This window comes from Streptomyces sp. NEAU-W12 (assembly GCF_026242095.1).
Classification (GTDB): Bacteria; Actinomycetota; Actinomycetes; order Streptomycetales; family Streptomycetaceae; genus Streptomyces.
Genome location: NZ_JAPJDM010000001.1, coordinates 173,014 through 230,026, shown reverse-complemented (window position 1 = coordinate 230,026; position 57,013 = coordinate 173,014). Strand labels below are relative to the sequence as shown.

The 57,013-nt window shown below is 70.8% G+C and carries 50 protein-coding genes, 3 tRNA genes and 2 pseudogenes (2 of these 55 running past the window's edge); 34 read left to right on the top strand and 21 right to left on the bottom strand.

The features are described from left to right. The 9 genes from dnaA to ORI94_RS00960 all read left to right on the top strand — a co-directional run. Positions 1-113, top strand: the final stretch of a protein-coding gene (gene dnaA, locus ORI94_RS01000) for a chromosomal replication initiator protein DnaA (RefSeq protein WP_266071755.1). It extends 1,852 nt beyond the left edge of the window; only the last 113 of its 1,965 coding nucleotides appear in the window; the start codon falls outside the window, past its left edge; it ends in the stop codon at positions 111-113. A gap of 1,087 nt (positions 114-1,200) precedes the next feature. Further along, complete coding sequence (gene dnaN, locus ORI94_RS00995) at positions 1,201-2,331, top strand: DNA polymerase III subunit beta (RefSeq protein WP_042163176.1); 1,131 nt, start codon at positions 1,201-1,203, stop codon at positions 2,329-2,331. A gap of 285 nt (positions 2,332-2,616) precedes the next feature. Then, the gene (gnd, locus tag ORI94_RS00990) at positions 2,617-3,492 is read left to right on the top strand and encodes a phosphogluconate dehydrogenase (NAD(+)-dependent, decarboxylating) (protein WP_266071754.1); all 876 of its coding nucleotides are present in this window, start codon (positions 2,617-2,619) and stop codon (positions 3,490-3,492) included. 165 nt (positions 3,493-3,657) lie between these two features. Continuing rightward, positions 3,658-4,779, top strand: coding sequence for a DNA replication/repair protein RecF (recF, locus tag ORI94_RS00985; RefSeq protein ID WP_266071753.1), 1,122 nt, complete (start codon positions 3,658-3,660; stop codon positions 4,777-4,779). Next, on the top strand, positions 4,776-5,330 hold the full coding sequence (locus ORI94_RS00980; RefSeq protein ID WP_266071752.1) for a DUF721 domain-containing protein: 555 nt from the start codon (positions 4,776-4,778) through the stop codon (positions 5,328-5,330). The genes recF and ORI94_RS00980 overlap by 4 nt, the downstream gene beginning before the upstream one ends. A gap of 443 nt (positions 5,331-5,773) precedes the next feature. Continuing rightward, positions 5,774-7,834 (top strand): DNA topoisomerase (ATP-hydrolyzing) subunit B, encoded by a 2,061-nt coding sequence (gene gyrB, locus ORI94_RS00975; RefSeq protein ID WP_266071751.1) that lies wholly within the window; start codon positions 5,774-5,776, stop codon positions 7,832-7,834. Between the two features lie 42 nt (positions 7,835-7,876). Beyond that, a complete protein-coding gene (gene gyrA, locus ORI94_RS00970; protein WP_266071750.1) occupies positions 7,877-10,468 on the top strand; it encodes a DNA gyrase subunit A in 2,592 nt (863 codons plus the stop codon). Between the two features lie 18 nt (positions 10,469-10,486). After that, on the top strand, positions 10,487-11,233 hold the full coding sequence (locus ORI94_RS00965) for a DUF3566 domain-containing protein (protein WP_266071749.1): 747 nt from the start codon (positions 10,487-10,489) through the stop codon (positions 11,231-11,233). Positions 11,234-11,356: 123 nt separating this feature from the next. Next, positions 11,357-11,430: transfer RNA gene (locus ORI94_RS00960), tRNA-Ile, on the top strand. 490 nt (positions 11,431-11,920) lie between these two features. Here ORI94_RS00960 and ORI94_RS00955 read toward each other — a convergent pair. After that, positions 11,921-12,298, bottom strand: coding sequence for a DUF6344 domain-containing protein (locus tag ORI94_RS00955; RefSeq protein WP_266071748.1), 378 nt, complete (start codon positions 12,296-12,298; stop codon positions 11,921-11,923). 338 nt (positions 12,299-12,636) lie between these two features. Between ORI94_RS00955 and ORI94_RS00950 the strand changes: the two genes are divergently transcribed. Together ORI94_RS00950 and ORI94_RS00945 are read left to right on the top strand one after the other, a co-directional pair. Further along, positions 12,637-12,765: a DLW-39 family protein gene (locus ORI94_RS00950; protein ID WP_003999697.1), complete on the top strand. Its 129-nt coding sequence runs from the start codon at positions 12,637-12,639 to the stop codon at positions 12,763-12,765. Positions 12,766-12,988: 223 nt separating this feature from the next. Then, positions 12,989-14,314, top strand: coding sequence for a hypothetical protein (locus ORI94_RS00945; protein ID WP_416237747.1), 1,326 nt, complete (start codon positions 12,989-12,991; stop codon positions 14,312-14,314). Positions 14,315-14,318: 4 nt separating this feature from the next. On the opposite strand, the gene ORI94_RS00940 is transcribed toward ORI94_RS00945, so the two are convergent. Beyond that, positions 14,319-16,052 carry a serine/threonine-protein kinase gene (locus ORI94_RS00940; RefSeq protein ID WP_266071747.1) on the bottom strand — a complete coding sequence of 578 codons (1,734 nt, stop codon included), beginning with the start codon at positions 16,050-16,052 and terminating at the stop codon, positions 14,319-14,321. Between the two features lie 196 nt (positions 16,053-16,248). Beyond that, the gene (locus ORI94_RS00935) at positions 16,249-16,797 is read right to left on the bottom strand and encodes a helix-turn-helix domain-containing protein (protein ID WP_266071746.1); all 549 of its coding nucleotides are present in this window, start codon (positions 16,795-16,797) and stop codon (positions 16,249-16,251) included. Positions 16,798-16,979: 182 nt separating this feature from the next. On the opposite strand from ORI94_RS00935, the gene ORI94_RS00930 reads away from it, so the two are divergent. Continuing rightward, positions 16,980-17,052, top strand: a tRNA-Ala gene (locus ORI94_RS00930). A 255-nt stretch (positions 17,053-17,307) separates the two neighbouring features. Here ORI94_RS00930 and ORI94_RS00925 read toward each other — a convergent pair. Beyond that, positions 17,308-18,015, bottom strand: coding sequence for a DUF5324 family protein (locus tag ORI94_RS00925; protein ID WP_266071745.1), 708 nt, complete (start codon positions 18,013-18,015; stop codon positions 17,308-17,310). A gap of 324 nt (positions 18,016-18,339) precedes the next feature. On the opposite strand from ORI94_RS00925, the gene ORI94_RS00920 reads away from it, so the two are divergent. Continuing rightward, positions 18,340-18,867, top strand: a complete 528-nt coding sequence (locus tag ORI94_RS00920; protein ID WP_055594763.1) for a peptidylprolyl isomerase — start codon at positions 18,340-18,342, stop codon at positions 18,865-18,867. 131 nt (positions 18,868-18,998) lie between these two features. Next, on the top strand, positions 18,999-19,886 hold the full coding sequence (locus tag ORI94_RS00915) for a rhomboid family intramembrane serine protease (protein ID WP_266071744.1): 888 nt from the start codon (positions 18,999-19,001) through the stop codon (positions 19,884-19,886). A 314-nt stretch (positions 19,887-20,200) separates the two neighbouring features. Here the strand turns inward: ORI94_RS00915 and crgA are convergent, their stop codons facing one another. Further along, on the bottom strand, positions 20,201-20,455 hold the full coding sequence (gene crgA, locus ORI94_RS00910; protein ID WP_266071743.1) for a cell division protein CrgA: 255 nt from the start codon (positions 20,453-20,455) through the stop codon (positions 20,201-20,203). A gap of 139 nt (positions 20,456-20,594) precedes the next feature. Here crgA and ORI94_RS00905 point away from each other — a divergent pair, with 139 nt between their 5' ends. The 6 genes and pseudogenes from ORI94_RS00905 to ORI94_RS00880 all read left to right on the top strand — a co-directional run bounded on the left by ORI94_RS00905 (position 20,595) and on the right by ORI94_RS00880 (position 24,899). Continuing rightward, a complete protein-coding gene (locus ORI94_RS00905; RefSeq protein WP_266071742.1) occupies positions 20,595-21,374 on the top strand; it encodes a DUF881 domain-containing protein in 780 nt (259 codons plus the stop codon). Between the two features lie 189 nt (positions 21,375-21,563). Continuing rightward, a pseudogene (locus ORI94_RS00900) lies at positions 21,564-22,046 on the top strand (sortase domain-bontaining protein); the annotation flags it as partial. 52 nt (positions 22,047-22,098) lie between these two features. Next, the gene (locus ORI94_RS00895) at positions 22,099-22,260 is read left to right on the top strand and encodes a hypothetical protein (RefSeq protein WP_266071741.1); all 162 of its coding nucleotides are present in this window, start codon (positions 22,099-22,101) and stop codon (positions 22,258-22,260) included. Continuing rightward, positions 22,257-22,895 (top strand): aminodeoxychorismate/anthranilate synthase component II, encoded by a 639-nt coding sequence (locus ORI94_RS00890; protein ID WP_266071740.1) that lies wholly within the window; start codon positions 22,257-22,259, stop codon positions 22,893-22,895. Before ORI94_RS00895 ends, ORI94_RS00890 begins: the two co-directional genes overlap by 4 nt. Next, entirely contained in the window at positions 22,892-24,118 is a 1,227-nt protein-coding gene (locus ORI94_RS00885) for a class E sortase (RefSeq protein ID WP_266071739.1), read from the top strand. Before ORI94_RS00890 ends, ORI94_RS00885 begins: the two co-directional genes overlap by 4 nt. A gap of 13 nt (positions 24,119-24,131) precedes the next feature. Beyond that, entirely contained in the window at positions 24,132-24,899 is a 768-nt protein-coding gene (locus tag ORI94_RS00880) for a class E sortase (RefSeq protein WP_266071738.1), read from the top strand. 21 nt (positions 24,900-24,920) lie between these two features. Here ORI94_RS00880 and ORI94_RS00875 read toward each other — a convergent pair whose 3' ends face one another. From ORI94_RS00875 to ORI94_RS00845, 7 genes are all read right to left on the bottom strand, one after another. Next, positions 24,921-25,202: a hypothetical protein gene (locus ORI94_RS00875; protein ID WP_266071737.1), complete on the bottom strand. Its 282-nt coding sequence runs from the start codon at positions 25,200-25,202 to the stop codon at positions 24,921-24,923. Positions 25,203-25,563: 361 nt separating this feature from the next. Continuing rightward, a complete protein-coding gene (pknB, locus tag ORI94_RS00870; RefSeq protein ID WP_266071736.1) occupies positions 25,564-27,570 on the bottom strand; it encodes a Stk1 family PASTA domain-containing Ser/Thr kinase in 2,007 nt (668 codons plus the stop codon). Between the two features lie 169 nt (positions 27,571-27,739). Continuing rightward, positions 27,740-29,215 carry a peptidoglycan D,D-transpeptidase FtsI family protein gene (locus tag ORI94_RS00865; protein ID WP_266071735.1) on the bottom strand — a complete coding sequence of 492 codons (1,476 nt, stop codon included), beginning with the start codon at positions 29,213-29,215 and terminating at the stop codon, positions 27,740-27,742. Further along, a complete protein-coding gene (locus ORI94_RS00860) occupies positions 29,212-30,648 on the bottom strand; it encodes an FtsW/RodA/SpoVE family cell cycle protein (protein WP_266071734.1) in 1,437 nt (478 codons plus the stop codon). Before ORI94_RS00860 ends, ORI94_RS00865 begins: the two co-directional genes overlap by 4 nt. A gap of 27 nt (positions 30,649-30,675) precedes the next feature. After that, positions 30,676-32,223, bottom strand: coding sequence for a Stp1/IreP family PP2C-type Ser/Thr phosphatase (locus ORI94_RS00855; RefSeq protein ID WP_266071961.1), 1,548 nt, complete (start codon positions 32,221-32,223; stop codon positions 30,676-30,678). A 132-nt stretch (positions 32,224-32,355) separates the two neighbouring features. Continuing rightward, a complete protein-coding gene (locus tag ORI94_RS00850) occupies positions 32,356-32,865 on the bottom strand; it encodes an FHA domain-containing protein (RefSeq protein ID WP_042163133.1) in 510 nt (169 codons plus the stop codon). Positions 32,866-32,875: 10 nt separating this feature from the next. Continuing rightward, a complete protein-coding gene (locus ORI94_RS00845) occupies positions 32,876-33,724 on the bottom strand; it encodes an FhaA domain-containing protein (protein ID WP_266071733.1) in 849 nt (282 codons plus the stop codon). A gap of 657 nt (positions 33,725-34,381) precedes the next feature. Here ORI94_RS00845 and ORI94_RS00840 point away from each other — a divergent pair. Then, positions 34,382-34,465 (top strand) — tRNA-Leu (locus tag ORI94_RS00840). A 338-nt stretch (positions 34,466-34,803) separates the two neighbouring features. Here ORI94_RS00840 and ORI94_RS00835 read toward each other — a convergent pair. Beyond that, positions 34,804-35,778, bottom strand: a complete 975-nt coding sequence (locus ORI94_RS00835) for an NAD-dependent epimerase/dehydratase family protein (protein WP_266071732.1) — start codon at positions 35,776-35,778, stop codon at positions 34,804-34,806. After that, positions 35,775-36,836 (bottom strand): ScbA/BarX family gamma-butyrolactone biosynthesis protein, encoded by a 1,062-nt coding sequence (locus ORI94_RS00830; protein WP_266071731.1) that lies wholly within the window; start codon positions 36,834-36,836, stop codon positions 35,775-35,777. Before ORI94_RS00830 ends, ORI94_RS00835 begins: the two co-directional genes overlap by 4 nt. Before the next feature lie 228 nt (positions 36,837-37,064). On the opposite strand from ORI94_RS00830, the gene ORI94_RS00825 reads away from it, so the two are divergent. The 5 genes and pseudogenes from ORI94_RS00825 (at position 37,065) to ORI94_RS00805 (ending at position 41,367) form a co-directional block, all read left to right on the top strand. Continuing rightward, positions 37,065-37,736 carry a ScbR family autoregulator-binding transcription factor gene (locus ORI94_RS00825; RefSeq protein WP_266071730.1) on the top strand — a complete coding sequence of 224 codons (672 nt, stop codon included), beginning with the start codon at positions 37,065-37,067 and terminating at the stop codon, positions 37,734-37,736. A 272-nt stretch (positions 37,737-38,008) separates the two neighbouring features. Continuing rightward, positions 38,009-39,463, top strand: a complete 1,455-nt coding sequence (locus ORI94_RS00820; protein ID WP_416237753.1) for a DUF2252 domain-containing protein — start codon at positions 38,009-38,011, stop codon at positions 39,461-39,463. A 31-nt stretch (positions 39,464-39,494) separates the two neighbouring features. Then, a pseudogene (locus ORI94_RS35450) lies at positions 39,495-40,002 on the top strand (hypothetical protein); the annotation flags it as partial. A 100-nt stretch (positions 40,003-40,102) separates the two neighbouring features. After that, positions 40,103-40,957, top strand: a complete 855-nt coding sequence (locus ORI94_RS00810) for a hypothetical protein (RefSeq protein WP_266071729.1) — start codon at positions 40,103-40,105, stop codon at positions 40,955-40,957. 80 nt (positions 40,958-41,037) lie between these two features. Next, positions 41,038-41,367, top strand: a complete 330-nt coding sequence (locus ORI94_RS00805) for a rhodanese-like domain-containing protein (RefSeq protein WP_266071959.1) — start codon at positions 41,038-41,040, stop codon at positions 41,365-41,367. A gap of 313 nt (positions 41,368-41,680) precedes the next feature. Here ORI94_RS00805 and ORI94_RS00800 read toward each other — a convergent pair whose 3' ends face one another. Genes ORI94_RS00800 through paaA form a run of 5 tightly spaced genes read right to left on the bottom strand, consistent with a single transcriptional unit; the run spans position 41,681 to position 45,357 of the window. Beyond that, positions 41,681-42,739: a 2Fe-2S iron-sulfur cluster-binding protein gene (locus ORI94_RS00800; RefSeq protein WP_266071728.1), complete on the bottom strand. Its 1,059-nt coding sequence runs from the start codon at positions 42,737-42,739 to the stop codon at positions 41,681-41,683. Then, positions 42,739-43,329, bottom strand: a complete 591-nt coding sequence (paaD, locus tag ORI94_RS00795; protein WP_266071727.1) for a 1,2-phenylacetyl-CoA epoxidase subunit PaaD — start codon at positions 43,327-43,329, stop codon at positions 42,739-42,741. The genes ORI94_RS00800 and paaD overlap by 1 nt, the downstream gene beginning before the upstream one ends. Continuing rightward, positions 43,323-44,078, bottom strand: a complete 756-nt coding sequence (gene paaC, locus ORI94_RS00790; RefSeq protein WP_266071726.1) for a 1,2-phenylacetyl-CoA epoxidase subunit PaaC — start codon at positions 44,076-44,078, stop codon at positions 43,323-43,325. The genes paaD and paaC overlap by 7 nt, the downstream gene beginning before the upstream one ends. Beyond that, complete coding sequence (paaB, locus tag ORI94_RS00785; protein ID WP_266071725.1) at positions 44,075-44,362, bottom strand: 1,2-phenylacetyl-CoA epoxidase subunit PaaB; 288 nt, start codon at positions 44,360-44,362, stop codon at positions 44,075-44,077. Before paaB ends, paaC begins: the two co-directional genes overlap by 4 nt. Further along, a complete protein-coding gene (gene paaA / locus ORI94_RS00780) occupies positions 44,359-45,357 on the bottom strand; it encodes a 1,2-phenylacetyl-CoA epoxidase subunit PaaA (protein ID WP_266071724.1) in 999 nt (332 codons plus the stop codon). The genes paaB and paaA overlap by 4 nt, the downstream gene beginning before the upstream one ends. Before the next feature lie 378 nt (positions 45,358-45,735). Between paaA and ORI94_RS00775 the strand changes: the two genes are divergently transcribed. Genes ORI94_RS00775 through ORI94_RS00765 form a run of 3 tightly spaced genes read left to right on the top strand, consistent with a single transcriptional unit; the run spans position 45,736 to position 48,804 of the window. Further along, positions 45,736-46,587, top strand: coding sequence for a DUF5819 family protein (locus ORI94_RS00775; protein ID WP_266071723.1), 852 nt, complete (start codon positions 45,736-45,738; stop codon positions 46,585-46,587). Then, the gene (locus tag ORI94_RS00770; protein WP_266071722.1) at positions 46,584-47,978 is read left to right on the top strand and encodes an HTTM domain-containing protein; all 1,395 of its coding nucleotides are present in this window, start codon (positions 46,584-46,586) and stop codon (positions 47,976-47,978) included. The genes ORI94_RS00775 and ORI94_RS00770 overlap by 4 nt, the downstream gene beginning before the upstream one ends. A 10-nt stretch (positions 47,979-47,988) precedes the next feature. Beyond that, a complete protein-coding gene (locus tag ORI94_RS00765; RefSeq protein ID WP_266071721.1) occupies positions 47,989-48,804 on the top strand; it encodes a TrmH family RNA methyltransferase in 816 nt (271 codons plus the stop codon). Positions 48,805-48,825: 21 nt separating this feature from the next. Here the strand turns inward: ORI94_RS00765 and paaN are convergent, their stop codons facing one another. Beyond that, entirely contained in the window at positions 48,826-50,517 is a 1,692-nt protein-coding gene (paaN, locus tag ORI94_RS00760) for a phenylacetic acid degradation protein PaaN (protein WP_266071720.1), read from the bottom strand. Between the two features lie 221 nt (positions 50,518-50,738). On the opposite strand from paaN, the gene ORI94_RS00755 reads away from it, so the two are divergent. Both ORI94_RS00755 and ORI94_RS00750 read left to right on the top strand, forming a co-directional pair. Continuing rightward, a complete protein-coding gene (locus tag ORI94_RS00755; RefSeq protein WP_266071719.1) occupies positions 50,739-52,253 on the top strand; it encodes a 3-hydroxyacyl-CoA dehydrogenase in 1,515 nt (504 codons plus the stop codon). Next, the gene (locus tag ORI94_RS00750; RefSeq protein WP_266071718.1) at positions 52,250-52,840 is read left to right on the top strand and encodes a TetR/AcrR family transcriptional regulator; all 591 of its coding nucleotides are present in this window, start codon (positions 52,250-52,252) and stop codon (positions 52,838-52,840) included. Before ORI94_RS00755 ends, ORI94_RS00750 begins: the two co-directional genes overlap by 4 nt. 45 nt (positions 52,841-52,885) lie before the next feature. Here ORI94_RS00750 and ORI94_RS00745 read toward each other — a convergent pair whose 3' ends face one another. After that, positions 52,886-53,380, bottom strand: coding sequence for an Lrp/AsnC family transcriptional regulator (locus tag ORI94_RS00745; RefSeq protein ID WP_266071717.1), 495 nt, complete (start codon positions 53,378-53,380; stop codon positions 52,886-52,888). A gap of 190 nt (positions 53,381-53,570) precedes the next feature. Between ORI94_RS00745 and pdhA the strand changes: the two genes are divergently transcribed. The 3 genes in view from pdhA to ORI94_RS00730 are tightly spaced (each overlapping or abutting the next) and all read left to right on the top strand, a layout consistent with a single transcriptional unit that may run on beyond the window. Beyond that, complete coding sequence (pdhA, locus tag ORI94_RS00740) at positions 53,571-54,743, top strand: pyruvate dehydrogenase (acetyl-transferring) E1 component subunit alpha (RefSeq protein ID WP_266071716.1); 1,173 nt, start codon at positions 53,571-53,573, stop codon at positions 54,741-54,743. Further along, positions 54,740-55,744, top strand: a complete 1,005-nt coding sequence (locus ORI94_RS00735; protein WP_266071715.1) for an alpha-ketoacid dehydrogenase subunit beta — start codon at positions 54,740-54,742, stop codon at positions 55,742-55,744. Before pdhA ends, ORI94_RS00735 begins: the two co-directional genes overlap by 4 nt. After that, positions 55,744-57,013, top strand: the 5' portion of a protein-coding gene (locus tag ORI94_RS00730; protein ID WP_266071714.1) for a dihydrolipoamide acetyltransferase family protein. 485 nt of this gene lie beyond the right edge of the window; 1,270 of the gene's 1,755 nt are visible here — the first part of the coding sequence; it begins with the start codon at positions 55,744-55,746; its stop codon lies beyond the right edge, outside the window. The genes ORI94_RS00735 and ORI94_RS00730 overlap by 1 nt, the downstream gene beginning before the upstream one ends.

The following is a 57,013-nucleotide window of genomic DNA, read 5'->3' as shown; positions in this document are numbered from 1 at the left end:
GTGACCATACGACGGTGATGCACGCGGACCGGAAGATCCGCAATCTGATGGCGGAGCGGCGCTCCATCTACAACCAGGTCACCGAACTCACCAACCGCATCAAGGCCGGCTAGGCACTCACAGAGTGCCCGTCGCGGCACGAGGGGGTCCCACGCCCGTGCACAGCAGCCGGAGGGCTTCCTCCCTCCGAGGTCGGCTCGGCCCCCAATTCGTCATGCCGCGAGGGGGGGGGGCCCCCCCGGACCACCCCCGGGGGCCCCCCTTCCGTGTCGTCCGCAGCCGGGCCCGCCGACCCTCCCCCTCCTCCGTCTCCTCCTGTCCTCCTGTCCTCCTGTCCTCCTGTCCTCCTGTCCTCCTGTCCTCCGTCGAGTCTCTGTCAGGCCGCGTCGACCGCGCCGTCCTCGAGCCCTCGTCCGCTGTTCGATTTCGGCGCCGGGTTACGGCCTTCCTCCACAGATTCGTCAAGTTTTTCCCGTCCACATCCTGGGGACCGCAAAGTTGTCCCGATCCTGTCCACAGGACCGCCAAACGGGGGACGATCAAGCCAGGTCAACCGGCTGTGGATTCGTGGACAAGCGGTCCTCACAGGCTGTGGACAGAACGATGATCCACAGCCTGTGCACAAAGTTTTCCACAGGTGATCCACAGGCTGAGCCTGCTTGTCCCCAGCGATCATGCGCTTCTCCACACGCCTGTCCACTGTTCGGCAACGTGGCGCGCCTCCTCACCGGGTCGAGTGAAAGGCGTCACACCAAGGTGCCGAGGGGGCCTGTGGGAAAGACCGGCAAACCTGGGGACAGAGCTGGGGACAACTTGGCTCAACCTGTGCACGGGGTGTGCAGAACTTTCTGTTCTCCACAGAAACCCCGAGTTGTCCACCGGCTCCGCCCACAGGGGCGGTGGACAAAATCTGGGCTCTGAGCTGGGAAAACAAGGTTATCCACGGTATCCACAGGCCCTACTACTACTCCCAACTAGAGAGAGTGAGGAATCCGTTTCGAAGAGGGTCCTGTGCACAACTCACCGCTTCGCCGCCGACTGCCCCTCGTCACGACTTGACCCCGAGGGGCGCCTACTGTCAGTGCGGTGCGTCAGACTGTTCCCGGTGTCCTTCCCCTCCCAGAGGCCGACGACACCGAGTCAGATGACGAAGGCGAAGCAGGGCGCGAGAACGCCGGCAACAGCAGGAGGCGGCTTACGGTGAAGATCCGGGTGGAACGCGACGTACTCGCGGAGGCAGTGGCCTGGGCGGCGCGCAGCCTCCCGGCCCGTCCGCCGGCGCCGGTCCTCGCAGGCCTGCTGCTGAAGGCCGAGGCGGGACAGCTGAGCCTGTCCAGCTTCGACTACGAGGTCTCCGCGCGGGTCTCGGTGGAGGCGGAGGTCGAGGAGGAGGGCACGGTTCTCGTCTCGGGCCGACTGCTCGCCGACATCTCCCGCGCCCTGCCGAACCGGCCGGTGGAGATTTCCACGGACGGTGTGCGGGCGACGGTGGTCTGCGGCTCCTCGCGGTTCACGCTCCACACGCTGCCGGTGGAGGAGTACCCGGCCCTGCCGCAGATGCCGAACGCGACGGGCACGGTTCCCGGCGAGGTCTTCGCGTCCGCCGTGCAGCAGGTCGCCATCGCGGCAGGCCGCGACGACACCCTGCCCGTCCTGACCGGTGTCCGCATCGAGATCGAGGGCGACACGGTGACGCTGGCCTCCACCGACCGCTACCGCTTCGCGGTCCGGGAGTTCCTGTGGAAGCCGGAGAACCCGGAGGCCTCGGCCGTCGCCCTGGTCCCGGCCAAGACGCTCCTGGACACTGCCAAGGCGCTGACCAGCGGTGACCAGGTGATCCTGGCTCTGTCCGGCTCGGGTGCGGGGGAAGGCCTGATCGGATTCGAAGGCGCGGGCCGACGCACGACCACACGGCTGCTGGAGGGTGACCTCCCGAAGTACCGCACGCTGTTCCCGACCGAGTTCAACAGCGTCGCCGTCATCGAGACCGCCCCCTTCGTGGAGGCCGTCAAGCGTGTGGCCCTGGTCGCCGAGCGCAACACCCCGGTGCGGCTCAGCTTCGAGCAGGGAGTGCTTATCCTGGAGGCCGGTTCCAGCGACGACGCACAGGCTGTGGAAAGGGTCGACGCGCAGCTGGAGGGCGACGACATCTCGATCGCCTTCAACCCCACGTTCCTGCTGGACGGCCTGAGCGCCATCGACTCCCCGGTGGCCCAGCTGTCGTTCACCACGTCCACCAAGCCCGCCCTGCTCAGCGGCAGGCCTGCGGTGGACGCGGAGGCGGACGACGCCTACAAGTACCTGATCATGCCGGTGCGACTCAGCGGCTGAGCTCGCCCGCCTGTCCGTGGCCGCCCGCGTCGGTCCACAGGTGTGGAGTGCTTCCGGGCCCGGTGGACAACGGACCGCGCGTGTGGGTACCGGATCGCACCGGACCCGGAAGGGGCGGAAGGCGGCTGGTCGGCCGACGCGGGTGAAACCGCAGGTAAGGGCGTACGCCTGAGCGCGTATGCCCACAGATGTGCGTGAGCGCCCGGGTTTAGGGTCGGTGCGGTACGTAAGTGCCGCGGCACACTCGTGCCGCCACGCCACGTCGCAACCTAAGGAACACAACTGATGGAGCTCGGTCTCGTCGGCCTCGGCAAGATGGGCGGCAACATGCGCGAGCGGATTCGCCGCGCGGGCCACACCGTCCTCGGATACGACCGCAACCCGGACCTCGCCGATGTCCACAGCCTGGAAGAACTGGTGGGCAAGCTCAAGGGCCCGCGTGTGGTCTGGGTGATGGTCCCGGCAGGCGAGGCCACCCAGTCGACCATCGACGAACTCGCGGTGCTGCTGCAGCCCGGCGATGTCGTCGTGGACGGCGGCAACTCCCGCTGGACCGACGACGAGAAGCACGCCGGGGAACTGGCGGCCAAGGGCATAGGCTTCGTCGACTGCGGTGTCTCCGGCGGCGTCTGGGGCCTGGAGAACGGCTACGCGCTGATGTACGGCGGCGACAAGGAACACGTCGCCAAGGTGCAGCCGGTTTTCGACGCCCTCAAGCCGGAGGGCGACTTCGGCTCGGTGCACGCCGGCAAGGTCGGCGCCGGCCACTTCGCCAAGATGGTCCACAACGGCATCGAGTACGCGATGATGCAGGCCTATGCCGAGGGCTGGGAGCTGCTGGAGAAGGTCGACTCGGTGACCGATGTCCGGGAGGTCTTCCGCTCCTGGCAGGAGGGCACGGTCATCCGCTCCTGGCTGCTCGACCTCGCGGTGAACGCACTGCACGAGGACGAGCACCTGGAGGACCTCCGGGGATACGCGCAGGACTCCGGTGAGGGACGCTGGACCGTGGAGGCCGCGATCGACAACGCGGTCCCGCTGCCGGCGATCACCGCGTCACTGTTCGCGCGGTTCTCCTCCCGCCAGGAGGACTCGCCGCAGATGAAGATGATCGCGGCGCTGCGCAACCAGTTCGGCGGCCACGCGGTCGAGAAGAAGTAACCCGCGGAGAGGTAATCCACGGAGAGGCAACCCGTGGAGAAGTAGTCCACGGAGCAGCCGGAGCAGCCACGGGCTGATCGGTCAGGGCCGTTCCGGGGCTGCCGTCCACAGGACCCACAGGGCCGCACGACGGTCCACAACGCCGGGGGAGGTCGGCGAACGATCATGCATGTCACGCATCTGTCGCTGGCCGATTTCCGGTCCTATCCCCGGGTCGAGGTCCCGCTCGACCCGGGGGTCACGGCCTTCGTCGGCCCCAATGGGCAGGGCAAGACGAACCTCGTCGAGGCGGTCGGCTATCTCGCCACCCTCGGCAGCCACCGTGTCTCCTCCGACGCCCCGCTGGTCCGCATGGGCGCCGAGCGCGCAATCATCCGGGCCCAGGTCCGACAGGGCGAGCGGCAGCAGCTCGTCGAGCTGGAGCTGAACCCGGGCCGCGCCAACCGCGCCCGGATCAACAGGTCCTCGCAGGTCAGGCCCCGGGACGTGCTGGGGATCGTCCGCACGGTCCTGTTCGCGCCCGAGGACCTGGCCCTGGTCAAGGGCGATCCCGGTGAGCGGCGTCGTTTCCTGGACGAGCTGATCACCGCCCGTTCCCCGCGCATGGCCGGCGTCCGTTCCGACTACGACCGTGTCCTCAAACAGCGCAACACGCTGCTGAAGTCGGCCGCGCTGGCCCGCCGCCACGGCGGGCGCACCATGGACCTGTCCACCCTCGACGTCTGGGACCAGCATCTCGCGCGTGTGGGTGCCGAACTGCTGGCCCAGCGGCTGGATCTGATCGCCGCGATCCAGCCACTCGCCGACAAGGCGTACGAACAGCTCGCGCCGGGCGGTGGTCCCGTCGCGCTGGAGTACAAGCCGTCGGCCCCCGGGGAGGCGCACACGCGCGAGGACCTGTTCGAGCAGATGTCGGCCGCGCTCGCCGAGGCGCGCAAGCAGGAGGTCGAACGGGGCGTCACCCTGGTCGGCCCGCACCGCGACGATCTGCTGCTCAACCTGGGCCGGCTGCCGGCCAAGGGCTATGCCTCCCACGGCGAGTCCTGGTCCTACGCGCTGGCGCTGCGCCTGGCCTCCTACGACCTGTTGCGTGCCGAGGGCAACGAGCCGGTGCTGGTCCTCGACGACGTCTTCGCCGAGCTGGACACCCGCCGTCGTGAGCGTCTCGCCGAGCTGGTCGCGCCCGGCGAGCAGGTGCTGGTGACCGCGGCCGTCGACGACGACGTCCCCCATGTGCTGTCGGGGACGCGGTTCGCGGTGGCCGAGGGGGCGGTGGAGCGGGTATGAGCGAGGCCGACGGGCCCGAGGGCACCCCCGTGGGAGCTCAGGAGGCGACTTCCGAGCCCTCGGGTGTCGACCTGGCGCGTGTGGCGTTGCGTGCGGCGAAGGAGGCGGCACGCGCGCGCGGAGACGTGGCGCAGCAGAAGAAGCTGGCACGGCGCGGTGGCCTGCGCTCGGGTGCGCGCGGGGACCGGCGCGATCCCATGGCGCTCGGCGCGGCGATCAACCGGTTGCTCACCGAGCGCGGCTGGGAGGCCCCGGCCGCGGTGGGCGGTGTGATGGGGCGCTGGCCGGAGATCGTCGGTGAGGACGTGGCCAAGCACTGCGAGCCGGAGCGTTACGACGAGGACGAGCGGGTCCTGGTCGTGCGCTGCGACTCCACCGCGTGGGCGACGAATCTGCGGCTGCTCGCCCCGACCCTGGTCGCCCGGTTGAACGAGGACCTGGGCCACGGCACGGTGAGGCTGATCAAGGTCAACGGACCGGGTGGTCCGGCTCGCCGTTACGGCCCGCTGCGCGCCCCCGGGAGCACCGGTCCGGGTGACACATACGGGTGACCGGGGCCTGTTCAAGGCTGTTTTCCAGGCTTCCCACGCCGTGGTGACCGACGTCACACCGAGGGGTTCCGGGGGTGTGTCCGGCCCCGGGGCGCCCCTTTCGTCGCGCCCCGGGCGGGGGGCCGGATCGTCACCTGACTCGTAAGTAGCCAAGGGTGGAGGGCCGGAAGCGCTGGGTGCCCTCGTGAGCCTCTTGGAGCCCCCATCCGCATATCCGGGAGTCGGACGAGACCGGTTGAGGGCGGCACATGCGGACTCAGGTACCGGCAAACCCCCATCGATGTCCGCGCTACCGGTAGACTGGAGGCAATCCCGCCCCGATCGTGGGGACCGCCCGGGAAAAGCTGAGCAACGCTGATCAAGGCTTATCAACGCAACATGCCGCAGCCGCTCCGGCAACCCGCCGCCGAGCCTGGCTCGTGGTGTGCCAGAAAGGGCGCTTCGTGGCCGATTCCGGCAACCCCAACGAGAACATCCCGTCCACCGACACCGGCGCGCAGAACGAGGCGACCGCCCTCAACGGCGGGATCACCGCTTCGTACGACGCCAGTGCCATCACCGTCCTCGAGGGTCTGGACGCGGTCCGCAAGCGACCCGGCATGTACATCGGCTCGACCGGTGAACGAGGGCTGCACCACTTGGTGCAGGAGGTGGTCGACAACTCCGTCGACGAGGCGCTGGCCGGGCACGCGGACACGATCGACGTGACGGTCCTGGCCGACGGCGGTGTCCGGGTCGTCGACAACGGCCGCGGCATCCCGGTGGACATCGTCCCCTCGGAGAACAAGCCGGCCGTCGAGGTCGTGCTGACCGTGCTGCACGCGGGCGGCAAGTTCGGCGGCGGTGGATACGCGGTCTCCGGCGGCCTGCACGGCGTCGGTGTCTCCGTGGTGAACGCCCTGTCGAGCAGGGTCTCCGTGGAGATCAAACGCGACGGGCACCGCTGGACGCAGGACTACAAGATGGGCGTCCCCACGGCTCCGCTGGTCCAGCAGGAGGCCACGGACGAGACCGGGACCACGGTCACCTTCTGGGCGGACCCGGACATCTTCGAGACCACCGATTACTCCTTCGAGACGCTGTCGCGGCGCTTCCAGGAGATGGCGTTCCTCAACAAGGGCCTGCGGATCAACCTCACCGACGAGCGCGAGTCGGCGAAGGCGACCGCCGGGGCGGACGAGGCGGGCGAGGACGAGAAGTACGAGGTCAAGGCCGTCTCGTACCACTACGAGGGCGGCATCATCGACTTCGTGAAGTACCTCAACTCGCGCAAGGGCGACGTGGTGCACCCCACCGTGATCGACCTCGAGGCCGAGGACAAGGAGAAGCTCCTGTCCCTCGAGGTCGCCATGCAGTGGAACAGCGGCTACACCGAGGGCGTCTACTCCTTCGCCAACATCATCCACACCCATGAGGGCGGTACGCACGAAGAGGGCTTCCGCGCGGCGCTCACCTCGCTCATCAACAAGTACGCGCGCGACAAGAGGCTGCTGCGCGAGAAGGACGACAACCTCACGGGCGACGACATCCGCGAGGGTCTGACCGCGATCATCTCGGTCAAGCTGAGCGAGCCCCAGTTCGAGGGCCAGACCAAGACCAAGCTCGGCAACACCGAGGTGAAGACCTTCGTCCAGAAGGTCGTCTACGAGCACCTGGCGGACTGGCTGGACCGCAACCCCAACGAGGCCGCGGACATCATCCGCAAGGGCATCGCGGCGGCCACCGCGCGTGTGGCGGCCCGCAAGGCCCGCGACCTCACCCGTCGCAAGGGCCTGCTGGAGTCGGCGTCCCTGCCGGGCAAGCTCTCGGACTGCCAGTCGAACGACCCCATCAAGTGCGAGATCTTCATCGTCGAGGGCGACTCCGCCGGCGGTTCGGCCAAGTCCGGCCGGAATCCGCAGTACCAGGCGATCCTCCCGATCCGGGGCAAGATCCTCAACGTCGAGAAGGCACGCATCGACCGGATCCTGCAGAACCAGGAGATCCAGGCGATGATCTCCGCGTTCGGTACCGGTGTGCACGAGGACTTCGACATCGAGAAGCTCCGCTATCACAAGATCATCTTGATGGCGGACGCCGACGTCGACGGCCAGCACATCAACACCCTGCTGCTGACGTTCCTGTTCCGCTTCATGCGGCCGCTGGTCGAGGCCGGGCACGTGTTCCTCTCCCGCCCCCCGCTCTACAAGATCAAGTGGGGCCGGGACGACTTCGAGTACGCGTACTCCGACCGTGAGCGCGACGCGCTGATCGAGCTGGGCCGCCAGACCGGCAAGCGTATCCGTGAGGACTCCGTCCAGCGCTTCAAGGGTCTCGGCGAGATGAACGCCGAGGAACTGCGCATCACCACGATGGACCAGGAGCACCGCGTCCTCGGACAGGTCACCCTGGACGACGCCGCGCAGGCCGACGACCTGTTCTCCGTCCTCATGGGCGAGGACGTGGAGGCCCGCCGCCAGTTCATCCAGCGCAATGCCAAGGACGTCCGCTTCCTCGACATCTGAGTCGGTCTCAGCTGACCGCACCAGGAAGGATCTTCACCAGCAATGACCGACGAGAACACTCCCGTCACGCCCGAAGAGGACGGCCTCGCCCTGCGCGTCGAGCCCGTCGGGCTCGAGACGGAGATGCAGCGTTCGTACCTCGACTACGCGATGTCCGTCATCGTCTCGCGCGCGCTGCCGGACGTCCGTGACGGCCTCAAGCCCGTTCACCGCCGTGTGCTGTACGCCATGTACGACGGCGGATACCGGCCCGAGCGCGGCTTCTACAAGTGCGCGCGCGTCGTCGGCGACGTCATGGGCAACTACCACCCGCACGGCGACTCCTCGATCTACGACGCGCTGGTCCGCCTCGCGCAGCCGTGGTCGATGCGGATGCCTCTGGTGGACTCCAACGGCAACTTCGGCTCCCCGGGCAACGACCCGGCCGCCGCCATGCGGTACACCGAGTGCAAGATGGCGCCGCTGTCGATGGAGATGGTCCGCGACATCGACGAGGAGACCGTCGACTTCACGGACAACTACGACGGCCGCTCCCAGGAGCCGACCGTCCTGCCGGCCCGCTTCCCGAACCTGCTGATCAACGGATCGGCCGGCATCGCGGTCGGTATGGCGACCAACATTCCGCCGCACAACCTGCGTGAGGTCGCGGCCGGCGCCCAGTGGTACCTGGAGCACCACGAGGCGTCGAACGAGGAGCTGCTCGACGCGCTCATCGAGCGGATCAAGGGCCCCGACTTCCCGACCGGCGCCCTGGTGGTGGGCCGCAAGGGCATCGAGGAGGCGTACCGGACGGGCCGCGGCTCGATCACCATGCGCGCGGTGGTCGCGGTCGAGGAGATCCAGAACCGCCAGTGCCTGGTGGTCACCGAGCTGCCGTACCAGACCAACCCCGACAACCTCGCGCAGAAGATCGCCGACCTGGTGAAGGACGGCAAGGTCGGCGGCATCGCGGACGTCCGCGACGAGACGTCGTCCCGCACCGGCCAGCGCCTGGTCATCGTGCTCAAGCGGGACGCGGTCGCCAAGGTCGTCCTGAACAACCTCTACAAGCACACCGACCTGCAGACGAACTTCGGCGCCAACATGCTGGCCCTGGTCGACGGCGTGCCCCGCACGCTCTCCCTGGACGCGTTCATCCGCCACTGGGTGAACCACCAGATCGAGGTCGTCGTCCGCCGTACGCGCTTCAGGCTGCGCAAGGCCGAGGAGCGCGCGCACATCCTGCGGGGCCTGCTGAAGGCCCTGGACGCCATCGACGAGGTCATCGCGCTGATCCGGCGCAGTGACACCGCCGAGATCGCGCGCGGGGGCCTGATGGGCCTCCTGCAGATCGACGAGATCCAGGCCAACGCGATCCTGGAGATGCAGCTCCGCCGACTGGCGGCACTGGAACGCCAGAAGATCGTCCAGGAGCACGACGAACTCCAGACGAAGATCAACGAGTACAACGAGATCCTCGCCTCCCCCGCCCGCCAGCGCGGGATCGTCAGCGCGGAACTGGCCGCACTGGTCGAGAAGTACGGTGACGACCGCAAGACGAAGCTGATCCCCTATGAAGGCGACATGTCCATCGAGGACCTGATCGCCGAGGAGGACATCGTCGTCACGGTCACGCGCGGTGGCTACATCAAGCGCACCAAGACCGACGACTACCGGGCCCAGAAGCGGGGCGGCAAGGGCGTACGGGGCGCGAAGCTGAAGGAAGACGACATCGTCAACCACTTCTTCGTGTCCACCACGCACCACTGGCTGCTGTTCTTCACCAACAAGGGCCGGGTCTACCGGGCGAAGGCGTACGAGCTGCCCGACGCCGGCCGGGACGCGCGCGGCCAGCACGTGGCGAACCTGCTGGCCTTCCAGCCGGACGAGGCGATCGCCCAGATCCTCGCGATCCGCGACTACGAGGCGGTGCCCTACCTGGTCCTTGCCACGAAGGCGGGCCTGGTGAAGAAGACGCCGCTGAAGGACTACGATTCGCCGCGCTCGGGTGGTGTGATCGCGATCAACCTGCGGGAGCAGGAGGACGGTTCCGACGATGAACTGATCGGGGCCGAACTTGTCTCGTCGGATGATGATCTACTACTGATCAGCAAGAAGGCGCAGTCGATCCGGTTCACCGCGACCGATGAAACTTTGCGGCCCATGGGCCGTGCGACTTCGGGTGTAAAGGGCATGAGTTTCCGCGAAGAGGACGAACTGCTCTCGATGAATGTCGTTCGACCCGGTACGTTCGTGTTCACTGCCACAGACGGCGGGTACGCGAAGCGGACCGCTGTCGACGAGTACCGCGTCCAGGGTCGCGGCGGCCTCGGCATCAAGGCTGCCAAGATCGTCGAGGATCGTGGGACTCTCGTCGGTGCGCTGGTGGTCGAGGAGACCGACGAGATCCTCGCCATCACGCTGTCGGGCGGTGTGATCCGTACGCGAGTCAGCGGGGTCAGGGAGACGGGCCGTGACACCATGGGCGTCCAACTGATCAATCTGGGCAAGCGCGATGCCGTGGTCGGCATCGCCCGTAACGCCGAGGCGGGACGCGAGGCGGAGGAAGTCGACGGCGACGTGGCCGTGGACGAGACCGATGAAGATGCCGTGACCACCGGCACGGCCGAGGGCGAGGCGCCCCCGGCCGAGTAGCACGAGGAGTGAGTCAGCGTGAGCGGAGCCACGGGCGCCGGACCGACCGGTACCAGTACGGGCACGGACGGCGGTGACCGTGGCTCTGCAGCGCGGGCGACAGATCCGCACACGACCAACCTGAAAGCGATCAAGTCGCCCGGCAAGGACTCGCCTTCGTCCGACAGACATGGATCCCAGGGGGGGACCGTGACGGACACCCGAGGCCAGCAGCAGAGCGTGCCCGGACAGGGCGCCGCTGCTCAGGCGGCCTCACCGCTGCTGCCGGGGGAACGGCAGGAGCAGCAGGCGGGGCCGTACCACCCGCCGCAGGCCTACCCGGCGCAGGCGGGCACGGCAGAGGGCCAGACCGGCGCGGTACGCCGCCCGCGGACCGGGGCGCGCACCACACCGCGCGTGCGCAAGGCGCGCCTGCGGGTGGCCAAGGCCGACCCCTGGTCGGTGATGAAGGTCAGCTTCCTGCTTTCCATCGCCCTGGGCATCTGCACGATCGTCGCGTCCGCGGTGCTGTGGATGGTCATGGACGCGATGGGCGTCTTCTCCACCGTCGGCGGCACCATCTCCGAGGCGACCGGCTCCAACGAGTCGAACGGCTTCGACCTCCAGTCGTTCCTGTCGCTGCCCAACGTGCTGCTGTTCACGACGGTCATCGCGGTCATCGACGTCGTCCTGGCGACGGCCCTGGCGACCCTCGGCGCGTTCATCTACAACCTCTCCGCGGGTTTCGTCGGCGGCGTCGAACTGACGCTGGCCGAGGACGAGTGAGAGCGGCGCTCGGCGCCTTCCCGGCCTGCTCCGACGGCCTCCCGGCAATCGATTTTGGGACTGCCCCGGTCGTGCGCTAATCTTCAGGAGTCAGCGCGCGGGACATACACCGCAGAGCGCGGCGGGGCTATAGCTCAGTTGGTTAGAGCGCATCCCTGATAAGGATGAGGCCACAGGTTCAAATCCTGTTAGCCCCACACAGTATTGTGAGACCCCCGGTCGATACGACCGGGGGTCTTCTGCGTTCCCGAGGGGTGCTGTGTCCGGGGCTGCGGTGTCCGGTGCGGTGTGGCTGGAGGGGCGTGTTCAGCAGTGGGTGCGGGCGGGCGGGGCCGGCCTCGGCCGGTGGTGCGGCCGCGAGGGCGTCGCGGTGGTTGTGTTCCGCCCGGGTTCGCTTCCACCGGCCCGTCCTGCCCTGGGGCGCGGTTTGGACGCCTTGCTCCGTGCCGTCCGTTGCCGGACCGGGAGCCGGGAGCGGAGAGCAGGAGCCGGGGGGTGTGCTGGGGCTTTCGGCCCTGATGAATCCGGTGGGTGTGAGCGTGGGGGCATGAGGAAGGCCCGGCTGCTCGGGTTCGAGCGGCCGGGCGGTCCTTCGCGTGCCGTGGGGGCTTGTACGCGAGTTCGCCGGTACTTCGGGGAGCCGGAACGGCACGGGAGGAGTGGTGTGGGGCTCCAGGGCTCCAGGGCTCAGCGTTGGAGCGGGAGATGGCCCCTGGGGGGTTCTGCGGGGGACGTGGTGTCGTCGTCGGAGCAGTTCGTGGGGGCGGTCGGGTCGGGGGCCGGGGCCGGGTTCGTGAGACGGCGGCTGCGGCAGCCGGGGGACGCGCCGTGGGCCTCCGCGCGGATGCGCTGTTTCATCGTGGGAGGCAGGGCCGCAGCATGGGACCAGGGCCGGGTGGACGCCGCCGGCTTCCTCCCGTCCGGGGCGCTCTCGCTGTTGCGCGTCGTCTCGGTCGGGGGTACGGCCGCCGAGGCGGTCGTGGTGACGAGTCCGAGCGCCGTGCACAGCGCGAGGAAGGCGGTGACGATGGCGGTCCACAGCTTCATGACCTTGTTCCGGGCCATTGGCCTCTCACTTTCGGGTCGGGCGATTTGCGTACTTTCCTCATGATGTGTATGCGGAGCCCGAAGTGGTGGATCCGAGCCCGTGGCGCGTCGATGTTCAGATGAACACCACCCGGATGGGCGCAAGAGGGGTGAAAAGCGGAAGATCACGGAGGGAGGCGGTGAAAATCACCGACCGTGCGGAGGCGGTCACCCTCCGGTCCGGCCGGTCTTCCCTGCTCCTACTGCGCAGTAGGGGAGGGCAGTTGGCGGGCCGACGCAGGTCACCGATCGGTCTCGGCCGGTGTGTATAGTCGGGCGCCAGAGGTCCCCTACGTCAAGAAAGACGAGGTCGCGCGGTGAAGAAGCTTCTCCTGGTCGCACTGGCCGCCATCGGCGGGCTCCTCGTGTACCGCCAGATCCAGGCGGATCGCGCCGAGCAGGATCTGTGGACGGAGGCGACTGACTCCGTGCCCACGGGTTCGTGAGTACCGACATACGACGCTGAACAGACCCCGGCCGCGCTCGCGGTCGGGGTTTTGTGCGCTGCGGGGCCTTGCCGACGCCCCTTGTCCGCGAGGCAGGATTGGTCACGGTGTGACATCCGGCGACGACGAGGAGTGGCGCGTGAGGGCACGGCGGTGTACTGCGCGGGGGCGGCGTGCACGGGCGGCAAGGAGCGGCCGGGCCTCGACCGCCGGACGCGCCGGAGTGGCGGCGCTCGCGGTGGTGCTGCTGACGGGGATGCCGGGCCTGCCCGCAGGGCAGGAGGCGGTTGCCGCCGGGACTCCTGGAACGTATGCCTTCGAGGAGGGTGCGCCGCGGGTCGAAGGAGCCCTGAGCACCGCGGACGCCGTAAGGCTGGAGGCCGGTCGCACCTACCGGAGTACCCTCCCGGCGGGCGGTCCGGTCCACTACCGTCTGGAACTCGACGACACCTCGGACGTCTACGTCTCCGCCACCGCCGTTCCGCCGGGGGGTGGCACCGCCGCCGTCGTCGACGGAGTCAAAGTGTCCGTGCAGGACGGTGACGGCCGCTCCTGTGATGTGAACACGGCGACCTTCGGCGCTGCGGCCAGTCCGCACCCGGTCGCCGCGTGGGCCGCGCGCGAGATCTCCCCCAGGCGGTCCCTCTGCAAGGATGCCGGCACGTACTACGTGGCCGTCGAACGCGCGGATCCGGACGGGAAGGGCGCCTCCCCCGACGCCTGGGAGCTGGAGCTCACCACCGTGTCGGAACCGCGGCCGGCGCAGGCCGGGGCGACGACCCCGCCGGACGCGTGGAACTCCGCCTCGCCCGAGCCCGTCGCCGGAGAGGCCCGACGGCGCGCCGGCGGCGCCGGTTTCGCCGAGGCCACCCCACTCGGAGAGGGAGTCTGGCGGGACGACATCCGGCCCGGACAAACGCTCTTCTACAAGGTTCCGGTCGGCTGGGGCCGGCAGTTCAACGCCACCGCCGAACTGGGCAGTTCGAGTTCGGACGGTACCGGATTCGTTCCCGCGGCCCTGGACCTGGACCTCTACAACCCCGTACGCGGGCACGTCGCGGACGTGGGCGTCGGATACGACGGCAGGCAGAAGTCGGACAGCCTCGCCCCGCTGCCCCCCGTCGCGTACGCCAATCGCCATGCCCCCACCGGCCAGGTCGCGGCGATGCGCTTCGCCGGCTCGTACTACCTCGTCGCGCACCTCGCGGAGAAGGTCGCGGACGACTTCGGCGACGGGCCCGTCCCGCTGACGCTGCGGGTACGCGTGAGCGGTGCGGCACAGGACGGGCCCGGGTACGCGGGGGAGCCCGTGCCGTCGGACGTTTTCACGGAGGGCGAGGAGGACCGCGAGGCAGCGGCGGACGGGCGGGCGGCGGGCCCGGGGCCGGGGGACGACACCGCGATGACGGCGCTCGCGGTGGGCGGTATCGGTACCGGCAGCGCACTACTGGTGGGCCTTGGCGCGTGGACGGTGGTGGCTCGGCGGAGGGCGGTCTCCCTGCACGAGGAAGGCAGTTCCCGGCAGGGCGGTTCCCGGGGGCGGCCGTGAGGGATCAGATCCTGGTGAGCGCCCAGAACCCCACGACGTAGCAGGCCAGGGCCAGGAGCAGGAGAGGGACGGCCACCCGCGCGGGCGGGCCGGGGCGACGCCGGCGTCGGCTGCCCGCTCCGTGCCGTGGGCCTGCCCTGCCCGGAGACGGAGCCTCGGTGACTCCGGCGGTGTATTCGGCCGTGGAGGGGTCGGCCCGGTGCGACGCGGGGCGGGGGCGCGCCGACGGCTGGGGCCGGAGGGAACGCAACGGATGAGTGGGGTCGTGAGGGGATGCGTGGGGCATGTGGTCGAGTCGGCCGACGTGGGCGACCTGGGACTGCCCAGGCGCCTGAGACTGTGCCGGTAACGGTGTCTGCACCGGTGGCGGTGGGGGTGGCGGTAACGGTGGCACCGGCGGTCGTGGCGTGGGTGCGTGGTGGGACGGAGCGGGTGCGGGGGCCGGCGTGACCGTGGCCTGCGGCGGTGGGAGGTGGAAACTGCCGGTGTCCGACATGGAGGGCGACTGCGGCGGGGCGGACGGTTTTGGAGGGGAGACGGCGCTGGAGCCGGAGGCAGGCGTCCGGGGTGCGTGGGGGGTGCGGGGGACGGAACGTGGTGCCGGGGAAGCGCCCTGGCGTGGGTCGGTGGGAGCGGCGCCGCTGTCCAGGGAGGACGAATCCGGTGACGCCGGGGTGCTGTCGCCTCCGCCGAAGGGCTGGAGCATCGAACCTGCCGGTCCGGAGTCCGCCGACCCGACGTCTGCCGGCCCAACCCCGGCTGCTCCGGCGTCTCCCGGGCGGCCCGTTGCCTCGTCCTGTGAATGGTGCCCCTCCGCTCCGGGACGGCCCCGGCCCGAGCGCACGCCCGACGCCGTCTTCAGCGGGCCGGCGGGGCCGAAACCCGAGGGAAGAGGACCGAGTTGGTCGAAGATATCGATCACTTCGTCGTCGGGCCCGGGTTCCGCGAGCAGTTCCCTGGCCGCCGCCAGGGCCTTCCGCGCCCCGGTGGCCGTACGGAACCGCGCCTGCGGGTCCGGCTGCAGCAGTGTGGCCACGACCTGCCACAGCGGCTCGGGGATGTTCTGGGGCGCCCCCGGCGTCCCGTGTTCGGCGAAGTGCTGGATGAGGGCCTTGGCGTCCGGTTTGGCGCCCTCCAGCAGGTACAGCGCGACCAGACCCACGGCGAACAGGTCCGCAGGGAAGTCCGGTTCGGAGCCCATGATCTGCTCCGGCGCGAGATAGCCGGGCGTGCCCACCACCAGGTCGGTCTCGGTCAGGCGGGGCTCTCCGAGCCGCATGGCGATGCCGAAGTCGGACAGCCGCAGCCTTGGCGTGCCCGTACCGGTCGCCTCCAGGAGGATGTTGGCGGGCTTGATGTCACGGTGCACGACGCCTTCCGTGTGCACCGCGGTGAGTCCCGCCAGGAGCTGGTCGAGCAGGGTGCTGACGAACACCGGCGGGAGGGGACCGTAGTCGCCGATGAGGTGGACCAGCGAACCGCCGGCGACCAGGTCCATGGTGAACAGGACCTTGTCGTCGTCGGCGGCCCAGCTGGTCGGGGCGAGCACGTGGGGGTGGTCGATCCGCAGCGCCTGCTCGCGCACGAAGCGGAGCAGGGAGTGGGCGTCGCTCTGCAACAGGACCTTGGCGGCCGCGTAGCGACGACGCCGGTGGTCCCAGGCACGCCAGACGGCACCGACACCTCCGCGCCCGATCGGGTCGACCAGTTCGTACCGGCCGGCAAAGACCTCACCCATGGCTGTGCGTCGCTCCTCCCCCAGCGGTGCCGTGCCCGGTCCTGTCCTACCCCTTCTGCCTCACGCCGATCTCTCCCCCGCCTGCCTGCCCCGTGACGAGGGGTTCGACTCCCCCGGTGCCCCGGTGCCCCGGTGCCCCGGTGCCCCGGTGCCCCCGTGCCCTCGGCCGCCGGACCCCCTCCGGCGGCCGAGGACATCAGTTCTGGTGGGCCTGGTAGTGCGTGACCGCGTCGGAGGTCCGGCCCGCGCCGTAGACCCGGAGGAACTCTGCCAGCTCGGGGTGGGTCGGGGCGAGGGTGTCGGCGGCGTCGATGATGTCACCGGCGGCCGCCACCGACCGCAGCAGCGACTGGATCTCGCGTACCACCCGCTTGACCGTGGGCGCCCCCGAACCGCTCGTCGTCTGCGTGGTGTTGCTGAGTACCGAGCCGCCCTGCGACTTCTTGACCTCCTCCATGCGCTCGGCGGCCTCGGCCGCGCTGACGCTTCCGTCCGCGACCTGTCCCGCCAGGTCCTGCAGCAGCTGCACCCGCTGGACCACCGCGGGGTTGCCGATCTTCGCCCGCTGACCGCTCATCAGCTGCGACAGCATCGGAGCGGACAGTCCCAGTACCCCCGCGAGACGAGCCTGGTTGAGGCCAAGATCGTCTATGAGCTTACGGAAGAGCGCCCCCAGCGGCTCCCCGTACCAGTTCCGCTGCAGTTCCCGCGCTCTTGCGGTGGCTTCCTGCTGTGCGGCGTCCATTGCGTCTCCCCATCGCTTCCCCAAGAACCGTGCTTCGCTCCAGCGAACCACGCCGAGCATCTTACGGAGAGTGGTCGGTCACGGGGACCCCAATCCTTTTTGCGGAACCCCCCGGGTGACCCGGTACTCTGGTGTCCGGCGCCCGCCCGGAGGTCCCTCTTCCTGGTGGACGTTTTGTTCGCGGGGCCTTAGCTCAGTTGGTAGAGCGCTGTCTTTGCATGGCAGATGTCAGGGGTTCGACTCCCCTAGGCTCCACAAGGAAACCCCTCCCACCTGCGGAAACGCAGGTGGGAGGGGTTTTGCTTACCGGCACCCACCGTCCGGCATCCGCCTTCCGGCGCCCGTGTCCGGCGCTTGCGTTCGGCTCCCGTTGCCCGACCCCGCCCGGGGGCCTGTTTCACGTGAAACAGCCCGGTGGGGCAGAAGACACTGAAGTCCTCTGCCCCACCGGGCTGTTGACGCCCCAGGTTGTTGATACCGCAGACTGATGGTGCCGCCGCACGGACAGACCTAGGGCTGCTCGTCGCGCTTGGCGGCCTCCTCGGCCTCCGCGGCCTCCTTCGCCCGGACCTCGGGGTCGAGCGTGGACCCGCGGCTGCCGTCCACCGACGTCAGCGTGCCGGACTCCTGGACATCGGTCGCGGGCGGCGGCTCCACCAGCCAGTCCGGGTTGGCCTGCTTGTCCCACCACTTCCAGGCGGCGAAGGCGCCACCTGCGACGGCACCCAGAACAAAGACCACCTTCGCGGCACGGCCGGCCTTCGCGCGCCGCCGCTGCTTACGGACCAGCTTCTGGATCTGCTGGGGCGAGACCTGACCGCGCAGGGCGGCCAGCACCGCCGCGCTGCGCGCCGCCGCCTCGTCCCTCGCCGGACCGGCGGCGGCCCTGGCCTGCTCGAGCCTCGGCCGGGAGTACTCCGCCGCCTGCTGGGCGGCCTTGCGGGTCCGGGCAGCGGCCTCGTGGGCGGCCAGGTCGACCTTCGGCGGCACATGAGTACGAGCCTGCTCCACATACGGCTGGACATGGGTGCCGTACTGGACGAGGGCATGCCCTGCGGCCTGCGACACCTTGGGGGCCAGCCGTACGCGTGCCTCCTGCGCGTACTGCGCGGCCTTCACCTTGGCCGTGTCGGCGTAGGGCGCCACCACGTCCGCGGCGTGCAGCACGCTGTCCTTCGCCGAATCAGTCGCAGCGCGCACGCTTTCGATGCGGGTCACGGTTCCTCCTCCTCGGTGGCGTACGTTTTTCGACTGTCCACCCTTTTACGGATCATGCCTCCCGCTTCGCCGCTGGGCATGTGCGGGCGGGCATACGGGTTCCGTCGGCGTGGACCGAGTGCAGTAGCGGATGAAGACGGGGATCGTCGGCCAGGCGTCGACCATGCCACGGATCGTTGCCGAGTGCCCCTGTCGCGGCGGCACTCACCCGGTTTCCGCAAGCCGTTCGGCTCTGTCGCCCCTCCTGTGAACGGGCGTCGGGCGACTGTGCGCCCCGTCCATGCGAGGATCAGGGCGTTACGGAAAGACAACGGAAGGCACACCGTGGCTGACCAGCTCTACGCCACCCTGAAGACCAACAACGGCGACATCGAGGTCCGGCTCTTCGCGAACCAGGCGCCGATCACCGTCAAGAACTTCGTCGAGCTCGCCAAGGGCGAGCGGGAGTGGACGCACCCGGAGACCGGGGCGAAGTCCACGGCCAAGCTCTACGACGGCACGGTCTTCCACCGGGTGATCAGTGGCTTCATGATTCAGGGCGGGGACCCGCTGGGCAACGGCACCGGCGGTCCCGGCTACCAGTTCGAGGACGAGTTCCACCCGGACCTGCGCTTCGACAAGCCCTACCTGCTGGCGATGGCCAACGCCGGCCCGGGCACCAACGGCTCGCAGTTCTTCATCACCGTCTCTCCGACGGCGTGGCTGAACCGCAAGCACACCATCTTCGGCGAGGTCACCGACGCCGCGAGCCAGAAGGTGATCGACACCATCGCGGCCGCGCAGACCAACCCGCGCACCGATCGTCCGCTCAATGACGTCGTCATCGAGTCGGTCGAGATCCGCGAGGGCTGAGGACGGCCCCGAGGGCTGAGGACGGCCCTGTCCCCGAGGAGTGCGCAAGCCCTCCCAGAGGGAACCAAACGCCCCGCCCATCCGTAAGGATGGGCGGGGCGGGGCTTTTTCCACACGACCTAGGGGATCCCATGGACGACCAGGCCGCCGGCAGCCCGCAGGACGCCCACGGCGTCCTCGCCTGCTACCGCCACCCGGACCGTGAGACCGGCATCCGCTGCACCCGCTGCGAGCGCCCGATCTGCCCCGAGTGCATGATCAGCGCCTCGGTCGGGTTCCAGTGCCCCGAATGTGTCCGCGGCGGCTCAGGCACCGGCCACGCACCCACCGCCTCCATGCCCCGCACGATCGCCGGAGGCACCATCGCCGCGGACCCCCGGCTGGTCACCAAGATCCTCCTGGGGGCCAATGCCGCGGTGTTCGTCGCGGTGCACGTCTGGTCGTCGCTGCTCGGCCATCTCGTGCTGATCGGGGTCTGGCCCCCGACGCCGGCCCTTCCCGTCGAGGGCGTCGCCGAGGGTGAGTGGTACCGCCTGGTCACTTCGATGTTCACCCACGAGGCGATCTGGCACATCGCCTTCAACATGCTCAGTCTGTGGTGGCTCGGCGGTCCGCTCGAGCAGGCCCTGGGCCGAGTCCGCTACCTCGCGCTCTACCTGATCTCGGGTCTGGCGGGCAGTGCGCTGACCTACCTGCTGGCCTCGGGGTCCACGGCCTCGCTCGGTGCCTCCGGCGCCATCTTCGGGCTGTTCGGCGCGACCGCGGTTCTGGTGCGCCGGCTCAACTACGACATGCGTCCGATCATCGCGCTGCTGGTGATCAACTTGATCTTCACCTTCAGCTGGAGCAACATCGCCTGGCAGGCTCATATCGGAGGGCTCGTCGCCGGTGTCGTGATCGGGTACGCCATGGTCCACGCCCCGCGCGAGCGGCGGGCGCTGATCCAGTACGGAACCTGTGCACTGGTTCTCGCCGCGGTCGTGCTGGTGGCTCTGGTGAGGACGGCCCAGCTCGCCTGAGTGAGGGTTGTCCACAGCATGTGGCGGATCTTGTGCACACCGTGCGGGAACGTCTGTGCCCGATGTCACTCACCTTCGTTTTCCCAGGTCAGATGCGCACGAACGAGTATTCGGTTACTGGTGCTTCTGTCGTACCGGCGTCAACGTTCGAGGGGTTATCCACAGATCGGGGTTTCTTTTCCCCACGCTGTGGAAACGCCTGTGGATAACCCGGTGGGCAGCCCTGCCCAGAGCTGGCGACGGCCCTGCTCCGAGCTGTCGGGCAGCTCGGAGCAGGGCCTGCTGGTCCAGTGGGCGATGAGCGCTGCCGGGCGTTACTTCCACTGCGTGGAGACGCCGAATCCGGCGGCGATGAAGCCGAAGCCCACCACGATGTTCCAGTTGCCCAGGGCATCGATGGGCAGCTTGCCGTCGGTGACGTAGAAAACGACGATCCAGGCCAGGCCGATCAGGAACAGGGTCAGCATCACCGGCGCGACCCAGGCACGGCTGGTCAGCTTGAGAGCGGTCGTCTGCTTCGCCGTCGGCGGCGTGTAGTCGGCCTTCTTGCGGATACGTGACTTCGGCACGAGGGTCTCTCCTGTCGATGCGCTGCGTGGCCGCGCAGGGAACTGGTCGGGCTCGGGGCGGTTGGAAGGGGACTCCGAGCGCTCCCCCGGGCGTCCGTTAGCGTAGTGCTTCCGCGGCGCCGAAGGAGATAAGGGTACGTTGAGCAATTCTGCCGACTTCCCCGGGAGGGAATCCAGCCCTGCCCTCCGACGGCGCTTCCGGCCTGTCCGGATCCTCACCGCGGGTGTCTTCGCCCTCGCGGGTCTGCTCTTCTTCACCAGCTTCAACACGGCGAAGGGGACCAACATCCGCACGGACGACTCGCTGCTGAAGCTGTCCGACCTCATTCACGAGCGCAGCCGCAAGAACGGTGAGCTGGAGGAGTCCAACGGGGCTCTGCGCGGGGACGTCGAGTCCCTCGCCGAGCGCGACGCAGGAAGGAGCGCGGCGGAGGACGACGAACTCGCCGGTCTGGAGCGCCGCGCGGGGACGCAGGAACTCGAGGGCGAGGCCGTCACGGTCACGCTCGACGACGCTCCGCCGGACGCCACCGCCAAGCTTCCCGGGTACCCCGAGCCGGAGCCCGACTACCTGGTCATCCACCAGCAGGACCTCCAGGCCGTGGTGAACGCGATGTGGCAGGGCGGCGCCGAGGGCATCAAGGTCATGGACCAGCGGCTGATCTCCACCAGCGCGGTGCGCTGTGTGGGCAACACCCTGATCCTCCAGGGCCGTGTCTACTCGCCGCCGTACAAGATCACGGCGGTCGGTGACCCGGAGAAGCTGAAGAAGGCGCTCGCGGCCGCTCCGTCGATCCAGAACTACATGGTGTACGTCAACGTCTACGGGCTCGGCTGGAAGGTCGAGGACGACGGGCCGGTGACTCTGCCCGGATACGCGGGCACAGTGGACCTGCACCACGCGAAGCCCGTGGGGTAGAGCCCGCGGGGCGGGTTCTGGACCGGGGTCGGCCAGGTCACGGCCGGCCGGATCGCTCTTTTCGAGGACCGGCGGGCGAGCGGGAGCACCCTGCCGGTCGCCATGGCCACGCCGGCCGCCACGTCCTTGTCCGTGCCCGCCGCGGGGTCCGGTGGCGGCACTGCACCTGCGGGCCCTCCGCATCCGGAGCCGAAGCCGTACGTCGAGGGAAAGCCCTGCGCGATCATGTGCCTCCCGCGTCTTGGTTTCACGTGGAACAGGCCCGCGCTCGAAGGCACGGAGACCGGGACCCTGAGGAAGGGGCTCGGGCACCATGCGAACACCGCGCGGCTGGGCCGGGAGGGCGACTTCGCCGTCGTCGGCCACCGACGCACCCATGGCGACCCGTTCAAGGGCTTTCCCCGGTTCGGGCGGGGTGACGGCGGTGGTGCTGACCGAGGGGACGACCCGGTTCACGTGCCGGGTCGGCCGGGGTCCGCGCAAAACGGTGCCGACGGACATCGAGGTGATCGGCCCTGTGCCACGTACTTCCGGGTACACGCGTCCTGGCAGCGGTCTGACGCCGACGACGCGCGCACCGGAACGGGGCGCGGTCACCGGCTGATCGTCCGGGCGTATCCGGACTCCACGCAGCCTGCGGAGGCCGGGAAACCGGAGGCGTTGCGCCGTTAGTCTGGTGACGTACGGCGTGGGTCTGGTGCCGTGGTGCGACGGAAGGGACGGCATGTACAGCTGGATCTGGCGGCATCTGCCGGGGAACGGATGGGCGCGGGCACTCGTCTCACTCGTGCTGATCATCGCTGTGGTCTATGTCCTCTTCCAGTACGTCTTCCCCTGGGCCGAGCCGCTGCTGCCCTTCAACGATGTGACGGTGGACAACCAGTGAGTGCGCGCATTCTCGTGGTCGACAACTACGACAGCTTCGTCTTCAACCTGGTCCAGTACCTGTACCAACTGGGTGCCGAGTGCGAGGTGCTGCGCAACGACGAGGTGTCGACGGCGCATGCGCAGGACGGTTTCGACGGTGTGCTGCTGTCCCCGGGGCCCGGCACTCCCGAGCAGGCGGGGGTCTGCGTGGACATGGTGCGGCACTGCGCGTCGATCGGGGTGCCCGTTTTCGGTGTCTGCCTCGGCATGCAGTCCATGCAGGTGGCCTACGGCGGTGTCGTGGACCGTGCGCCCGAGTTGCTGCACGGGAAGACCTCGCGGGTCGAGCACGGGGGCAGGGGCGTGTTCGCGGGTCTTCCGTCCCCGTTCACGGCGACGCGCTACCACTCGCTGGCCGCCGAGCCGGACACCGTGCCGGAGGAGCTGGAAGTGACGGCCCGGACGCCGGACGGCATCGTGATGGGTCTGCGCCACCGTGAGCTGCGTGTCGAGGGGGTGCAGTTCCACCCCGAGTCGGTGCTCACCGAACACGGGCACCGGATGCTGGCCAACTGGCTGGTGGAGTGCGGGGACGAAGGAGCGGTGACGAGATCGGCGGGGCTCGCCCCGGTGGTGGGCAGGTCGCCGGCGTGACCGCGCTGCGCCCCGAGCGCGAGTCCGGTGCCGGGAACGGGGAGTCCTTCACGGAGGGCTCCGCGTACGGCACCGGCGGCGAGCAGGGGACCTCGTACGGGCAGCAGCAGCCGTACGGGGCACCCGGCACGCTCGGGGGCGGCGACTGGTACGACACCACCCAGCAGGGTGCCTACTCCTACGGTGGCGCGGGTTCGGCCGGTCCGGGTTCGGCCGGTCCGGGTTCGGCCGGCGGTGGTGCGGCCGGCGGTGGTGCGGCCGGGTCCGAGGACAGCACCGCGTATCTGCCGACCGTCGACGAGGGCGCGTACCTGCCGCCCGTGGACGAGGAGACGATGGCGCTGCGGATCCCTGATCCGCCGCCGCAGCGCAGGGAGTCCCCGGCGGGTGCCGGGGGCCGGGCGGAGCGCAGGAAGGCCGCCAAGAGGCGTCAGGGCCGCCGTGGTGGGACGAACAGCCCTTCCGAGGCCCGCGACGCCCCGGAGGGCCGCAGCGGGCCCCGGGCGCCGCTCTCGCGGGTGGAGGCGCGGCGGCGGGCCCGGGAACGGAAGGCCAGTCCCGCCGTCATCGCGAGCCGGGGGATCGGCGAGGTGTTCATCACCTGCGGTGTGCTGATGCTGCTGTTCGTCACCTACCAGTTGTGGTGGACGAACGTGCGCGCACAGGCACAGGCCGGCCAGGAGGCCAGCGACCTCCAGAGCGACTGGGCCAACGGTGAGCGCAAGCCGGGCGCGTTCGAGCCGGGGCAGGGTTTCGCGTTGCTGCACATCCCGCGGCTGGACGTGGTGGTGCCGATCGCCGAGGGCATCGACAGCAAGAAGGTGCTCGACCGGGGCATGGTGGGCCACTACGCGGAGGGCGCCCTGAAGACGGCGATGCCCGACGACAAGGAGGGCAACTTCGGGGTCGCGGGGCACCGCAACACGCACGGGGAGCCGTTCCGGTACATCAACCGGCTGGAGCCGGGCGACCCGATCGTCGTGGAGACGCAGGACACGTACTTCGTCTACAAGATGGCGTCGATCCTGCCGGTGACACCGCCGAGCAACGTGAGCGTCCTCGAACCGGTTCCGAAGCAGTCGGGCTTCACCGAGCCGGGCCGCTACATCACGCTGACCACCTGCACGCCGGAGTTCACCAGCAAGTACCGCATGATCGTCTGGGGCAAGATGGACGAGGAACGGCCGCGCAGCAAGGGCAAGCCGGATGCGCTCGTCAGTTAAGGGCAGAGGAAACGTGGCAGCGACCGCCGACGACACCGAAGAGCACAGCGCCAGGCCCGCGTCACCGCAGCCCCCGGCCCGCCGCCGTATGGGACCGGGCGCGATACTGGTCAGTGCCCTCGGGGAACTCCTCATCACCGCGGGTCTGGTGCTCGGCCTGTTCGTCGTCTACTCGCTGTGGTGGACGAACGTGCTCGCCGACCGCGAGGCGGGCAAGCAGGCCGACAAGGTGCGCGACAACTGGGCCCAGGGGCCCGGCGGCGACGGCGCCGGTGACGGGCCCGCCTCCTACGACAGCAAGAACGGCATCGGCTTCCTGCACGTGCCCGCGATGGGCGGCGACGACATCCTGATCGAGAAGGGCACCACGATGAAGGTGCTCAACGACGGCGTCGCCGGCTACTACACCGATCCCGTGAAGGCGACCCTGCCGACGTCCGGCAAGAAGGGCAACTTCTCGCTGGCCGCGCACCGGGACGGCCACGGGGCCAAGTTCCACGACATCCACAAGATCGAGGACGGCGACCCGATCGTCTTCGAGACGAAGGACACCTGGTACGTCTACAAGACCTACGCGATCCTTCCCGAGACCTCGAAGTACAACGTGGACGTCCTCTCCGAGGTGCCCGAGGAGTCCGGCCGCAAGAAGGCCGGCCACTACATCACCCTGACGACCTGCACACCGGTGTACACCAGCAAGTACCGCTACGTCGTCTGGGGCGAACTGGTCCGCACGGAGAAGGTGGACGAGGACCGGACGCCGCCGGAGGAACTGCGCTGAGGCGACGCTGAGGCGAGAGAGTCACTTCGGGTATCTCTGTCGTCCTACAGGGCGAAGACCCGAAGCCGCACCTTCCTCTTGCGGCTTCGGGCCTTCGCGACCCATCCCCTGGCGCAGCGCCTTGAGACGCGCCCCGGCGGTCCAGACCCCGACTTCTCCCCGATTGACCGTGACGACTCCGGTCAGGGCGGCGATCGCCTGCGATTCGTGGCTGAAGTCGCAGGTGGCGACGGAGAGCGCGAGGTCCACGCGGTTGACGGCCCGCGCCGCGCCGGCGAACTTCTGCAGGTCGGCACCGGGCACCGTCCAGCGGCCGGACCGGTTCCTGCACGGTTCGCCGGTTCACGGTCCGCCCGTCCGCGGTGCGGCCGGTGATGCCGGTGCCCCTCTCGCTGCGGGCCTGCCGCCCGTCGACGACGTCGGTGCAGCCGTCGCGCCGCAGCAGGTCGGCGACCTGCTGCGCGAACACCTGCCAGGTCATCGCCCTGGGCGTCGGTCGGAGCAGAACCCGGATGCCCCGCCCCACCCGTTCGTTCGACCAGTGGTGGCAGGCGAAGGCCCGAGCGAAGCGTCGACGCGGGTTCGGGCCGGGTCCATGAAGAAGCCCCGGCTCCCTCCGAAGAGGGCGTCGGGGCTCCGTCGTGTCCTGGGTGCCGGAGGTGGGTCAGTCGTCCTCGTTGCCGCCGGTGAGGCCGCCGAAGAAGCCGCCGCCGCCGCCGTCACCCCCGTTGTTGCCGCCCTGGTCCAGGGTGAAGAGGCGGACCGCCGTGCCCTTGTCGACCTGGTTTCCCTGGCCCGGGTCGGCGCCGATGACGCGGGAGTTGGGGTCCTGCGAACCCTTGATCTCGCCGACCGCCAGCCCGGCCTCCTGGAGCATCTTCTGGGCGTCCTTCAGCGTCTGGTTGTTGACGTTCGGGACGGCGACCTTCTCGTTCGCCTTGGCCTTGCCGACGACGATCTGCACCTGGGAGTTCTTGTCGACCTGCTGGTTGGGCTCCGGCGTGGTCGAGATGACCTTGCCGACCTGGTTCGGGTCGTCGACCTCCTGCTCGGTGCAGTTGCCGACCAGGTCGTTGGCGGTCATCTGCGCCCTGGCCTCGTCGCACGTCTTGTCGAGGACGTCCGGGACCGTCGACCTGGCCACCGCCTTGGCGACGGTGAGGGTGACGGTGGTGCCCTTCTCGACTTCCTCGCCGAGAGCCGGGTCCTGCTCGAGGACGGTGCCCGCTGTCTCCGTGGACTCCTTCTCCTTCGTCTCGACGACGAAGGCGTACTTGTCGCCCTCCAGCTCGGCCGTGGCGTCGTCGACGTTGTCGCCGACGACGCTCGGCACCGCCACCTTGGGCGCCCCGGTGGACACCACCAGGTTGACGGTGGACTCCTTCTTGACGTCGGTGCCCGGCTCGATGTCCTGCTCGCAGATGTTGCCCTTGGCCTGGTCCTCGCAGGGCTTCGAGGTGAACGCCAGGACCAGGTCCGTGTTGGTGGCCTGTTTCTCCGCCGCTGCCTTGGTCGTGCCGACGAAGTTCGGGACCGCGACGTTGTCGTTGCCCACGCCTCCGTTGCCGGAGAAGGCCCAGCGGCCGATGAGGATGGCGCCGATCAGGACCAGGACGCCCGCCGCGACCAGCAGGATCGTCGAGGTGTTGTTCTTCTTCTGCTGGCGGCGCCGGCCGGGGCGGTCGTCGTAGCCGTAGCCGCCGTCGTCCGGGTTCATGGGGGGCAGCATCGACGTGGCGGCGCCGGAGTCCGAGCGCAGGGCCGTCGTCGCCTGGCCGTCGGGGTAGCCGCCGTAGCCGGCCGCGCCCATCGTGGCGGCGGCGGCGACGGGCTGGCCGTCGAGGTAGGCCTCGATGTCGGCGCGCATCTCGTCGGCCGACTGGTAGCGGTAGTCGGGGTCCTTGACGAGCGCCTTCAGCGTGATCGCGTCTATCTCGGGCGTGACCTCGGGGTCGAAGACGCTCGGCGCCTGCGGTTCCTCCCGGACGTGCTGGTAGGCGACCGCGACCGGGGAGTCGCCGACGAACGGCGGTCGGACGGTGAGGAGTTCGTACAGCAGACAGCCGGTGGAGTACAGGTCGGAGCGGGCGTCGACCTGTTCGCCCTTGGCCTGCTCCGGCGAGAGGTACTGCGCGGTGCCGATGACCGCCGAGGTCTGTGTCATCGTCATGCCGGAGTCGCCCATGGCGCGGGCGATGCCGAAGTCCATGACCTTGACCTGGCCGTTGCGCGTCAGCATGACGTTCGCGGGCTTGATGTCGCGGTGGACGATGCCGGCCCGGTGCGAGTACTCCAGGGCCTGGAGGATGCCGATGGTCATCTCCAGCGTCCGCTCCGGCAGCAGCTTGCGGCCGCTGTGCAGGAGTTCACGGAGCGTGGAGCCGTCGACGTACTCCATGACGATGTACGGGATGGAGACCCCGTCGATGTAGTCCTCGCCCGTGTCGTAGACCGCGACGATCGCGGGATGGTTGAGCGAGGCGGCCGACTGGGCCTCCCGGCGGAACCGGGCCTGGAAGGACGGGTCGCGCGCGAGGTCGGCGCGGAGCGTCTTCACTGCAACGGTGCGGCCGAGACGGGTGTCATGGGCGAGGTAGACCTCTGCCATGCCTCCGCGGCCGAGCACCTGGCCCAGCTCGTACCGGCCGCCGAGGCGACGCGGCTCTTCCATAGCTACCTACCAGCCCTCTCCGTGGGTCCCGGCCGGCACGTTCGCGCGGCCGGAGGCTGCCGTCCGGGCCTACCGTACCCGGCTCGCTTTGTGTGACCTGGCCAAATACCGCAGCCGATACACGACCGGTACCGCTACGTGCACCTATGGGCGGCGGACGTGATCGGGGTCACTGCTTGCCCTTGACGACCGCCTCCATCACGCTCTTCGCGATCGGAGCCGCGAGGCCGCCACCGGAGATGTCGCCCCGTACGGCGTTGTCGTCCTCGATGATCACGGCGACGGCCACCGGTGAACTGCCGTCCTCGCCCTTGGCGTAGGAGATGAACCACGCGTAGGGGTTCTCGCTGTTGTCCACACCGTGCTGGGCGGTACCCGTCTTGCCGCCGACGGTGACGCCGTCGATCTGCGCGTTGGAGCCGGTGCCCTCGGAGACGACGGTCTCCATCATCGACTGGAGGATCTGGGCGTTCTCCGCCGACATCGGTTTGCTCAGCTCCTCCGGCTCCGTCTTCTCGATGGTGTCGAGGCTCGGGGCCTGGAGTTCGTCGACCATGTAGGGCTGCATCAGGGTGCCGTTGTTGGCGATGGCGGCGGTGACCATGGCCATCTGCAGCGGGGTGGCGGCGGTGTTGAACTGGCCGATGGAGGAGAGCGCGGTCTGCGACGGCTCCATGTCGTCGGAGAAGATCGAGGCGCTGGAGCGGACCGGGACGAACTGTTCCTCGGTGAAGCCGAACTTCTTGGCGTACTCGAGCATCGTGTCGTTGCCGAGGTCGGCGCCGATCTTGCCGAAGACGGTGTTGCAGGAGACGCGGAGTGCTTCGCGGAGGGTGGCGTCCTCGCAGGGGAGGTCGCCGTCGTTCTTCAGCTCGGTGGTGGTCTCCGGCATGACCCACGGCAGCGGCGTGTCGGTCTTGTCGTCCGCGCTCTCGTACAGGCCCTCCTCCAGGGCGGCGGCCGCGGTGAGGACCTTGAAGGTGGAGCCGGGCGGGTAGACCTCGCGCAGGGCCCGGTTCAGCATCGGGTCGTCGGGGTTTTCCTTTTTCTGCAGCTTCTGCCACGCCTCGGCGTCCTTGTCGCTGTTGCCGGCGATCGCGGACGGGTCGTAGGAGGGGAAGGAGGCCAGTGCCAGGATCTTGCCGGTGGACGGTTCGATCGCGACGACGGAGCCCTTGCCGCCCTGCTTCTCCAAGCCCTCGTAGGCGGCCTTCTGCGCGTCGGCGTCGAGGGTGGTGACGACGTTGCCGCCCTCCTTGTTCTTGCCCGTCATCATGTCGAGCGTGTTGCGGAAGAACAGGCGGTCGTCGTTGCCGGTGAGGATGCCGTCCTCGATGGACTCCAACTGGTTGGCGCCGAAGGCCTGCGAGGCGTAGCCGGTGACCGGCGACCACATCGGGCCGTCCTTGTAGGTGCGCTTGTACTCGAAGTCGCTGCCCGACGTTTCCTTGGAACCGGTGATCGGCTTGCCGTCGACGATGATGTCTCCGCGCGGCTGCTCGTAGCGCTCGATGGCGATGCGCCGGTTGTGCTCGTTCTTCTGCAGTTCGTCCGCCTGGACGTACTGGAGCCAGTTGCCGCGGATCAGAAGGGCGAGGACGAGGAACCCGCAGAAGATGGCGATGCGGCGCAGGGGCTTGTTCACGGTCGGACCACCTGAGTCATCTCGGCGTCTGGGTTGGCGGCGGGCGCGGGTGCCGGGCGGCGGGCGGTGTCGCTGATGCGCAGCAGGATGCCGATCAGGGCCCAGTTGGCGATGACCGATGATCCACCGGCGGCGAGGAACGGCATCGTCATGCCCGTCAGCGGGATGAGCCCCATGACACCGCCGGCCACCACGAAGACCTGCAGGGCGAAGGCTCCGGACAGACCGATGGCGAACAGTTTGCCGAAGGGGTCACGCGCTGCCAGGGCAGTCCGTACACCGCGCTCGATGATCAACCCGTAGAGCAGGAAGATGGCCATGACACCGGCCAGGCCGAGTTCCTCGCCGAAGGTGGAGAAGACGAAGTCGGAGTTGGCGGCGAAGCCGATCAAGTCGGAGTTGCCCTGCCCGAGGCCGGTGCCGATGACGCCGCCGGATCCGAACGACATGATCGACTGGCCGATCTGCTCACAGGCGCCGGAGGTCTCGTAACAGCCGAACGGGTCCAGCCAGGCGTCGACACGGGCCTGGACGTGGCTGGCGAACGAGGCCACGCCCACGGCGCCGGCGGCGGACATCACCAGACCGATCACGATCCAGCTCGTCCGCTCCGTGGCGACGTACAGCATGATCACGAACATGCCGAAGAACAGCAGTGAGGTTCCGAGGTCGTTCTCGAAGATGAGGATGAGCAGGCTGACGGCCCAGATGGTGATGATGGGGCCGAGGTCCCGGCCGCGGGGCAGGTACAGGCCCATGAAGCGACGGCTGGCCAGAGCCAGCGCGTCCCGCTTCACCATCAGGTAGCCGGAGAAGAAGATAGCGATGATGATCTTGGCGAACTCGCCGGGCTGGATGGAGAAACCGGCGACGCTGATCCAGATCTTGGCGCCGAACACGTCAGCACCGACTCCGGGCACCAGCGGCAGCAGCAGCAGGACCAGCGCCCCCACCATCGAGATGTAGGTGTACCGCTGGAGAATCCGGTGGTCCTTCAGGAAGACGAGTACCGCCACGAACAGAGCCAGCCCGACGGCCGAGTACAGCAGCTGGTTCGGCGCCGACGGGCTGAACACCCCGTACTGGCGCTCCGCCAGGTTCTGCAACCTCTCGGACTGGTCCAGTCGCCAGATCACGACCAGCCCGAGGCCGTTCAGCAGTGCGGAGAGAGGCAGCAGCAGGGGGTCGGCGTAGGCGGCGAACTTCCGCATCACCAGGTGCCCGACCGCTGCCAGCAGCCCGAGCCCCAGCCCGTAGGCGAGCAGCCCGGAGGGGACGGAGCCGTCGATGGCCAGCCCGACGTTGGCGTAGGCGAAGACCGGGATGACGACGGCGAAGACGAGTAGTGCGAGCTCGGTGTTGCGCCGGCTCGGCGCCCCGATCGCACCGATCGTGGACGTGTGCTGCGCCGATGGGTTGGTAGTACTGCTCATCGTGTGACAGGGCCTCTCACGGCTTGCCTACTGCTTACCGCACAGCGAGACGACCTTCTGCTCCTCCTCCGAGAGGCTGGGGCCGGGGCTGGGAGTAGGTGCGGACGGGGGCGTGGACTGCTGCGGTGCCTCGGTCGAGCCCGAGGGGGTCGGCGTCGGCGAGGCCTTGGACGTGAAGGAGGCGGGTGTGGTTCCCGTGGTGCCTCCGGCCTCGCCCTCACCGGTCTTCGCGCTGTTCTTGCTGTCGGCGGCGCGGCGCTCGGCTTCCTTCCTGCACGCGGAGGCCTGTACCGCGAGTTCGTCGATCTTCGTCCGGGCGCCGTGCAGGTCGCCCTCGGCGATGGTCGCCTCGACCAGCTTCCGCTGGTAGGGCGGCAGGTACCTGAGTTCGATCTCGGGGTGGTCCTTCTCGACCGTCGAGAGCGAGACCCAGGCCAGGTCCTGGCTGATGCCCTGGTAGAGCGCGACGTGCTCGCCGTTGGTGCCGACGTAGTACTGGGTCTGCGTCCAGCGCCAGCCGCTGTACACGCCGCCGCCGATGACGGCGAGGGCGAGCAGGCCGAAGAAGGAGCGCTTGAGCCAGCGGCGGCTCTTGCGGGGCTTGACGAAGGTGTCCCCGTCGTAGCCGAAGCCGTCGGTCTGGATGAAGCCGGTGACGTCGTCGCCGCTGCCGGGCGGGCCGAACTCGCCTTCGCCCTCCCCGCCGCCCCGGCCGCGTCTGCGGCCGAGTCCGGCGGCGCGGCCCGCCGGGGTCTGCATGGCACTGCTGTCGCTGGGCTGGGTCTGGTTCTCGGCGACGGCGCCGACCACGACCGGGGCGTCGGACAGCTGGCCGGCCAGGGTGTCGCCGGTGTCCAGGTCGAGGACGTCGGCGATGATCACGGTGATGTTGTCCGGGCCGCCGCCGCGCAGTGCCAGCTCGATCAGGTTCTGGACGGTGTCCTCGGGGCCCTGGTAGCCGGCGAGGGCCTCCTCCATGGTCTGGTGGGAGACCACGCCGGACAGGCCGTCGGAGCAGATCAGGTACCGGTCGCCCGCCCGGACCTCACGGATCGACAGGTCGGGTTCGACGTGCTCGCCGCTGCCGAGGGCCCGCATGAGCAGGGACCGCTGCGGGTGGGTGGTCGCCTCCTCCTCGGTGATCCGGCCCTCGTCCACCAGCCGCTGCACCCAGGTGTGGTCCTGGGTGATCTGGGTGAGGACGCCGTCGCGCAGCAGGTAGGCCCTGGAGTCGCCGACGTGGACCATGCCGAGGCGCTGGCCGGTCCACAGCAGTGCGGTCAGGGTGGTGCCCATGCCCTCGAGCTGGGGGTCCTCCTCGACCATCATGCGCAGCTGGTCGTTGGCGCGCTGTACGGCCGAGCCGAGGGAGGTGAGCAGGTCGGAACCGGGTACGTCGTCGTCGAGCGAGACGATGGTGGAGATGGCCTCGGAGGAGGCGACCTCGCCGGCCGCGGCGCCGCCCATGCCGTCGGCGATGGCGAGCAGGCGGGGGCCGGCGTAACCGGAGTCCTCGTTGCCCTCGCGGATCATCCCCTTGTGCGATCCGGCGGCGAAGCGCAGGGACAGACTCATGCGCACCTCGCCCGTCGGCTCCGGGTACAGCCGGTCGTGTCGAGCCACACTGCCCACCCTCCGGTCGGGAGCGCGCCGGGGCCCGGGGTGGGGGCCCCCACTGCGTGCTCGCTCCGCTCGCTCATTGTCGTACTACTTCCGCAGCTCGATGACGGTCTTGCCGATGCGGATCGGTGAACCCGGTCCGATCGGTGTGGGGGTCGTCAGTCTGGACCGGTCCAGATAGGTGCCGTTCGTGGAACCCAGGTCCTCGACGATCCACTGGCCGTCGCGGTCCGGGTAGATCCGGGCATGGCGGCTGGAGGCGTAGTCGTCGTCCAGCACGATCGTGCTGTCGTGTGCCCGGCCCAGCGTGATGGTCTGGCCCTGGAGCGCGACGGTGGTGCCCGTGAGGGTGCCCTCGGTCACGACCAGCTTGGTGGGGGCGTTGCGGCCGCGGCGGCCGCCCCCGGACTGCTGGCGCTGCGGCGGTGGTGCCTGCCGGGCGCTCTGTTGCGGCCGGGCGGCCTCCCGGCGTGCTCCGCGCTGGGTGACCCGCGTACCGAACAGGTCACTGCGGATGACCTGTACGGCCACGATCACGAACAGCCACAGAACGGCCAGGAAACCCAGCCGCATGACCGTGAGGGTCAGCTCTGACATTGCCCCCGCTTCACCCTTCGGCTTGCCGGTAAATGATGGTGGTGCTGCCCACGACGATCCGCGAGCCGTCGCGGAGCGTAGCGCGGGTGGTGTGCTGTCCGTCCACCACGATGCCGTTGGTGGATCCGAGGTCCTGGATCGTCGAGGGCGTTCCGGTCCGGATCTCGCAGTGCCGGCGGGAGACGCCGGGGTCGTCGATCCGCACGTCGGCTTCGGTGCTGCGGCCCAGTACGAGCGTCGCGTTGGAGATCTGGTGGCGGGTGCCGTTGATCTCGATCCAGTGCCGGGTGCGTCCGGCGGACGCGGGCGCGGCGGGGGGCCGCTGGCCGCCCGCGGGCTGCGGGTAGCCGTAGCCGCCGGGCCGGTCGCCGGGCGGCGGTGCGGCCGGCATGGGCGGGGCGCCGGCCGCGGGGCCGGCGGGCGGGTAGCCGTAACCGGCGGGCGGGCCGCCCGTGCCGGGCCCGCCGGGGCCCGCCTGGCTGCTGGAGGAGGCGAGCGTACGGCTGCGCACCCGGTACAGGCCGGTGTCGAGGTCGTCCGCCTTCTCCAGGTGCACCTTGATGGGGCCCATGAAGGTGTAGCGCTGTTGCTTGGCGTAGTCGCGCACCATGCCGGCGAGTTCGTCCCCGAGCTGTCCGGAGTACGGGCTGAGCCGCTCGAAGTCGGGGGTGCTCAGCTCGACGATGAAGTCGTTGGGGACGACGGTGCGGTCGCGGTTCCAGATGGTCGCGTTGTTGTCGCACTCCCGCTGGAGAGCTCCCGCGATCTCCACGGGCTGCACCTCGGACTTGAACACCTTGGCGAAGGTGCCGTTGACCAGGCCTTCGAGACGCTGCTCGAACTTCTTCAGGACTCCCATGGGGCACCTCCTCCGTCGTTGCCGTCCTGCGTACTGCCCTGTCTTCCACTGCTACTTCTACTGCGTCTACTGCCCGGTGCGCTGCCGCGTGCACCGCATAACCGGTACTGCTTACTGATCGTATCCACGCCCTGGTCGATCGGCTGGTTCCCCCTGCCCGCCCGGCCGACGGGTGTCGAGTCCGGCGGGGTTCCTCCGGGCTCCCCTCCGAACTCCTTCGGCCGTGCCTGTGCGAGCCCCCGCCATGGATCGTAGAGGGGGCCGTGGACCAGTGTCCCGCACCTGGCTGTGGGACTCCGCCCGGTACCTGGGGAGGCGGGGGGTACCGGTACGAGGTTGATACGTGAAGCGGTTCCCGACCGGTTCTTGATCGGTCCTCGCGGCGGGTGGGGGCGGCGCGGGCGTCAGGGGGCGGAGTGATGGGGCGGCGACCTTGATCATGCGTGGCTGCTCGGGGGCGGTCGGGGGGTGCTTCGGGGATGGCCGGTGCGCGGCCCGAGGGCTGCTCACGGGCAGCTCACCGGCCGCGGCGCTGCTCAGCGCGGGTGAGTGCCGGGGCAGGGGAAAGGGATGTGAATCCACCTCGGCCAGCGTGCTAATGTTCAGGAGTCGAAAGGCGCCGGACCCAGCGGGGAAGGGCCTGACGACACACCCAATGCGCGGGTGGCGGAATAGGCAGACGCGCTGGATTCAGGTTCCAGTGCCCGAAAGGGCGTGGGGGTTCAACTCCCCCCTCGCGCACACCGTCGAACGGGCGGCATCCATCTCGGATGCCGCCCGTTTCGCATGCCTGGACCGGGTGTGGCGGGTGGGGGCGGAGGCGGGAGCGGGCCCGGATCGTGTGAGGAACATCTCATGATCCTTTTGGGTGCGTGGTGACCGGACGTGCAGGTGTCGGCACGTTCCGCGGTCGAAATGAGAGGTGCGGGGCGACCGGGGTTCGAAACTGTGGCCGAGTGGCGCCGTGGGCTGCGGGGCGGTGCCGAACGCTTGTCGCGGGAGTCGAACCGACGGGTCGGTTCGACTCCCGGGTGCGGGCTCAGGAGCGGGGCGGGCGCGGTGGCCGTGGTGGTGGCCGGTCAGGGGGCGTGGACGAACGACCGGTACCAAGGGGCTGCGTGCGGGAAGGTGTGGAGGAACGGCTCGCCCGGGGAGCAGTCCAGGGTGGCCCAGAAGGTGTCGTCCTTGAACCAGTGGTCGACGGTGAGCATGCCGAGGTGGTGCAGGGCACGCGGGGAGCCGGCGGCCCGTGCGTAGGCGGTCGTGACGTCGACCGCGGCTTTCCCGGCAGACGGCTCCACGTGCGTGCGGACGGCCGTGAGCAACTCCGACGTGGAGACCGGGTCCGGGTGGTTGACGTAGTGGACGCCGGGACCGTGGGACGGGGAGAGCGCCGCGGCGACGGCCGCGCGGCCCAGGGTGTCGACGTCGATCATCGAATGCAGTGCCCCGCAGCCCGCCACGGTGGCCGACAACTCCCGTAGGAGTCCGGCCAGGCCGGGGACCATCCAGCGGTCGCCGGTGCCGTGCACCAGGTGGGGCCGCAGCACCAGGCCGCCCGCGTCGAGGACGTGCCGCTCGGCCGCGGCACGCGCGCGGCTGGTGGCGGAGACGGGGGCGACGGGGGCCTCGCCGGGCCGTACGCCCCGGAAGGGGCCCCTGCCGTGGACGGCGGCGGTGCTCACGTACACGATGCGGCGCACCCCACTGCGTACCGCCTCCTCCACCAGGGCCTTCGTGCCCCGGTCGTTGACCGCCGTGACGGATTCGGGGTCGCCGGTGATGCGCGAGGCGCAGTGGACGAGGACGTCGACGCCCGCACAGCTGCCCTGCAGGGACGCGGGGTCGGCGAGGTCGCCGGGGACGGTTCCGGTGGGCGGTGGTGCGCCCGGTGAGGGGTGCGCCGCTTGCGGAGCCTCGGGCGGCCGTGCGTTCCCGGCGGATGTGCGGCGGGAGAGCAACCGGACCCGGGTGTCAGCGCGCTGGCGTGCTGCGGCGGTGATCCGGCCGCCGATGAAGCCGGTGCCGCCCGTGATCAGGAGGTTCACCGTCACGTCAGCGACCGTACCGGGGCCGGGGCCAGGGCCGGGGCCGGGCTCGGGGGTGGCCCCGGGCTCCGTCGGCGGGGTGTGCGGACGAGGGTGACGGTGAAGACGGGTTCGCCGTCCTGCAGGCCGCAGACCCGTACGGTCACGTCGTTCCCGTCGTCCGTGTCATAGACCTCGGTCTCGAGGAGGCAGGGACTGTCCAGTTCGGTGTAGCGGCTGAAGGAGGAGGCCAGATCGGACGGCAGGAAGACGCGTCCGCCGGTTGCCGCTGTCGCCGCCTGGCGGGCCGCCTCGAACAGCACCATGCCGGGGACGTGGTCGTTGGGCCGGGCGAAGAGCACGGGGTGACCGGTGTCGACGCGCAGGAGCCAGGTGCCGGGACGGTCCGAGCGGGCGAGGAGGACGTCCTCCGCGCGGTGGCGGCCGACCAGTGTGTGAGGGACGGGAGGTAAGGGAGGTATCACGTCGTGCCGGCCGGCCGGCCGCCCGGCTCGCAGCCGGCGGTACGCGGCCGGCGAGGTGCAGCCCATGCTGCCGGTGCCCCGGGCGACGAGCCGTCCCGAGCGGTGGAACTCCATGACCGTCCGCATGCTGCTCAGACCGCGGCCCCGGCGGCGTACCTCGGAGCAGACGACGTCGACGGTGACCGGTTCCGCGGCGTCTGCGAGCAGCAGTTCGGAGGGGGCGGTGGAGATGCCCAGGTCCCACATGACGAAGTGGGTGTCGAGGGGAGCGCCGAATTCGGCGTGGGCGATGGCCATCGTCGTCTGGCGCAGTGTCTCGGCGACGATCATCGGGTCCTGGTGGAGGGCGTCCACGGGGCCGAAGAAGGAGTGCTCGGCGGGCCAGTGCGCGGTGACGCGGAAGTCGCGTTCGGACAGGCGGACCCATTGCCTCGGGAAGATGTCCGCCGCGCGGGTGCGGTGGGCGAGTTCCCCGGTGACCCGGATGACGGCGTCGGTTTCGGCACTGTCGCCGGCGGCCTGTCCAGCGGTGGTCGCGGGCGTGCTCCGCTGTCCGGTCCGATCCTCCGTGGGTGTGCTTGTGGTACCTGACTGCGGCATGAGGAACCCTCCGGATAGAAGGCCTGGCTCCGGTCGACTTCGCACTAAGATACGGACGAGTTGGTTTTTTTCAAGGGTGATCCACACCGTTGGGGACGAACCCGCAGTCCGCCCACGTGTTCGAACGTATCGCGGCACGGCGGTAGGGCGACCGCGCTGCTCCCGCCTGGCTACTTCACGGCGATCCACGAGCTCGACACAGATCCACAGAGATGCAGGAGGCACCCGATGGCGCGACAGGAGCGCGCGATCCGCACCCGGCGGACCATTCTGGACGCGGCGGCGGCCGTCTTCGACGAACGCGGTTACACCTCGGCGACCATCGGCGAGATCCTGGACCGGGCCGGGGTGACCAAGGGCGCGCTGTACTTCCACTTCGGCTCCAAGGAGGAGCTGGCGCTCGGCATCTTCGAGGAGCAACTCGCGGTCGCTCTGCCGCCCCAGTCCAGCAAGCTCCAGGAGCTCGTCGACTCCGGTCTGGTGCTGGCCCTGCGGCTGTGTACGGATCCGCTGGTGCGCGCCAGTGTCGGACTGGCCCTGGACCAGGGAGCGTTGGGACTGGACCGGACTCCGGCCTTCCGGATGTGGATCGACCAGATCACCCGGACCCTGGCCGAGGCGAAGGCGGGGGGCGAGCTGCTGCCGCACGTCGAGGTGGCGGAGACGGCGGAACTGCTGGTCGCGAGCTACTCGGGAGTGCAGCTCCTCTCGCAGCTGCGCTGTCAGCGGCAGGATCTGGAGCACCGGGTCGTGGTGCTCTTCCAGCACATGCTGCCCGGCGTCGCGGTGCCGGCGGTGCTGGCCCGGCTGGACATCTCGGCGGACCGCGGTCGGCGGGCCCTCGCAATGTGGCGACTGGAACCGGCCACGGAGAGTGTGGCCGAGGCGGGAGCGGGATAGCGGGCGGGGGCAGGCAGACGCCGTGTCCCAGCCGGTGGCAGGGGGTACGGGTGGGTGACGGTGTGGTCCGCCGTCCCGGAGTTGTCCACAGGACCTGACGCGTTTCGGCCACCTGGTTGTACCGTCGGCACGGTTGATGTCATGGCCTGCGCCGGTGCCCGTGTCGGCTTCGAGGCGGGCCGACGGCCGGATCGTCGTTCGCGTGCGGCCGGCCGACGTGTCGGGACGGGCGTACGTGTGGGCGTTCGGGTGAGGTGGTTGTGGTGACCGGAGTGGATGCCGGCGGGGCCGGGACGGGCAGGGCGGCGGAGCGGGCGGAGCCGGAGTCCGCTGCAGGTGAGGTGCGGCGGCTGCCGCGTGTACCGGGTTTCGCGGCGTGGCCGCCCGAGGGCTCGGCCAAGGAGGACGGCAAGGCCCTGCGCCGGCTGGTGCCGCGCAGTGCGCATTCCGCTCTCGACCTCGATCCCTCGCGCCCGGACGCGGTCAGCGCGGTCGAGGAGTCCAGCCGTGGCCGGCTGCCCGAGCTGACGCCGATGCGGGTGGGCCGGATGGCGGCGGCGCCGTTCGCCTTCCTGCGCGGATCGGCGGGCCTGATGGGCCACGACCTGGCCCGTACCCCCATGACGCGGATCCGCGCGCAGCTCTGCGGCGACGCGCACGCGGCGAACTTCGGCCTGTACGGCGACGCGCGCGGCGGGCTGGTCATCGACCTGAACGACTTCGACGAGACGGTGTGGGGACCCTGGGAGTGGGACCTCAAGCGGCTCGCCACCTCGCTGGTGCTCGCGGGACGGCAGGTCGGCGCGGACGAGGACACCTGCCGCAAGGCAGCCCGTGACACGGTGGGCGCCTACCGTCGCACGATGCGGCTGCTGGCGAAGATGCCGGTGCTGGACGCGTGGAACGCCATCGCCGACGAGGAACTGGTCTCCCACACCGACGCGCACGATCTGCTCGGCACGCTGGAGCGGGTCTACACGAAGGCCCGTGCCAACACCAGCGGCCGTTTCGCGGCCAGGTCCACCGTGGCCGTGGAGGACGGCGGGCGCCGCTTCGTCGACGCCCCGCCGGTGCTGCGCCGGGTACCCGACGCCGAGGCCCTCGCGGTGGCCACCTCCCTGGAGCAGTACGTCGGCACCCTCCAGCCCGATCGGCTTCCGCTGCTGGCCCGGCACGCGGTGCAGGACGTGGCGTTCCGCGTCGTCGGCACGGGCAGCGTGGGCACCCGCTCGTACGTCGTGCTGCTCCTCGACCACCGGGGCGAGCCCCTCGTCCTCCAGGTGAAGGAGGCCCGCGCCTCGGCGCTGGTGCCGCACCTGCTGACAGCCGGCTTCGACGTCCCCGACGCCGACCACGAGGGCCGGCGCGTGGTCCTGGGCCAGAAGCGGATGCAGGTGGTCAGCGACAACCTGCTGGGCTGGACGACCGTCGACGGGCGGCCCTTCCAGGTACGGCAGTTCCGCAACCGCAAGGGCAGCGTCGACCCGACGGCCCTGTCCGCCGACGAGGTCGACGACTACGCCCGGATGACCGGCGCCCTCCTGGCCCGCGCCCACTCCCACAGCGCCGACCCCCGCCTGATCTCGGGTTACTGCGGAAAGAACGACGAACTCGACGAGGCGATGGGTGAGTTCGCCTTCCGCTACGCCGACCGCACGGAGGCGGACCACGCAGACCTGGTGGCCGCGGTCCGGTCGGGCCGGATCGCGGCCGAGATGGGGGTCTGAGCACTGCTTCACCGTCTTCGGCGGCTTCCCGGTGGCTGATCTGCCGCGGGACGTCGTCAGGTGCTTCTTCGTCCCGGGCCGATGGGGCGCTGCCGGACCTGTGCGCTCCTGATGCCTCGGCGCAAGACTGGCGGGCGGTTCCCGGTCTCGTCGTCGCGCGTGGCGGGGAGTACGGGTACTCCCAGAGCGGGACGGTGCCGCCGATTCCGCGGGCGGAGGCCGTGCTGTCCCGTCCGGCCGACGCGAAGTGCCCGGTCCTGGGGAAGCGGCCGGCTGCCGACGTGTCGGCGGTCTTCCGCTTCCGGTCGGTGGGCGCGGTCGACTTCGACGTGGGTCTGCGGGAGCTCCAGGGGCCGGAGCGACTCGATGTGTCCTGCGGGTCCCTGCGGGTCCCTGCGGGCCCCTGCGGGTGCCTGCGGGTGCCCGGGCGGCGGCTGGGCAAGCCGGTGGGCATGGAGGCCGGGGGTGGTGACGGCGGCCCTCCGGTGCTGGGGTACGACGTCGGGGCCGGTCGGGTCGGGGGGTGGGTGGAGCCGGTGGGCCGTGCCCCCGGTCGGCCGGGGCGGAGGGGGCGGTGGGCTGTCGGGAGACGGGGGTGGTGGGATCCGGGGGGCGGCGGTCGTGGCCTACGCTGTCCGGGTGACGACCTCGGAAGGTGAGCAGGGCAGCGGCGGTGCCGGTGCGGAGCAGGTGGCGGCCGACGGTGGTGCGCAGCGGCCCGAGGCACGGCTGGAGCAGGCCGTGCGGGCCGCGGAGCGGGCGCTGATCGAGTTCGAGATCGCGGTGGACACCTTCCGCATCGAGGTCGAGAACTTCTCCCGGCTGCACGAGCAGCGGCTCGGCCCCGTGTACGCCCGCCTCGAGGAGCTGGACACCCGCATCCTGGAAGCCAGAGCCACCCGCAGCGGTGATCCCGAGGACCGCCGGTTGGCCGACGACGCGCGCTCCCGGCTGCAGCCGATCCCCGGTGTGGAGGAACTGCTGGGCGGCTGGATGGACGGCAACGGTCTCTTCCCCGAGGCCGCGGCCATGCTCACCGACCAGCCGGTCCGGCCCCCGGAGCGGGTGCGGCCCAGCGAGGAGGCGCGCAAGCTCTACCGCGACCTCGCCCGCAAGGCCCACCCGGACCTGGCGCAGGAAGAGGCGGAACGCCATCGCCGTGAGGAGTTCATCACCCGCGTCAACGCCGCCTACGCCCGCGGCAGCGAGGCCGAGCTGCGGGAGCTCACCGCGGAATGGGCGGCGGGCCCGAAGCTCAAGGAGCAGGCCCCGAGCGCCGGCGAAGAGCTCTACGCCCGGCTCGAATGGCTTGCCCGGCGCAAGGAACTGCTCACCCTGGTCGCGAAGGAGCTCGAGGAGGGCGCCATCGGCTCGATGCTCCGGCTGGCCCCGGACGACCCGGACCGTCTCCTGGAGGAGATCGCCGAGCAACTGCGGGCCCAGGTGGCCGAGCGCGAGGCGGAACTGGCGGCTCTGGAGTCCCTCGAGGGCTGAGCCGCCGGCCGACGGACGTGAGTCCCGGCCCCGGCCCGGGGCTTTCCGGTAGCGTCGGGGGCATGAGCTTTGCGACTGGGGTGCCCACGGTCGGGGTCTGTGACCTCAAGGACGGCGACTTCCTGCTGGATGTCCGAGAGAACGACGAGTGGACGTCCGGTCATGCCGGAGGTGCGCTGCACATCCCGATCAGCGAATTCGTCGCCCGTTACGGCGAGCTGACCGAGGCGGCTCCGCAGGACGGCCGGGTGCATGTGATCTGTCGTTCCGGCGGGCGTTCGGCCCAGGTCACGATGTATCTGGTCCAGCAGGGCGTCGACGCCGTGAACGTGGACGGCGGCATGCAGGCGTGGGAGTCCGCGGGACGCCCCATCGTCACCGATGACGGACAGCCCGGACACGTCCTGTAGTATCGGGAGGGGCGGGCGGCCGTCGCCGACCGACCGCGGATCCGGCCTCGGGACGTCCGCAGTCGCCGCCGCCACGGCCGCCACGGTCAATCACGGCCACCACCGCTTCAGCGGGTTTCAGCCCGGAGGATGCGACGCCGGCAGGTCTTCCTGGGCCTCCTCCGGTGCCGGTGCCGGGCCGTGCGGGGCGGGAGCCCTATGCCCGGAGTCCTGCGGGCGCCCTGCCCGCTGACCCGGCGCCGGTCCGCCCGAACGGCGTCGCAGGGGGCGGGGCGGGGATGGCGCGGTGTCTGCGGGAGGGGGTGTGCCACCGTCACCGGTCGAAGTCCAGCTCCACTCTTTCCGTCACCGGATGCGACTGGCAGGCCAGTACGTAGCCCGCCTCGGTCTCCTCCGCCTCCAGCGCGAAGTTGCGGTTCATCCGTACCTCGCCCGAGACGAGGAAGGCGCGGCACGTTCCGCACACCCCGCCCTTGCAGGCGTAGGGGGCCTCGGGGCGGTTGCGCAGCACCGTCTCCAGCAGGGACTCGCCCTCCTGGACGGGCCAGGTGCCGCCGCGTCCGTCGAGCAGGGCGGTGACCGTGCTGTGGGCGGGGGCCGGCGCCGCGGGGGCCGCCGGGGCGCCGGTGTCCACGTGGAAGATCTCCTCGTGGATGCGGGAGCGCACCACTCCGAGACCGCGCAGGGCCCGCTCGGCCCCCTCGACCAGCCCGTACGGGCCGCACAGGAACCAGCCGTCCACCTGCTCCACCGGCAGCAGGGCCGGCAGCAGGGCGGCGAGCCGATCCTGGTCGAGCCGTCCGGACGGCAGTCCCGCCTGCTGCTCCTCCCGGGAGAGCACCGGCACCAGCTGGAACCGGTCGGGGTAGCGGTCCTTCAGGTCGGCGACCTCCTCCAGGAACATCGTCGAGGCGGCCGTCCGGTCACTGCGGATCAGGCAGAACCGGGCCCCGGACTCGCGCTCCAGAAGGGTCGAGACGATGGAGAGCACCGGGGTGATGCCGCTCCCGCCGACGATCGCCGCGTACCGGCCGGGTGCGGGCGGGAGGGTGAACCGGCCCGCCGGGGTCATCGCCTCCAGCTCGTCCCCGACGCCGATCTCCTTCAGGGCGTACGTCGAGAAGGCGCCGTCCTCCACCAGACGCACCCCCACCCGCAACGTGCCGGGCCCCCTGCCTTCGGGGGCCGGGGAGCAGATCGAGTAGGTGCGCCGGATGTCCTCGCCGTCGGCCCTGCGCCGCAGGGTCAGGTGCTGGCCGGGGGCGTAGCGGTACTCCTCGCGCAGGTCCGGCGGGACGGTGAGGGTGAGGGCTGCGGAGTCGTCGGTGAGCCGGTCGACGGCGGCCACCCGGAGCCGGTGGAAGCGCGCCATCACAACTCCTTGAAGTGGTCGAACGGTTCACGGCAGTCCAGGCACCGGCGCAGCGCCTTGCACGCGGTGGACGAGAAGCGGCTGAGCAGTTCGGTGCCGGCGGAGCCGCAGTGCGGGCACCGCACGGGCTCGGGCGCCTCGGCGGGTGCCTCCTCGGGCATGGGCCCGGGCGTCCCGTTCGCCCAGGGCTCGCGGGCACGCGTGCGGATCGGCCCGAGGTCCACCGCGACCGCTCCCGACGCCTGCCGTACGCGCGGCGGGGCGATACCGGACTCCTGCAGCTTGCGGCGCCCTTCGTCGGTGATGTCGTCGGTCGACCAAGCGGGTGCGAGCACTCTGCGGACGGTGACCTCGCGCACCCCGTGCTCACGCAGCACCCGCTCTATGTCCGCCGACATCGCCTCGACGGCCGGACACCCCGTGTACGTGGGGGTCAGCTCCACCTCGACGGTGTCCGCACCGCGCGCGTGCACCGCGCGCACCACGCCCAGCTCGCGCAGGGTCAGCACGGGCAGTTCGGGGTCGGGCACCGAACCGGCCAGTTCGAGCAGTTCCGCCTCGAGTGCGGTGTCGGCCGCCGGGGTCACCATGTCGCCCCCGGGTGGCTGCGGTGCAGGTGCTGCATCTCGGCGAGCATGCGGCCGAAGGACTCGGTGTGCAGTCCCTGGCGTCCGGCACCGGCAGCCCACGCACCCGTGCGCGGGCTGCCGGGCACGGTGAGGGTGGCCCGGCCCAGTACCTGCGTGATCCGCTCCAGCCAGGACGTCTCCAGGTCCGGCCAGTCGACGTCGAGGCCCTCGACCGGCTGGAACATCTCGCCGGTGTACCGCCACAGCGCGTCCACGGCCCGCTGCATCCGGGTGTGGCCGGTGTCGGTGCCGTCGCCGAGCCGCAGGGTCCACTGCTCGGCGTGGTCGCGGTGGTAGGCGACCTCCTTGACGGCCTTGCCGGCCAGCGGTGCCAGCGGGCCGTCCCCGGCGGCGAGTTCGGTGTGCAGGAGGTACTGGTAGGTGGAGAAGTACAGCTGGCGGGCGATGGTGTGGGCGAAGTCGCCGTTCGGCTGCTCGACCAGCTGGAGGTTGCGGAAGGCGCGCTCCTCGCGGAGGAACGCCAGCTCGTCCTCGTCGCCCGCCATCGACAGCAGCACGCGGGCCTGGCCCAGCAGGTCCAGCGCGATGTTGGCGAGGGCGACCTCCTCCTCCAGCACGGGGGCGTGGCCGGCCCACTCGCCCAGGCGGTGGGAGAGCACCAGGGCGTCGTCGCCGAGCGCGAGTGCGGCCGCCGTGAGGACGGCGTCCCGGGAGGGTGCACGGGTGCCGGAGCGGGGTGTCGTCGTCACAGGTGGCGCACCCCCTCGGGGATCTCGTAGAACGTCGGGTGCCGGTAGGGCTTGTCGGCCGCCGGTTCGAAGAACGGGTCCTTCTCGTCGGGTGAGGAGGCGGTGATCGCGGACGACGGCACGACCCAGATCGAGACGCCCTCGCCGCGGCGGGTGTACAGATCGCGGGCATTGCGCAGGGCCAGCTCCGCGTCCGGGGCGTGCAGGCTGCCGGCGTGGGTGTGGGACAGTCCCCGGCGCGAGCGCACGAAGACCTCCCACAGGGGCCAGTCGGTGTCGGTCATCCGCGGGTCGCTCCTGTCTCACCGGTGGTGTGCTTGGCCGCGTAGGCGGCCGCCGACTCCCTGACCCAGGCACCCTCCTCGTGGGCACGCCTGCGCCGGGTCAGCCGCTCCTCGTTGCACGGGCCGTTGCCCGCCAGGACGTCCCGGAACTCCGTCCAGTCGATCGGGCCGAAGTCGTGCTGTCCCCGTTCCTCGTTCCAACGCAGGTCCGGGTCGGGGAGGGTGAGGCCGAGCGACTCGGCCTGGGGGACGCAGATGTCGACGAAGCGCTGCCGCAGTTCGTCGTTGGAATGCCGCTTGATCCTCCAGGCCATCGACTGCGCGGAGTGCTGCGACTCGTTGTCGGGAGGGCCGAACATCATCAGCGACGGCCACCACCAGCGGTCCACCGCGTCCTGCGCCATCGCGTGCTGTTCCGGGGTGCCGCGGCTCAGCGCCAGCAGCAGCTCGTAACCCTGGCGCTGGTGGAAGGACTCCTCCTTGCAGATACGCACCATCGCGCGCGCGTACGGGCCGTAGGAGCAGCGGCACAGCGGCACCTGGTTGGTGATCGCGGCGCCGTCCACCAGCCAGCCGATCGCGCCGACGTCGGCCCAGGTCAGCGTGGGGTAGTTGAAGATCGAGGAGTACTTCTGGCGGCCGGAGTGCAACTTGTCCAGCAGCTCGTCGCGCCCCGTCCCGAGGGTTTCGGCGGCGCTGTAGAGGTACAGGCCGTGTCCCGCCTCGTCCTGCACCTTGGCCATCAGGATCGCCTTGCGGCGCAGCGAGGGCGCGCGGGTGATCCAGTTGGCCTCCGGCTGCATGCCGATGATCTCGGAGTGCGCGTGCTGGGCGATCTGCCGGACGAGCGTGGCGCGGTAGGCGTCGGGCATCCAGTCGCGCGGTTCGATCCGCTCGTCGGCGGCGACGGCCGCGTCGAAGGCGCGCTCGTACTCCGCGCCGCCGTCCGCGCCGTCACCCGCGTCGGCGCCGACGCTGTCGACTGCTGTCGCCATGAGGTCCCCTCCGACCTGGTTTCTTCCCGGAACACGCTCCCGACCGATCGTTCGGTTCGTGCGGTTCCATGGTGAGACGGGCGCCACGAGGTGTCAACAGCTGTGGACAACCTGCGGGCGGCACCGTCGAGGGCGGGCCGCCCGTGGGCGGCCCGGGGTCGGCCGGGCCCGGCCGTGGACGTGGTGACGGCCACGGAATGCGCGGACCGCTGGGACTGTGCCGGGACGGCCGGTGCTGAGTACCGTTCCCGTGCGACGCCGCGAAGCGGTGTACGGGCGGCACGACGCCCTCGCACGCCGCACGGTGGCGGCGATCGACCGGGACCCGGGCCGGGATTCCGGCCGGGATCCGGGCCGGGACTGTGGGAACGGGGCGGGATGGACGCGTACGACGAGGACTCGCACGCCCGGCACGGGCGGACCGGGCCGGGCGTGCCGGGCGGCTCTGCCCCTGCACTGCCCCCGGATCCGCCTGATCCCGCACCGGCGGGGCCCGCTGCCCAGGACGGTCCCCGGCCCTCGAAGGCCCCTTCGGCCCCGGACCCCCTGTCCCCGGAAGCGGACCCCCCGCCCTCCGAGCCCCGTACCGGCGTGGCCGCCCTCCCGCTCCGCCACCGGGCCGTTGCCGCCGTGGCGCTCGGGACCGTCGCGGTCGTCGTCTGTGTGCACATAGGCATGGCGTTCCTGCACGTCGCGCCCGCGAACACGGTCTCCAAGGAGCACGCCGAGGTGATCGAGGACTGGATCTACCCGGAGTTCGAGCAGAACTGGAAGCTGTTCGCGCCGAACCCGCTGCAGCAGAACATCTCCGTCCAGGTCCGTGCCGAGGTCCTGACGCCGGACGGGGGAGTGCGGACCACCGGCTGGTACGACCTGTCCGCCGAGGACGGCCGGGCCATCGACGGCAACCCCCTGCCCAGCCACACCCAGCAGAACGAGCTGCGCCGCGCCTGGGACTTCTTCGTCGCCACGCACGACGATGAGAACCGGCCGGTGGGGATGCGCGGCACGCTGGCCGAGTCGTATCTGCGCCGGATCATGGTGATGCGGCTCGACCGGTCGGACGCGGCCGGGCCGGGCGGTGTCGTGGACCGGGTCCAGGGCCGCTCCCGCACGACCGACGTGCCGCCGCCGGACTGGAGCGAGGAGGAGGTCTCCACGAAGCCGGTGTACCGCACGCTGCCCTGGTGGCCGGTGCCGGAGGACGAGGCCCGGGGAGGCATCGGGTGAACCGCTTCTCGACCGGGGTCTCCGGCGCCGTCGCACGGGTCGCCGATTCGGCCCTCGGCCCTCACCAGACCGCGGTGGTCCGGATCGGGTTCAGCGCGACCTGGCTGCTGTTCCTGTTGCGCGAGTTCCCCCACCGCCAGGAGCTGTACGGGCCCGACGGCCCGTGGGCCTGGGACCTCGCCGACCAGCTCGTCCGGTCCAACGGTGCCTTCACCGCGTTGCTGTGGTCGGACGGCCAGGGCTGGTTCGAGGCCCTCTACCTGCTCGCGGTGGTGTGGAGCGTCCTGCTGCTGCTGGGCTGGCGCACCCGCACCATGTCGGTGCTGTTCATGGTGGGGGTGCTGTCGCTGCAGAACCGCAGTGTCTTCATGGGCGACGGCGGCGACAACGTCCTGCACCTGATGGCGGTCTACCTCGTGTTCACGCGCTGCGGCCGGGTGTGGTCCCTGGACGCGCGGCGTGCCCGGCGCGCGGACGGGGCGCGCGCGCGGGGAGAGCGGCCGCGGGACCGGACGGGCCCCGCGCTGTGGGGGGTGCTGGGTTTCCTGCTGTTCCTGGCGACCCTGGCCGGCCGGATGGACGGCGACTGGTTCGTCCCGGCGCTGCTGTGGGCCGTATGGTCGGCGCAGGCGCTGTGGTGGCTGGTGGGGCGCTGTGCGAGGACCCCGCAGCCACGCGTCCTGCTGGACGTCGTCGCCAACATCGTGCACAACGGCGCCCTGCTGGTGATCATGGCCGAGGCCTGTCTGATCTACGCCACGGCAGGCTGGTACAAGATCCAGGGATCCCGCTGGCAGGACGGCACCGCGGTGCACTACCCGCTGCACCTGGAGTACTTCTCCCCCTGGCCGGCCCTCGGCGACCTGCTGACCGCCAGCGGCACCCTGGTGATGCTGGTGACCTACGGGACGGTCGCCGTACAGGTGGCCTTCCCGTTCACCCTGTTCAACCGGCGGGTCAAGAACGTGTTCCTGGCGCTCATGATCACCGAGCACGCGGTGATCGCCGTCGTCCTGGGGCTGCCGTTCTTCTCGCTGGCGATGATCGCGGCCGACGCGGTCTTCCTGCCGACGTCGTTCCTGCGCCGCCTGGGCAACGTCTTCGCGCGTCTCCACGCGTGGGTACGCGGCCCGGTACTCCGGACACTGCCGCCGCGCACGCGCAGGTGCAGGCGCGCGGGTGGTGTACCGGTGCCCGCACCCAGGACCGGGAGTCCGGGAGAGCCGGTGGGTCCCATGGACCGGGCGGAGCAGGAGGAGCAGGTGGACCGGACAAAGCAGAAGGAGCAGGAGGAGCAGGGGGAGCAGGGGGAGCAGGGGGACCGGGTGGAGCAGGCCGGCCGGGGACCGGTCGTTCCCGGGCCGGGGAAAGCACCGGGCACGCGCCCGTAGGCTGCACGTCATGGCAGCCCCCGACCGCGACACCGCCCCCGACGGCGCCTCCGTGCCCCACCCGCCCCCCGTGCGGGACACCGCTCCCGTGACCCGCTGGCACCGGCGGAGCGGGGACGAGGTCCTGCTCGACGGCTTCCACGCCCTCAAGCACGCCGTGCGCTTCGGCGCCGACATCGAGACGGCGGTCACCGCGGACCGGGCCGCCGCGCTCGCCCTCGCCGACGAACTGGCCCCGGACGTCCGGGAGTCGCTGGCGGCGCTGCTGGCCGAGGTGCCGTACGAGACGTACGCCTCGCTCGTCCCGCGCCCGCATCCCACCGCCGTCGCCGCCCTCGCCGTACGCCCCTGCCGCGCGGGCAACCTGGAGCGGCTGGCGCACACCCCGCGCACCGCTCCCGTGGTGGTCCTGGACCAGCCGCGCAACCTCGGCAACGCGGGCGCCGTGATCCGGCTGGCCGCCGGTTTCGGGGCGACCGGGGTCGTCACCACCGGCACCCTCGACCCCTGGCATCCCACCGTCGTGCGCGGCGGAGCCGGGCTGCACTTCGCGACCGCCGTGGAGCGGCTGTCCGTCGACGAACTGCCCGATGGCCCGGTGTTCGCACTCGATCCGGAGGGCGAGGACATCCGCGCGCTGAAACTTCCGGACGACGCGCTGCTCGCCTTCGGCTCGGAGCGCGGCGGGCTCTCGTCCGCACTGCGCGCGCGTGCCGACCGTCTGGTGGCGCTGCCGATGCGCCCCCAGGTCTCCAGCTACAACCTCGCGACCAGTGTGGCCATGACGCTGTACCACTGGAGTGCCACCGGGGGCGCACCCGCGTAGGAGCGGGTCCCACGAGGGGGCTCATGCCTCCCGGCGCACCTCGATCACCCGGAAGCGGTTGGCCACGAAGGCGGTGTCGGTGAGGGCCGCGTTGGCCGCCGGGTTGCCGCCGGAGCCGTGGAAGTCGGAGAAGGCGGCCGTCTGGTTGACGTACACCCCGCCGGTGAGGTTGAGGGAGAGCTGGGCGGCCTCCTCCAGGCAGACCTCTCGCACCGCCTCCTCGAACTCCGGGGAGGTCGTGTACGCGCCGACGGTCATCGCGCCCTTCTCGCGGACGGTGCGCCGCAGCAGCTTCGCCGCGTCGGACGCGGAGTCGACGGCGACGGCGAAGGAGACCGGTCCGAAGCACTCGTTCATGCAGGCGGCCTCGGCGTCCGGCTTCGCACCGTCGAGCTTCACGATCATCGGCGTACGGACCACCGCGTCCGGGAACTCCGGGTGGGTGATCCCGCGGGATGCGAGAGCGACCTCGCCGAGCCCGGCGGCGGCCTCCAGGCGGCTCCTGACGCCGGGGTTGACGATCGCGCCCAGCAGGGCGTTCGCGCGCGTGTCGTCGCCGAGCAGGCCGTCGACCGCCCGCGCCAGGTCGGCGACGACCTCGTCGAAGGACTTGGGGCCCTGGTCGGTGGTGACGCCGTCGCGCGGGATCAGCAGGTTCTGCGGGGTGGTGCACATCTGGCCGCTGTAGAGCGACAGCGAGAACGCCAGGTTGGCGAGCATGCCCCGGTAGTTCCCGGTCGACTCCACGATCACCGTGTTGACGCCGGCCTTCTCCGTGTACACCTGCGCCTGGCGGGCGTTGGCCTCCAGCCAGTCGCCGAACTCCGTGGAGCCGGTGTAGTCGACGATCCGGACCTCCGGGCGTGTGGCCAGGGCCTTGGCGATGCCCTCGCCGGGCCGCTCGGCGGCCAGCGCCACCAGGTTCGGATCGAAGCCGGCCTCGGTGAGCACCTGACGCGCGACCTGCACGGTGAGCGCGAGCGGCAGCACCGCGCGGGGGTGCGGCTTGACCAGGACCGCGTTGCCGGTGGCGAGGGAGGCGAACAGGCCCGGATAGCCGTTCCACGTCGGGAAGGTGTTGCAGCCGATGACCAGACCGATGCCCCGCGGTACCGGCGTGAACTGCTTGGTCAGCGCCAGCGGGTCGCGCTTGCCCTGCGGCTTGGTCCACTCCGCGGCGGTGGGGGTGCGCACCTGTTCGGCGTACGCGTACGCCACCGCCTCCAGGCCGCGGTCCTGCGCGTGCGGGCCGCCGGCCTGGAACGCCATCATGAACGCCTGGCCGGAGGTGTGCATGACCGCGTGGGCGAACTCGGACGTCCGGTCGCTGATCCGTTTGAGGATCTCCAGGCAGACCACCGCGCGGGTCTCGGCGCCCGCGTCCCGCCAGGCCCGCATCCCGGCCCGCATGGCGGGCAGCAGCACGTCGAGGTCCGCGTGCGGGTAGCCGACGCCCAGCTCGATGCCGTACGGGGAGGTCTCGCCGCCCACCCAGTCGTCGGTGCCGGGCTGATCGAGGTCGAGACGGGTGCCGAGCAGCGCGTCGAAGGCGGCCTTGCCCGCCGCGAGGTCCAGGCTGCCGTTCTCCCCGTAGGCCTTGGGGTGCTCGGGGTGCGGGGACCAGTACGCGCGCGTGCGGATCGCTTCCAGCGCCCGGTCCAGGGTGGGCCGGTGCTGGGCGGTCAGCTGCTGCACGGTGTTTTCGGCGGCCATCGGGGACCAACTCCTCGTCGGGTTCGGGGACCGGGCAAAGCCTTGGGCGGAAGGCAGGGGCAGCGGAAGCCGGCGACGCCGGGACGGAGGACGCCGGGGCGGGGATGTCGGGGCGGGGGATGTCGGCAGTCGGGCGGTCGGAGTTAGAGTAACCGAACGATCGGTCGGGACAAGAGGGTCCGCCGCATCTGTGGACAAGCCCGTGCGGGAGGATCGCGCACATGACAGCACTCGACCTCAGCAGCCCCGTGGCCGTCGTCGGCACCGGCACCATGGGCCAGGGCATCGCCCAGGTCGCACTGACCGCGGGCCACCCCGTGCGGTTGTACGACGCCGTCCCCGGCCGGGCCCGGGAAGCCGCCGAGGGGATCGTGGCCCGGCTCGACCGGCTCGTGGCGAAGGAGCGGCTCACCGCCGCCGACCGGGACGCGGCCCGCGACCGCCTGCTGCCCGCCGACGACCTCACCGGACTCGCCGACTGCGCCCTGGTCGTCGAGGCCGTCCTGGAGCGCCTGGACGTCAAGCAGGAGCTGTTCGGCGCGCTGGAGGACGTCGTCTCCGACGACTGCCTGCTCGCCACCAACACCTCCTCCCTGTCGGTCACCGCCGTCGGCGGCGCCCTGCGCGTCCCCGGCCGCCTCGTGGGGCTGCACTTCTTCAACCCGGCCCCGCTGCTGCCGCTCGTCGAGGTCGTCTCCGGCTTCGCCACCGACGTCACCTGCGCCACGCGCGCGTACGAGACGGCCCGCGCCTGGGGCAAGACGCCGGTCGCCTGCGCCGACACCCCCGGCTTCGTCGTCAACCGCATCGCCCGGCCCTTCTACGCCGAGGCCTTCACGGTGTACGAGTCCCAGGGGGCCGACCCGGCCACGATCGACGCGGTGCTGCGCGAGTCCGGCGGCTTCCGCATGGGCGCCTTCGAACTGACCGACCTCATCGGGCAGGACGTCAACGAGTCCGTCACCCGTTCGGTGTGGCAGGCCTTCTTCCAGGACGTGCGCTTCACGCCCTCGCTCGCCCAGCGCCGGCTGGTCGAGTCCGGCCGCCTCGGCCGCAAGAGCGGCCGGGGCTGGTACGACTACGCGGACGGCGCCGAGCGTCCCGAGCCGCACACCGCGGAGCCCGCCGAGCCGCCCGCGTACGTGGTCGCCGAGGGGGACCTGGGGCCCGCCTCGGACCTGCTCGCCCTGATCCGCGAGGCCGGGATCCAGGTCCGCGTGGAGGACGAGGACCACGGCACCCGCCTGGTGCTGCCCAGCGGCGGCCAACTGGCGCTCGCCGACGGCCGGACCTCCGTGGAGTACCGCGACGTCGTCCACTTCGACCTCTCGCCTGACTACCGGGGGGCCACGCGCATCGCCCTGTCCCACTCCCGGGACACCTCCGCGCGGACCGTCGCCGAGGCCACCGGACTGTTCCAGGCGCTCGGGAAGAAGGTCAGCGTCATCGGGGACGTCCCCGGCATGATCGTCGCGCGCACGGTGGCGCGGATCATCGACCTGGCGTACGACGCCGTCGCCAAGGGGGTGGCCACCGAGGAGGACATCGACACCGCGATGCGCCTGGGCGTCAACTACCCTCTCGGTCCCTTCGAGTGGAGTCGCCGCCTGGGCCGAGGCTGGGCGGGCTCCCTCCTCGAGGACCTGCACGAGCGCGATCGGTCCGGCCGCTACGCGCCGTCCCTCGCGCTCTACCGGCACGCGTGCGCCACCGGGAAGCGGGAGGACACCCCATGACCACCGCCAGGCGCGACACGTACACCCCGGAGTCCCTGCTCTCCGTCGCCGTCCAGGTGTTCAACGAGCGTGGCTACGACGGCACCTCCATGGAGCATCTCTCCCAGGCCGCCGGTATCTCCAAGTCGTCGATATACCACCACGTGGCGGGCAAGGAGGAGTTGCTGCGGCGCGCGGTGACCCGGGCGCTGGACGGCCTCTTCGGCATCCTCGACGAGGAGCACGCGCGCGAGGGGCGTGCCGCCGAGCGTCTGGAGTACGTCGTACGGCGCATGGTCGAGGTCCTGATCGCGGAGCTGCCGTACGTGACGCTGCTGCTGCGCGTGCACGGCAACACGGGCACCGAGCGGTGGGCCCTGGAGCGGCGACGCGAGTTCGACCACCGGGTGGCGGCGCTGCTGAAGGCCGCGGCGGCCGACGGGGACGTGCGGGGCGACATCGAGGTGCGCCTGGTGACCAGGCTGGTCTTCGGGATGATCAACTCGCTCGTCGAGTGGTACCGGCCCGACGGGCGCGGCATGAGCGAGCGCGAGGTGTCCGACGCCGTGGTCCGACTGGCCTTCGGCGGGCTGCGCAGGGCGGGCTAGGACAGGCTCCGGGAGGGCCGGCCCGGTGGGGGCCGGCCCGGGGGCTCACCCCTGCGGCTCCAGGTCCTCCTCCTCGAACACCAGCAGGGTGCGCGTGCTGAGCACCTCGGGGATCGCCTGGAGCCGGGTCAGCACCAGTTCCCGCAACGACCGGTTGTCCGGGGTGTGCACCAGGAGCAGTACGTCGAAGTCGCCGCCCACCAGGGCGATGTGGGAGGCGCCGGGGAGCTGCCGGAGCTGCTCGCGGACCGTGCGCCAGGTGTTCTGGACGATCTTCAGGGTGATGTACGCGGAGGTGCCGTGACCGGCTCGTTCGTGGTCGACGCGGGCGCCGAAGCCGCGGATGACGCCGTCCTCGACGAGCCGGTTGATCCGGGCGTAGGCGTTCGCGCGCGACACGTGGACCCGGTCGGCGACGGACCGTACGGACGCGCGCCCGTCCGCCTGGAGCATGCGCAGGATGTCCTGGTCTATGGCGTCCAGGGGACGCGCGGGCGGCACCGGCCCGCTCCCCTCCGGACCCCCGGCACTCTCGGCCATTTGTTCAGAGGACACCCGGCCCCGCCTCCCCGCCATGGACGTACTGCATCCATCTCAGGCTGTGGAGAACCGTTTGTCCACAGCCTGGTGCCACCCGTAGCCAAAATGTGCCGGCGACCGAACAATCGGTTGGTGAGGCGCGTCACAGACGCCGCGCCCCACCAAGCCACTCCCACGAGGAGGTGCCGTCATGACGGTCATGGAGCAGCGGGGCGCGTACCGGCCGACCCCGCCGCCCGCCTGGCAGCCGCGTACCGACCCCGCGCCGTTGCTGCCCGACCCGGAGCCGTACCGCGTGCTCGGCACCGGGCGGGCCGACGCGGCCGACCCGGAGCTGTTGCACCGGCTGTACGCGGAGTTGGTGAAGGGCCGCCGCTACAACGCGCAGGCCACCGCGCTCACCAAGCAGGGCCGTCTCGCGGTCTACCCCTCCAGCACCGGTCAGGAGGCCTGTGAGGTCGCCGCCGCGCTGGTCCTCGAGGAGCAGGACTGGCTCTTCCCGAGCTACCGCGACACGCTCGCCGTCGTCGCGCGCGGGGTGGACCCCGTCGAGACCCTCACTCTCCTGCGCGGTGACTGGCACACCGGCTACGACCCCTACGAGCACCGGGTCGCGCCGTTGAGCACGCCGCTGGCCACCCAGTTGCCGCATGCCGTCGGACTCGCGCACGCCGCCCGCCTCAAGGGCGACGACGTGGTCGCGCTGGCGATGGTCGGCGACGGCGGGACCAGCGAGGGCGACTTCCACGAGGCGCTGAACTTCGCCGCCGTGTGGCGGGCACCGGTGGTCTTCCTCGTCCAGAACAACGGCTTCGCGATCTCCGTCCCGCTCGCCAAGCAGACCGCGGCCCCGTCGCTGGCCCACAAGGCCGTCGGCTACGGGATGCCCGGCCGGCTGGTCGACGGCAACGACGCGGCCGCCGTGCACGAGGTCCTGGCCGACGCCGTGCGCCACGCGCGCACGGGCGGCGGCCCGACCCTGGTCGAGGCGGTCACCTACCGCGTGGAGGCGCACACCAACGCCGACGACGCGACCCGCTACCGGGGCGACGCCGAGGTGGAGACCTGGAAGGAGCACGACCCCGTCGCGCTCCTCGAACAGGAACTGACCCGCCGCGGCCTGCTCGACGACGACCGTCTCGCCGCCGTCCGCCAGGACGCCGAGACCATGGCCGCCGACCTGCGGGCGCGCATGAACCAGGACCCGGTGCTCGACCCCATGGACCTGTTCACCCATGTCTACGCCGAGCCCACCCCCCAGCTGCGGGAACAGCGTGAGCAGCTGAGGGCCGAGCTGGCGGCCGAAGCCGAAGCCGAAGCCGAGCCCGGTTCCGGGGCCGAGTCGGGGGGCACGCAGCGATGACCACCGTCGCCGCCAAACCGGCCACCATGGCGCAGGCGCTCACCCGCGCGCTGCGCGACGCGATGGCCGCGGACTCCTCCGTGCACGTCATGGGCGAGGACGTCGGCACGCTCGGCGGTGTCTTCCGCATCACCGACAAACTCGCCGAGGAGTTCGGCGAGGACCGCTGCACGGACACCCCGCTGGCCGAGGCGGGCATCCTCGGGACCGCCGTCGGCATGGCGATGTACGGGCTGCGGCCCGTCGTGGAGATGCAGTTCGACGCGTTCGCCTACCCGGCGTTCGAGCAGCTGGTGTCACACGTCGCCAGGATGCGCAACCGCACGCGCGGCAGGATGCCCCTGCCGCTCACCATCCGCATCCCCTACGGGGGCGGCATCGGCGGCGTCGAGCACCACAGCGACTCCTCCGAGGCGTACTACATGGCGACTCCCGGCCTCCACGTCGTCACACCGGCGACCGTCCCGGACGCCTACGGGCTGCTGCGGGCCGCCATCGCCTCCGACGATCCGGTCGTCCTCCTCGAGCCCAAGCGTCTGTACTGGTCGAAGGACTCCTGGAACCCGGAGCAGCCGACGACCGTCGACCCCTTGGGCCGCGCGGTGGTGCGGCGGTCCGGCCGGAGCGCCACGCTCATCACGTACGGGCCGTCCGTCCCCGTCTGCATGGAGGCGGCCGAGGCGGCCCGCGCCGAGGGCTGGGACCTGGAGGTCGTCGATCTGCGCTCACTGGTGCCGCTCGACGACGCGACGGTGTGCGCCTCGGTGCGGCGGACCGGACGTGCGGTCGTCGTCCACGAGTCCGGTGGCTTCGGCGGTCCCGGCGGGGAGATCGCGGCCCGGGTCACGGAGCGCTGCTTCCACCATCTGGAGGCGCCGGTGCTGCGTGTGGCAGGGTTCGACCTCCCGTATCCGCCGCCGATGCTGGAGCGTCACCACCTGCCCGGCGTGGACCGGATCCTGGATGCCGTGGGGCGTCTGCAGTGGGAGGCCGAAAACTGATGGCACAGGTGCTGGAGTTCAAGCTGCCCGACCTCGGTGAAGGGCTCACCGGGGCGGAGATCGTGCGCTGGCTGGTCGAGGTCGGCGAGGTCGTCGCCGTCGACCAGCCGGTCGTCGAGGTCGAGACGGCCAAGGCGATGGTGGACGTGCCCTGCCCCTACGGGGGAGTGGTCACCGCCCGCTTCGGAGAGGAGGGCGCCGAGGTGCCGGTGGGTGCCCCGTTGATCACGGTCGCGGTGGGTGGCCCGGCCGACGGTGAAGGCCGCCCGGAGGAGGAGACGCCTTCCGCGGCGGACGGCTCCCGTGCCGACGGCTCCCGCGCCGACGGCTCACGTGCGGCGGGTTCCCGCCCGAAGGACCCACCGTCGACGGGTTCCGGCAACGTGCTGGTCGGTTACGGAACGTCGGAGGCACCGGCCCGGCGGCGCAGGGTGCGGCCGGGCCGGCCGGCGTCGAGCGCGACGGCGACGCCCGCCGCTTCCGCCGCGCCCGCCGCTTCCGCCGCTTCCGCCGCGCCCGCCGCTTCCGCCGCGCCCGCCGCTTCCGCCGCTTCCGCCGCGCCCGCCGCTTCCGCCGCGCCCGCCGCTTCCGCCGCTTCCGCCGCGCCCGCCGCTTCCGCCGCGCCCGCCGCGCCCGCCGCTTCCGCCGCGTCCAAGGCTTCTGCCACGTTCACGGCGAACGGTCGGGCCGCCGCCGAAGGGGAGGCATCCGCTGCCCGGCGGGCCCGCGCGGACGCCGGGGCGGTGGACGGGCCGGTGCCCGTGATCTCGCCGCTGGTGCGCCGACTGGCCCGGCAGTACGGGCTGGATCTGCGCGAGATGTCCGGTTCCGGGCCCGAGGGGCTGATCCTGCGGGCGGACGTGGAGTACGCGCTCCGGGCCGCCGGAACGCAGTCGGGCAAGGACAGGGGCCGGACACCCCCGCCCACCACCGAGCCGCACCCGCACGCACCGCAGACACCGGCACAGGCGCAGGCGCAGGCACCGGCACCGGCACCGGCGTACACGCCGGCCGTCGGAGTCCCGACTGCCCCGGGACCCACGCGCGTCCCCCTCAAGGGCATCCGCGGTGTCATGGCCGACAAGCTGTCCCGCAGCCGCACCGAGATCCCCGACGCGACCTGCTGGGTGGACGCCGACGCGACCGAGCTGATGCGGGCGCGGGACGCGATGCGGCGTTTCGCCGAGGACCGCCCGCAGAGCCCCGCGGCCGGCGGGCCGAGGATCTCCGTGCTCGCCCTGCTGGCCCGGATCTGCACCGCCGCGCTGG

Bases quoted from the DNA above. Each gene is read 5' to 3' on its own strand.
- ORI94_RS00935 (WP_266071746.1), bottom strand. From the start codon at position 16,797: ATGGACGCCGCACAGCAGGAAGCCACCGCAAGAGCGCGGGAACTGCAG.
- ORI94_RS00755 (WP_266071719.1), top strand. From the start codon at position 50,739: ATGACAGCACTCGACCTCAGCAGCCCCGTGGCCGTCGTCGGCACCGGC.
- ORI94_RS00745 (WP_266071717.1), bottom strand. From the start codon at position 53,380: ATGGCCGAGAGTGCCGGGGGTCCGGAGGGGAGCGGGCCGGTGCCGCCC.
- ORI94_RS00850 (WP_042163133.1), bottom strand. From the start codon at position 32,865: ATGTCAGAGCTGACCCTCACGGTCATGCGGCTGGGTTTCCTGGCCGTT.
- paaA (WP_266071724.1), bottom strand. From the start codon at position 45,357: ATGGCGACAGCAGTCGACAGCGTCGGCGCCGACGCGGGTGACGGCGCG.
- ORI94_RS00845 (WP_266071733.1), bottom strand. From the start codon at position 33,724: ATGGGAGTCCTGAAGAAGTTCGAGCAGCGTCTCGAAGGCCTGGTCAAC.
- ORI94_RS00765 (WP_266071721.1), top strand. From the start codon at position 47,989: ATGGCAGCCCCCGACCGCGACACCGCCCCCGACGGCGCCTCCGTGCCC.
- ORI94_RS00825 (WP_266071730.1), top strand. From the start codon at position 37,065: ATGGCGCGACAGGAGCGCGCGATCCGCACCCGGCGGACCATTCTGGAC.
- paaD (WP_266071727.1), bottom strand. From the start codon at position 43,329: ATGGTGACCCCGGCGGCCGACACCGCACTCGAGGCGGAACTGCTCGAA.
- gnd (WP_266071754.1), top strand. From the start codon at position 2,617: ATGGAGCTCGGTCTCGTCGGCCTCGGCAAGATGGGCGGCAACATGCGC.
- ORI94_RS00735 (WP_266071715.1), top strand. From the start codon at position 54,740: ATGACCACCGTCGCCGCCAAACCGGCCACCATGGCGCAGGCGCTCACC.
- pdhA (WP_266071716.1), top strand. From the start codon at position 53,571: ATGACGGTCATGGAGCAGCGGGGCGCGTACCGGCCGACCCCGCCGCCC.
- ORI94_RS00830 (WP_266071731.1), bottom strand. From the start codon at position 36,836: ATGCCGCAGTCAGGTACCACAAGCACACCCACGGAGGATCGGACCGGA.
- ORI94_RS00775 (WP_266071723.1), top strand. From the start codon at position 45,736: ATGGACGCGTACGACGAGGACTCGCACGCCCGGCACGGGCGGACCGGG.
- ORI94_RS00915 (WP_266071744.1), top strand. From the start codon at position 18,999: ATGGACGACCAGGCCGCCGGCAGCCCGCAGGACGCCCACGGCGTCCTC.
- ORI94_RS00955 (WP_266071748.1), bottom strand. From the start codon at position 12,298: ATGGCCCGGAACAAGGTCATGAAGCTGTGGACCGCCATCGTCACCGCC.
- ORI94_RS00800 (WP_266071728.1), bottom strand. From the start codon at position 42,739: ATGGCGCGCTTCCACCGGCTCCGGGTGGCCGCCGTCGACCGGCTCACC.
- pknB (WP_266071736.1), bottom strand. From the start codon at position 27,570: ATGGAAGAGCCGCGTCGCCTCGGCGGCCGGTACGAGCTGGGCCAGGTG.
- ORI94_RS00860 (WP_266071734.1), bottom strand. From the start codon at position 30,648: ATGAGCAGTACTACCAACCCATCGGCGCAGCACACGTCCACGATCGGT.
- ORI94_RS00895 (WP_266071741.1), top strand. From the start codon at position 22,099: ATGTACAGCTGGATCTGGCGGCATCTGCCGGGGAACGGATGGGCGCGG.
- ORI94_RS00750 (WP_266071718.1), top strand. From the start codon at position 52,250: ATGACCACCGCCAGGCGCGACACGTACACCCCGGAGTCCCTGCTCTCC.
- paaB (WP_266071725.1), bottom strand. From the start codon at position 44,362: ATGACCGACACCGACTGGCCCCTGTGGGAGGTCTTCGTGCGCTCGCGC.
- ORI94_RS00940 (WP_266071747.1), bottom strand. From the start codon at position 16,052: ATGGGTGAGGTCTTTGCCGGCCGGTACGAACTGGTCGACCCGATCGGG.
- ORI94_RS00980 (WP_266071752.1), top strand. From the start codon at position 4,776: ATGAGCGAGGCCGACGGGCCCGAGGGCACCCCCGTGGGAGCTCAGGAG.
- recF (WP_266071753.1), top strand. From the start codon at position 3,658: ATGCATGTCACGCATCTGTCGCTGGCCGATTTCCGGTCCTATCCCCGG.
- paaN (WP_266071720.1), bottom strand. From the start codon at position 50,517: ATGGCCGCCGAAAACACCGTGCAGCAGCTGACCGCCCAGCACCGGCCC.
- gyrA (WP_266071750.1), top strand. From the start codon at position 7,877: ATGACCGACGAGAACACTCCCGTCACGCCCGAAGAGGACGGCCTCGCC.
- ORI94_RS00855 (WP_266071961.1), bottom strand. From the start codon at position 32,223: ATGAGTCTGTCCCTGCGCTTCGCCGCCGGATCGCACAAGGGGATGATC.